This window comes from Bradyrhizobium sp. WYCCWR15520 (assembly GCF_056174665.1).
On sequence record NZ_JBWBWM010000021.1, the window covers coordinates 1 to 54904 of the forward strand.

The window sequence follows — 54904 nt, forward strand, 5'->3', positions numbered from 1 at the left end:
GTTCCTGTCGATCGGCGGTATCAAGTTGGCTCAAATAGCGCGCGACGCTCTCCTCCAGCTGGGCGCGCCGCCGCTCCACTTTCGCCCGTGTGAAGTTCTTGTCCCGGTTGTTCACGGCCTTGAACTTGCTGCCATCGATGGCAACGCTCGCTGTCGCGAGAAGGCCCATCTCACGGCAGAGTTCGACGAAGCGCGCACATACCTTGCGCAATGCCAGGCCATTGTCTTTGCGGAAGTCCGCGATCGTCTTGTGATCAGGAGCGAGCCGACCCAACAGCCACATGACCTCGACATTGCGTCCGGCCTCGCGCTCCAGCCGCCGGCTCGACTGCACTCGGTTCAGATAGCCATAGATGTACAGCTTCAGCAGAACCGAGGGATGGTACGACGGCCGACCCGTCGCCGCCGGCGCCATTCCTTCGAAGCTCATCTCGGCCAAATCGAGCGTGTCGACAAACACGTCGATCACGCGAACAGGGTTGCTCTCGTCAATGAAATCGTCGAGGCATTCGGGCAATAACGCCGACTGTCTACGATCCGCCCCCGCAACGAAGCGCTTCATCAATTCCCCCTAGAATCACGGGAGAATCATAACAGCGGCACAGCGTTTTCACACAGCCAGGGTCAAACCCGGAAGTGGCTCGGCTGGCGCGGCATGTCTGTTCTACCCCCGAGAGCTGACATCGTTAGGCCGTCGGCTTGTCCAACAGGCGACGCCGGGCTCCTACGATGGCGCCACAACCCCCGCGCGCTGCTCCGGGAGCGTGCCGCCTTTCAGGGGAAGAGGCTGGTCGCCAAGCAGCACCTTGACCACCGCGTCACGCGCATTGCGGGGATCAATCGAGTGCTTTGCGATCAGGTCGCTACAGTCAGCGACGATCTGGTCGGCGTCCTGCATGATCTTGAGCTCCTTGTAGCGATCGTGCCGATGCAGCCCCATGCTTTCGCCAACCACTTCAAGGATATTTATGATGCGGAATGGCCAGTCGCGCTCGTGCGCGCACAGTTCGCGATGATCGGAGTGATATACCGCAACCAGTGCATCGATACCGGCATCGCGCGCCGCCTCAAGTTCCATAAGCTGCAATTCGCGCTTGAACTTTGGAAGTACGCCAACATTCACGCTCTGCAAACCCACTGCCGGCTGGTTCAGATCCACGAGTTCGATACCGGGGACCATCTTCAGAATTTCAGTGGCCCCTTCCACGACGCCGGCCACGCCGGGATGCTTGTGCAGCGCGACCCGCATTTCCACCCTGTGCCGAAGGTGCGGCTTTAGTTGCGCCAGCCGGTCACCGAGAAAGCGCATGAACGGGTTCATCTCGAACGGGCGGGAGCCACGCTGTCGCTCCACCGTCGGCAAGATGGTTTCTGTGTACTGGACGTAGCACGTCGGGCACCAGGAGATCACCTGACCCGAGTTGGAGTGCGACAGCTTTTCCATGGTACTCGAACCCATGCGACCGGCCATCTCGGCGTCTCCGGACTTGAGTTGGAGAATGCCGCAACAATGGCTCGGTCCGCCCATCACCTGGTAGCTGACGCCGAGCGCGTCCATGATATCGAGGGCAAGCAAGGCAATGTGCGGGGTCTTAAGCACATTGCAGCCCGTGTAAAACACGAAGTCCGGCGACTCTACGGGCGCGGAAACCGACGCCGATTTCTGACCCAGTCGTTCGAGCATTTCCGTATCGAGTTGCAGGCGCGAAAGCACCGTCACTCCGCGACTACCGTCGCGGTACCTCTCGACGCCCTGTCGGCGTCGTTCGGCAAGCTCATAGTCCGACTTCGCGATGCCAAGCCGCGCCATGGTAAGCAAGAAACGCGGATTGACGCCGTAGTCGCACGCCTTGATGCATGCCCCGCTCTGCATGCAGGACTGCGCCCATTTGCGCGATGCTTCCGGACCGTTGCCGGTACGTACCAGTTCGAGGATGCCACCGATGATGTCTTCGGACTTGGTATCCGAGATGCCGGCCGGATCAACACTCGGACAAACCTCGACGCACTTGCCGCATCGCGTGCAGGCGTCGAGCATTGCTTCGACACGTTCGCCCAGAGCCGTCTCGAATGGGACCTCGTTCATCGGCTGCATGACCAGCTCCGGCCTGCTGACAGATCATTGACAACTTTGCAACTTAATCCACAAATGGCAACGTGTATACGAGCAAGCCGCGACCGGGATTTGTCGCCTTTGGGTCACAAGCGGCGGTCGAAGGATCGCTGATGCGAAGTCCGGACTGCCCTCAATACCAGACGAGCCGCAAGCGACGAAGTTGGTCGGCTTAGGGCCGATACTGTTGCAAAAGTCGAAGATCGAACAACCCTAAAAATCTCGCGAAAGTTGATCTTTGGACTTCTCAGCTGCTGCGTCGCTTTTCAACGCCCCCACGGAGGTCCGTGATCGATTTTGGACGAAACGACATGGTCCCTCACTTCGCCGCGCGTAAAACACATCAGCGGCTCTAGAAATTTTCATTCGTCACCCCAAAAAGACTTTTGCAGCAATATCGGCCAATTCCTGACCTGATCTGAAGGCTCTTAATCGGATGGCATCGACATCACTTCGCTTGCTTCTGGCGCTCGACACCCAGCCGCTTCTCGGCGCCGGCTTGCAAATCGTCGAGCTGCTTGCGGAAACCTGGCAAGTCCACAAGAGGATGCGGATCCGTAGGCTTGCGCGTCCTCAGCAGATCCTTCGCTTCGTTGAGACCAGTCGAGAAGCCATGTGTCGTGAGGTGCAACTCCACGGGGCGTGCACCATCCTGCGTGAGCGTGCGGATACGCTTTACACTGGCGATGAATTCCTCCACTTGCTCCGGCCCGCGTATGCGATTGAGCCCAAGGCCGCCAACCGTGAACGCGCGGTAAGTGCGGGCGCCATCACGTGCATCAAATGCGAATGAGGCGGTGCCCATCGTGTGACCAGGTGTCTCGAACGCCTGAATCGCAATGTCGCCACCGGCGACCGTCTGGCCATCGGTGAGCACGATGTCAGGCTCAATCATCACCCATGGCCATCGCGGGTGCGATGACTCTTCCGCACCTTCCCGCCAACCCTCTTTGGTCATGGCAAACCGTGTTCCAGGCGCCAGCTCCGATTTGAGTTGGCCAATCCCCCCTGCATGGTCCACGTGACCGTGGGTGACAACGACCAGCTTGATGTCCATGGGATCGAACCCCAGCGTGCGAATGTTTTCCAGCAATTGGCTGGTATACGGCCCATAGAGCGTGTCAATCAGCACGTGGCCATTTGGCGAGGTGATCAGCCAGGCAGAGACCCAACAGATGCCGACATAGTAGACATTATCGAAAGCCTTGTAGGGCTCGATCTTGTTCAATGCCGCGTCCCCAATAAACTTGACCATGTTCGGCGGCATGCGGCCGGTCTCGCTGAACACGGTAAAGGCAGCCATCAGCGGCGCCGACTCGCATTTCGTCGTCACCGGTTGCTCTTGTGCAGACGCTTGGGCCGATAGAAGAGAGAGCGCTGCAACCGCACTTCGGACATAGGCAAACCTCATGGTCGTCCTCCTCCGTCAAACAAAATGTAGCGACACCGAACGACCTGCCGTGTCCCGCCTCGCCGTGATGCCGGTTCAGGGAGAGAGCACCGTCGACTGCGTCGGAACAGCGTGCGTGCCGGACTGCACCTAACCCCACAACCTCATCACAGTTGACGGACCAAGACAACGAAGTTCGCCGCGCCGCAATAATCGCTGCGTCGGAATAAGCGCTAGTGACCAATGGCTGCAATGGGTCACTAGCGGCGGTGGAGGCAAGCATGGACCGCCGTCCGATCTGCTTCTGTCAGCCGACATGACGCCGGCTTAAGCGCTGTTCTGGAAGTCGCACTCTTCGATCAACTCGTCGCAACAAGGCGACCACCTGGCCGTGATGTTCATTCGGGCAGCCCGGCTTGCCGCAATCCTTCTTCATATCGCAAGAGGTCTTCGGCCCGCCAAGGGCCCCGGTATTTGAGAGTGGAAACACGTAGCGCCGGATTGAGTTGCCGCAGTCGAGCCATTGCCCTGTGTGCTTGCTCCGGTCGTCCGGCCATTGCATTGCTTGCGGCGGCGATGCGTAATCCAGGTTGATAGTCCGGATTGTCCTGCAATGCCATTGCCGCCCAAGATGCCGCTTCGTGATGGCGGCCCAGGAGGAAATGGGCATACGCGGTCCCGGCTCGCATTCCCATCAGCCGCGGATCAAGTGGGCTCAGGCGCATGGCACGCGCGAGGCGCTCGATCGCCGCTTCCGGCTCGCCGAGATAGATTTTGGCCCAGCCACCGTAAAACCATGCCTCGGCCGAATTGGAATTGAGCACAAGCGCGCGATCGATTAAGGCGGCACCTACCCCAAGATCGCGAACGACATACGCTAACGCCCACCCGCTGGCGGCGAGCGCAATCGCGTCATTCTTGCCCAACTCAACCGCCCGCTGAGCGAGCCTCGTCACTTCGGCAATCTCCTTCGCCGTGTCTGAAAACCAGTCATTGATCTTGGCATAGACGTAGCAAGAGGCCGCACGACCGTAGGCAGACGCAAAATCCGGGTCGAGCTCGATTGCGCTGTTGAACAGGCGCAACGCATCGTCGTTCGCTTGCTGACTAGCAAACTGATAATACCTGGCCAAACCGCGCAAATAGAGCGTATAGGCGTCGAGGCTCTCGGTCGGCTTGCGCTTGGCACGCTCGATCTCGGCATTTTCAACCGCGGGCGCAATCGCTCCAACAATGCTCTCAGTCACCTGGTCCTGCAGGTCGAAGATATCGACAAGCCCACCATCAAACCGGTCTGCCCAAAGATGTGTGCCAGCGGCGGCATCGACGAGCTGTCCCGTGATGCGCACCCGGTTTGCCGCCTTGCGAACGCTCCCTTCCAGCACATAGCGTACCCCAAGCTCGCGTCCGACCTGCTTCACGTCAACGACACGACCCTTGTATGTGAAGCTCGAGTTGCGGGCGATGACGAACAGCGCCTTGAAACGAGATAGCGCCGTGATGATGTCCTCGGCCATTCCATCGGCAAAGTACTCCTGTTCCGGATCGGAGCTCAGGTTGGCGAAGGGGAGAATGGCGATCGATGGCTTATCGGGGAGCGTGAGGGCTGGTTTCCTCGGTTCTACTGGATTATTGGCATCTTCCCCGCCTGCCGGCCCCTGCACTTCCCGCACTGGTCCGACGAAACGAAAGCCCTTGCGCGGCAGTGTTTTGATGAGGCGCTGTTCCTCACCGGAATCGCCGACTGCGCTGCGAGCGACATTCAGGCGGGTCGTCAGCGCTGCATCGGATACGCTGCGCCCATTCCAGATGGCGTTGATGAGGTCTTCTTTGCTGACGACACGCTCCCTGTTGCGGATTAGGTAATCGAGCAGGTCGAATACTTGTGGCGCGACGGAGATCACGTCCGCCCCGCGATGCAGCTCGCGTCGGTCAGTGTCGAATGCGTACTCCTCGAAGAGATAACGCAAGCTGCGAAAACCCTTGGTTGGGCCTCTAATCGTCGGGAAGCGCTTTAGCAACGCCTGGAGCGGCCAAGAATAAGCCGCCGGTGAGGAAAATGTAAGGAGGATGTCAAGCGCGCCCGCCGGCGGCTTGGCACCGTTGTCTGGGTGGAAACAACGCACCCAGGAGGTGCTGCAATGAACACGACCTACAGTGCAACGGATCTAGCCCAGACGACCGCGACGCGGCGCGTCTCCAGCGCCTTCAAGAATTTTTGGGGTGCGTTTCAAGAATGGCGCAAATGGGATCGGTTACGAGCCGATCTTTGCAACCTGAGCGATAAGGAGCTGATGGATATCGGCATTACGCGCGGCGAGATCGACTACGTCGCCTCGAACCGCTCAATCGACCCGCGAGGCGTCCGATCCCCTCCGATGGATGTCTGATATTCAGCACCAGTGACCAGCATTGGACACGCCCGCGCACCGTTCATCGGGGGCCGACTTCCGCATTGGGTCAAACGCGTCGGTTAGCCCCCCAGCCGGTGACTTCCGGTCTTCCCCAATCAACGGACATCGCCAGACGGGCCCAACTGGTCCGGTTCGCGCCTAGGGGGGGTACCATTTCTGAGCGGCATCAATCACTTAACCGGAAAGTGGGACGATTTTAGTTCTATGATCTTCCAAGGCTTTCGCGAACAGTGTCCCCCACCGGTTGAGAGACCCGTTTGCGCGATGCCGCGGTCCTTCAGACGGGAAACCGATTGGTGCGACCCCCTTCCCGCTTAGCCCTGGACTGGATCATGCTGTATATCCGGCCCTTGGTGAACTGGTTCTTCATTATGGCCAGCGCCAATGAACGTTGCCGGCAGCGACGGCGTGTGGGTTCGCCGTAGACCACCTTTCCAGTTAGCCGGGCTGCGCTCGATGCCCCGCCAGCCCGCGCCGCGTGGCCACTGTGCGCCGGTGCCGGCCTGCCCGGTGTTCTGTAGCCCCCGCGCGACGGGCTGTACGGCCTTCCCGCGTGCCGCCTTTGCGCTTCATCGTCATGCGCGACCCGATGGACGGAGAAGTTGTCAACTAACGAGCAGAAAAGGTGACCTTTAGAGTGCGTCCCACCGCCAATAGCGATTTACTGGCCTGTGGCGCATGATGCTGTCGACGCAGGAAAGACGCTCCGGTTTAGATGCAGGCATGGCCTCATTGCGAGTGTAGGTACGTCGCGCCGATCGTTCCACGATCGAGCCGTCACATTGCATGCGCGTCGATGTATTTTAGTATGCTCTCCTTCGACCTCATCTTCGAGCGTGCTCCAGCCAACACTTCCGCGGCGAGAACTTGCTCTCGATCAACATCATCCTGATGCTGAGGATGCTGATCCAGTCTCTGAAGAATAGAGTTGCCGATGACCAATCGCTCCCATTCAATATAATTAGCGAGAACTGGATCGAATATATCGCTGATCTTATCTCCAGCAATTACGGGCAACCCGTTGGTCCCTTTTTTCGCTACACCGTATACGTCGAAGACAAAATGGCGGAAGTCGCTACCCGGCAGCCCCGCGTGGGAGGTGATGGTTGGTATCACAGCAGGATCCATGTACAGCTTATGCTTGGCTTTCACGCTGTTCACGCTGTCACGATCTTGATTGGCCCATATCCTCTTGGCTTCCACTGAGAGCACAAGGTTTAGCTTTCGGTTGCATGCAAGATTGTCGATCTCGTACACCGTTCCATTAATTGTTATTCGCTCGCGTGCGCTTGCACTCCAATTCGGAACGTTGCTGATCCAGTCGGCAAGATGATTTTCGATCCGGTGGCCATGCCAGATAGCTATGCTTTGTTTTCGACTGGCAAAGGCAACCATTGGATGATGTCCGAGCAGGACGTCCGGCTCGGTCTCTTTTGACAGAAATTCAGCTATTTTTGTCCTGAGTTCAGCGGCCGTTTTGGCCAACTCCTGCTGAGTAAATCCCATTTCTTGACCTGGATGATCCAATCTTCGTGCCGCTGAACTTGCGTCAAGCACACCTACGCCAGCACCTTTAACTCGGCACCTTTAGAATTGTGCGCAGTGACGGGGGCACTTGCTCCTTCAGCCGCCAACGAATGGAAATGGGGCTGTTTCCTTCCCACGAAATAAAATCAACCTCACCGCAATAGGCGAACGGCGTTGGCTTCTGGCCTGTCTTTTTGGTCGGACGAACAAACAGATGAACGTGAATGCCCATCGCACGGTGATTGTGCAACATCTGTCCGTGTTTCGATTGTTGTGTGGTTCTATTTTGGCTCTGCCAATGAAATTCCTGATTTGACAGGAAGTGGTCGGAGTATTGATGGTCGGCATTCATGTCGTCCTTCGTAAGCGTTACCAACAAAAAGATATGCGGTGGGCTCGGGACGAAACCAACGTTCCAAGTGGCTGGATTGAACTCCAAACCGAATAGCGGCGGGATGGCTTCGCGAGAATAGCGCTCCCATAGCACCGGGCTGGTCGAGGAATTTCTGTAGCCACTAAAAGGCTCCAGAACCATTGAATTATCGCTCCTGCGAAGCCTGACGCGATCGCCACGGCCCGGAGCGCCGGCATTGTCGCCGAACCACGCACGAAGAATAGTTGGAAGTTCATTGGCGGAGCGGCCAAGTTCGCGAACGACATTGATAGCGACCTTAGCGACAGTTGCCTCCATTGAGCGGCCATCTACTTCGATTTCCAGTGGACCTTCCGGCAGCCTGGCGCCGCCGTTGGTCGACGGCAAGAACAAGATCGGCTGACCGCTTAAATTGCGGGACACTCGACAACGACTTCGGCTGTTGACCCGCGTGAAAGGTATTGCGCTAAGCGCCAATCCAGGATTTCGCGGAGGATCGAGCCGAAAGCGGTTGGATCAGCTATTTCGAATGCAAAGGCGAAAGTCTCACGATCAAATTTGAAGTAGGGCACTCCGGCCATACCTCGAGCGTTCACGAAAGCCTCTATGGGATTTTTGACCAGCAGCCGTTGGAGGGCACCCGAGTCGGACGGATCGACTGACAGATCCTCCTCCACACGGTGCATGCGCTTGACCAATACTGCAACCCGCCGCGTGACCTCTTCTATCGAGAGACTCCTAGATAGGGTCTCGCCATCGAGCATTGCCAATAGCAAAACGATCTTATAGCTCCGAGTGGTTTCAGTTTTCTCGAGCGATGCAAAGAACTCGCGTGCAGCCAACCAAGCTGCCCGCTCGTTGGCACTAAAACCGCCCATTCGCTCAACGAAGCCGAGCCACGATCGCTCACTGTTGCCACGCGGGTTAAGGCCAGCATGAAAGGTTTCCACAGCGGTCGGGCGAACTCCATTTCTCTCTTCGAAATCGCGATAGAAAGACTCTAGAGCCTCCTCGGTCCGAGTTGGTTTCAACAGATACTGCAATATATCAATGGCAGTGGTTTCGTAGGTTATCTCGCAACCCGCCGGTAGAGTAACCCGCTGATCGCGTATCGCCTCGAGGACCTCCCGCTGCCGTCCACTGGTCTCAGCATCCTGACCGATGACGACAGCCATGCCCTGGAGCTTCATTAGAAAAGCTCGGTGATTACCAATATAGTCAATTACTGTCAGTCGCTCTTTATCGTTCGAGATGCGCAGACCGCGCCCGCTCTGTTGATGACCAGTATCATCGAACGAAACAGACACAACCCTGTGGCGCCTGTGCTTGACATCATCAAGTTCACGAACGTTATGGCAACCTATCTGAATCATCATGATCGTGTGAGAGTTGCGAATACTTATCGTGATGCAGCTGATGAGCTTGAGCATCGCGAGCGTGTTGTTGTGAGTTGAAAGAGTTGCAAGAGGAGAGTCAAACTTTAAGCAGTTGGCTTTGAGGTGCTTCTTAAAGTTGACTGCTCTTTTCTCTGTAAGGTTTGGAGCCTGCGTCAGAAGAGAGCCCCAGCGCAGGCTTCGAAGCCCCGGTTAGATGGTGAAGGCTACCCGCCTTCACAGTGATAGCTTCTAACCGGGGCTACTCACCATAGAAAAATTAAAAGGGGCGTGGGGGGAGTAGTAAGTTTACTGGAGGGGGCGGCCACTCCGATCGCCATTGCTCAACTTTCGCCAATGGTCCGTTTTTTACAGGGATACGTGTGTAACAGATTGAAAGGAATGGTCTCTAAGTGGCGCAGCGTGGACGGAAATCCATGGAATCCTTGATGGTTTTGCAAGGTGGATTGGCGGCGATCCCGCAGCGCCCTGATGCACCTTATGATCTTACAGACGAGGAAGCCGATGAGTGGCGGGCGATTGTTGCAGTGATGCCGCCGGACCATTTCATCCGCGCCAACTACCCCGTCCTTAGTCAACTTTGCCGGCACGTCATTGCCGCCCGTCAGGTGGCGCAAATGATCAAGGCCTACTCCAAGAAGAAAGATTTCAATTACCGGGACTATGCCGAACTGCTCAAGCAGCAGGCGGCAGAAAGTCTTTCTATCATGCGCTTGTCTCGTTCACTGCGGCTGACGCAGCAGAGCACCTTCGACCACAAAAGGCGATTGCCGCGCGGCGGGGCAGTGGTTGGTAACCCATGGGATCGCGAGGAGTGACATATGACCGCCCTTCGCACTCACGCCGGTCACAATATTCACTGGATCGAAAAGCACTGCATGACCCCATTCGGCCCGGATCGCGGTCAATATGTCCGGTTGACTGATGAAGAGAAGCTTGTGCTCCGGCAGATTTATGATGCCGGCGAATTCTCTAGTCCGGTGACCGGGCGGTTAGCAGCTTGTATCGCCCTGCTACATCTCGCGGGCCCCGAAGCATTAAGGAGTGATCCGCCCGTTATTGAAGTTGATAGTTTTACAGTTTGGAGTTCGGCCGGTCCTCATCTTATTCGAGTATTAAAGCGCGAAGGCGAAGTTATCGTTTGCCGCCGTCTGCGCACCCGATACCCAGCGGCGGCGTGACACTCGCGATGTCGGCTCCTGAGAATTCCGATGTCGGCTCATGAGAATTCATTTGTCCCCGACAGGCGAAATCCTTAACGGCCTCAGCGCGATGAATTAGCTGGAGCCGCAGGAGAAGGTGCAGTAGCGGGAGCCGCGGGTCAGCTCGTTGAGGAGCCGACCGTAGTGTCTGGAGCGGATTTATCGGCGACGCGGGAGCTGTTCCACGGAGCCCATATAAGTATAACGAGGGCAGCAACCAAAACCGCTGCACCCATACCCGCAAGCAGACCGGTACCCAATCCGCGATCGGGACTACCATTACGCATTTCATTCCTCCATAAACGCCCTGATGTCCAACAGGGGCACTAGGGAAGATGGGCTGCTGACAGCCCTGCGGGCCTTTTGATGCGCTGCCCTAGCGTATCATGCCACCTCGCGACTCCCAGTACGTAGGTGTCCCGTAGTACTGGTGGGTGCGCGTTTCCCAGTCTCGATCCTGCCACGAGTCATCACTGAACTCAGGCGCGTCCCTCAACTGTTGCTCGGTGATATTTGTTCGGAAACCACCCAGCGACGTGTCATAGGTCAGCGCGCCCCAGGGTATGGGATAATGGCTGTGGCCTAACCCGATAAATCCGCCAAAGCTCATGACGGCATAGGCCACGCGACCTGACACCTTGTCGATAATGAGGTGATCTATCTCACCGATATTCTTTCCACCTGCCCCGTAAACCTCGGTTCCCTGAATGTCTTCGCTTGAGATGCATTGATGATCCGGATGGGCTGTCGCACGGGCCATGGCTTCCTCCCTCTATAGTGAGCTTGTCGCCTTAACTCGGCCGCTACGGCCCCGTTCCTAATGTCCGAGAACATAGCGCCGCAACCCACCAATCTATCGTCGCCGACATCGACTCCAAATTCCTCGCCAAATATCGGGACATCGGGAAAAAGTGGCAACTTTTTCAAGGCAAACGAATTGAATCTAAGGACGGCATCTGGGAGTCAAAAATGGAGGACGATCCGCTGAAGGTTGCTGTGCAGCGAGCGTGGAACCTGCACTTGGCGACGCACGACGATGTTGACGCCGCCGATCCGCGTCGTTGCTCGCTTGAGAGGTATCTAAGCGCAAAATGGCAAGCTGGTGAAACCGATCCAGAAGAACTGACGTGCTGCGGCCTTGCTTATCTAGCTCGCTTGGGATCTGAGCGTTGGTGAAAGGATGGCAAACTTTACAAGGGCTCTGCTCGAACTGCTCGATCCGATCGGACTATGGGCGCGATGGCAAGTCTCATGGCAGCCGGTTTCACCGTGTCGATTCGATATGCTTTTGGATAAGGGCAAACTTCACCAAGGAAGGCGAGTTATTTATCTTTATGATGGTGGACCAAAATGGCGGACACTGACGGTCTGAAACTCATCGGACTTGCTTTTGCAATCGTGACCTTTGCCGTCGTCACTGCGACGGCGGCGGTGGTTGCGAATGTTGATGCTGAGGGGCTGGACGTGCAATCGACATTCGTTGCGAGGTAAATCCGAGAAACTTCCTGTGACGGCGCTTCGAGGAACGGCCATGGAATACAAAGCCATCGAATTTGAAATCATTCAGACGACAAATCCATGTTGCTGGAAATGGGTCGTCTTTCTCGATGCCACAAAAACGCGGACTGGCATCGCGCTTACGAGGGCCGACGCCGTGTTGGATGCCGAATTCGCTATCGAGAAAACGTTGGAGAGCCGACAACGCTGCCTCAAGCATTAGCGGCATCAGCGCCGAGCGAACCAAATTAGCTCCTAGGAACCTTGTATTTTGTTCGGCATTTTCATGACATGCCAAGGTACTATTTCAACGTGCACAACGTGAGCCCAAGCGCCGACGACTTGGGCGAAGAACTCCCCGATAATGAAGCCGCTTGGCGACGCGCCACGGTCATCGCTGGCGCCGCCCTATTCAAGGACGACGGCATGTTTCGGCCCGATCAAGAATGGGCGTTAGAGGTGACTGACGACGCTCGAAAACCGATCTATTTTATTCAGATCACAGCCTGGCAAGCGGAGTAGCCGCCGAAGGGCGGAGCTCTTTTTCGTGCCGAAACAAGACGGCCCCAGCGGCTGTGACGGGGACGTGCTGAGGCCGTCTTGCATGTGTCTGGTGTCCTCCAGACGTCGACATAATTCACGAACATTGCCACTTGTTCCCGAATGCAAGGATACCGTAGTTCTACGGAGAAGAATAAGTCCCTGCAGGCCGGAGGTTTTGTAAAGTCCTGTTTGAGGAACCGATGGCCATTTACAGACTGTTGAAGGATTCTCCGCTGGAGCCTGAGCTGATCAGGAGCCTAGAAGCGGCATACGAGAAGACATTACGCGCTATTGGCCTTGTAGATCGCGATGACCCCATCACCGAAATGATCGCCAGGACGATAATCGAGATTGCTCAGACGGGTATCCAAGACCCGGCAGAGCTTTCAGCGATGGCAATCAAAGAAATTGGAATCCCCTCCTAGGGTCGCCCTACGCCTCGACCTCTCATCACAAGTTTGTTCCATACCGGGTTGCAAATCAGATACGCATATTAGGAACTAGTGTGCACTTTTTGACTTAGGCTCGCTCGGTAGGAGTGAGTAATGAACCTTGTTAGTAGCAATACCTATTCAGACCCAAAGCCGCGCGAAGGGCCTCCATGTAAATGCGGCGCACAGCCAAGGATCGTCCGCAAGATGATGGACTCTAAGACCGGGAAGACGGTCCGCATGTTCGAATGCCAGTGCGGCACACGCAGTTGGACAGAAGAGTAAGGCCGCCGGCAGCGGCGGCCAAGGCACTTTAGGCGGCTGCTCGAATAGGCGCGCAGGCTGTGAGACTTATCTTGCCTGTACTTGTGAAGCAGAAATGCGTCCGCACTGAAACGCCGTCGTAGCCTCGATAATCGAGGATCGCGCCATCTGCTTCCGGCATCAACGTGTCGATCTCGAAAGCGCCGGTCACCGCTCTCGCCAACCTCGGACGCCAATACCTTTCCATCTCAGATCGACCTCGAAAGCTTCCGCCTTCGCAGCATTCAACAGTGGCGGCGGCATCATAAAGGTTTAGCAAATCATCTAGCCGACGCTGCTTACAGGCGTCGATCCAATCGACCACAACTCCAATGGCATCGAAGCCGTCCCGGGCATTCGACATGCGTCCACCCTCCCTAAAGGCCGCCTCCCAAGCGCCTATTAGGAGTTTGCCGATGAACACGTGGTGAACCCGTTGTTCATCGCTGATTCCGTGAGGAAGCGGGTGCTGGCCGTCGCTGCAGCAATATTTTCTGAACCGATGAGACGAGGGACATCATTCGCCCAGGAAGGTTTTGCCCTTTGGGGTCAAACGCCAGGCCGATCTACTACCTGCTAGGCCCGGCACCCGCTCGATGTGCCCTTCATCCCGAAGCTTGTAGAACTCAGTTTTCACAGAATCTCGGACCTTATGCCGGTAAGATCGCGAGCTTGCCGATTACTAATCTGGTCGTGTTGCCGCAAGAAATCCATGATCGCGACGGTAGGCACCGCGAGCGGAAGATGGGGCAACACCACCTTTAAGTAGTTTCCTTCCTCTGTAATAACGGGATCTTTCAAGCCAAACTCTTTCATCTTCTGAAAAGTCGTGTTGAGGCCCTCTCCTAGGTCCTTGTTTGGGGGATCTCGATATCGATTTAGTGTTCGGACCAATTTGGCGTTCCGGGAAAAACGCGCACTCAGGATGTTCTCAATAGTGACATTGCCGGGCAGTTTGCCGGGGCTAAGAATTTCGATGCGGTTATCGAACACCAGAATTTGAATGTCATCTGATATTGAGTAGTCACGATGGATGACGGCGTTCACTATCGTCTCCCACAGGGCCTCAGGCGGGTATTCTAATTTCTTCAACCCCTTTGTGGACCAGACTTCAATGCTGGACATCATTGCCGTTACGCGCCCGACAGCCTGGTGAATAAGCTGATAAGCGGGACCTTCGACAGTGAACTGCTCCGCAAGATGGTCCCGTTCGGGATCGTCTTCTTTAGTTTCATAACGGGTGATTTTGATCGCGCACTTTTTTGGAATTACAGCACTGGGAGATGGGTGAAATAATAGGGCCGCCACGGTCCGCGGCTGCCAAGTTCGAAAATCCAACAGGTTTTGATTTATCGCAAACTCGAGCGGATCGGTTTTGGGAGAATAATCCGCCAGAAAAAGCGAAATCTCCTTTGCCTCAACGATCTGCTCGGCCGGAAGTTGCGTAAGCAAAGCATCCTCGAACGACACTGCACCCTTCGAAAAGCTAAGTTGCTGTATTCGCTCTGGCTCTTTTATTGGTAATGATTGAGCCCCTTGCCGAACATAGATCGTGCCATCCGCCGTAGTGCAGACTTGGGTGCCTTTTTCCACCAACACGCGAAGAGCATAACCTGAGACTCCTTCTCGCTTGATAAGTTCATAGCGGACGTCAAGCGCAGGCTTCACCTCAAAAAGTGCTTGGATGTGACCGTTTAATTGTTCGATGTCATCAACGCCGTCCCATCGGTCACGAAGCAGTAAACCAGCTCCTTTGTCGCGAATGCCAATTATCAACTCACCGCCATCCGCATTTGAAAATGCGGCGGCAATTTTCTGGATCGCGCGACCACCGACGGCATGCGCCTTGATATCAAAGAAGTGGGATTCATCTCGACCGGCAATTTCCACGTACTCGGCATTTGAAATTGTAATTGTCTTCAATGTCCCTCCCTCAATACGTTCTATGCGCGGCCTCATGTTCACTGTTTCGCAACCTATGCGCTAGGGCAATAGCGGGCGCGATCCTCACCCACAGGGTTGCCACAAAAGAAAGGACCACCGGCTGCCCAACCCGCTAAACCTAGCGGCTTGTTTTGTTCATGTTTTGTTCTTATAGTGCCCCTTCTCTCCCACCACCAAGGCGCACCATGCCGACTATCGAATTCGTTCGGGCCGAGATCGAACGCACGCGCACGCAGGTCCACCGCCAGCGCGGTGAGATCAGGCAATTGCAAAGGGCTGGCATTCCCACGGCGTCTGCCGAAGCGCTGTTAGAGAGGATGTTGCACAACATCGATAGACTTTGTGAGGAGCGCGACCGGCTGAAAAAGGAGCAGCCCGGCCCGACCAAAGGGAAAGTGTTGGGAGGTAGGAAGTGGTGAAGCACTTTCAGGATGACCCCGACCCGCCGCCCTTCATCAAGGCGCTTGCGGAGGTTCGGCGATTAGCTCCGCGCGAAGGTTGGCGCTACCAACATGTCCAGGCGATCATCGTTTCCATTGACCAATACGCGGAAGCGGCATTGGGTAACCGGGATTATTTTCTAAGTAAGCCGCAGAGCATTGGAGGTAGTAGCAGAGGCGATCACGTCCCCTGATTGAGGTTGGTTGCAATCCTTTGAGCGTCCTTGCGGAACGAAAACCTCACTCCGGCGTTGCTGCGAATTCCATAGTCGTGCGTAATTGGGGGACCATGTCTCAAAGTCGCGTCCACGCCCGCCAAGCAGCGGCAGCACTCCTAAAAATGGCAAAGACAACTTCTGATCCCGCGTTAGCTGGTCGGCTCGTTGAGGCTGCCGCCGATCTAAAGGATCGGGTTGGCGAGGCTCCGCCGCAAGTCAGCATCAAGCCGCCTGATGTGAAGACAGAAGACTAACTCGGTCGGCGATAGTCTGGGATTCCCTCATGCGCACAATCTCTACATTGCTGGTCGAGGACGAAACTCTGATCGGGATGATGTTGGCTGAAATTGTGAAAGATCTGGGACACTTGATCGTTGCGGAAGCCGCAAACATCCAGGCGGCCATGTCACTAGCTGAGACGGGTCGTTTCGATCTAGCTCTGCTAGACATTAACATCGCGGGTGTTCTTATAACCCCGGTCGTCCATATCCTCGACAGACGAAACGTCCCGATTATTTTCGTCAGTGGATACACCAACCAAACGATGCCGGCCGAGCTAAAAGGCAGGTTGCTCGTTGAGAAACCCTTCTCGCAAGATACCTTACTGGATGCTATCAACCGCGCGATTGGCCAAGCCCCCGCCGCTTGATTGCCGGTTTGGCTGCGAATTCTTCGCTCCCATTGATCATTGGGTGATGGCACGAAGGATCACGTCCCCTGATTGTTCGAGATTTCTGAGAACTACGCAAGAATGCCTGTTTTCCGGTGGGCGTTTTTGTGAGTTGAGAAATTGTCAAAGCGTACTCAGATGCCGGGCTTCATTAAGCCCCAACTCGCGACGTTGAAGGCCAAAGCGCCGAAGGGCGAGCAGTGGCTTCATGAGATCAAGTTCGACGGTTACCGCATCCAGGTCCACCTCAACCGGGGAAGGAAGAAGGTCTTCACCCGTAACGGACTGGACTGGACCAAGCGCTTCTCGGTGATTGCTGGTGCGCTGGATATCCCCGGCGAAGCCATCATCGACGGCGAAGTGGTGGTCACCCATGAAGGCCGCACCAATTTCTCAGAACTGCAAGCGGAGTTGGCGGCCGGCCGGCAGGACCGGTTGGTTTACTACGCCTTCGACTTGCTGTGGCGTGACGGCGATGGGCCAAAACCGGCGCGACTCTGTCGGGCATCGCCACACCTCGCCGACTGTTGGAGCCCTGTCGAGGCGACGCCGGGGGCGCTCAGGGCGCCAAGGTGGAGCCGCAGAAAACATCGGTCGCGCTAATAGACCCACACTGTGCTGTCCCGTTAGCTCACCTAAGGCTATACTGGAACAAACTCATGCTGCGGAGGGACGCCCCGTGCCCATCGAGCGTGTTGAGCGCGGCCTCGTGGCCATCTTGGCGGCCGATGTGGCTGGCTACAGCCGACTGACCGGCCTGGACGAGGAAGGCACACATGCCCAGCTCCAAGATCACTTGCGCCTCCTCGTCAATCCGAAGATCGCTGAGCACCGTGGGCGGGTCGTCAAGAACACCGGAGATGGGCTGCTAGCTGAGTTTAGTAGCGTTGTGGATGCGGTGCGCTGTGCTGTCGAGGTCCAGCGGAGCATGGCGGAGCGCAATGCCGACGTGTCGCACGAAAGACGGATTGAGTTCCGCATCGGCATCAATGTCGGCGATGTCATGCTCGACGGGGGCGACATCTTCGGTGATGGGGTCAATGTGGCGGTACGCCTCGAAGGGATAGCTGAGGCTGGCGGCATCTGCATTGCGGGGCGCGTACTGGAGGACATCCAAGGAAAACTTGACGTCGTCTTCGAGGATGCGGGTGAGCAGCGGCTCAAGAATATCATTCGACCTGTTCGGGTCTATCGTGTGCGGCCTAGTGCTGGAGCGGCGGCCCAACGATCCGCCTTGCCCCTGCCGAACAAGCCATCAATCGCCGTCCTTCCCTTTCAAAACATGAGCGGCGACCCAGAGCAGGAATATTTCGCCGATGGCGTGGTGGAAGAGATCATCACCGCACTATCCCGCTTCCACGAACTGTTCGTGATCGCGCGCAATTCGAGCTTTACGTACAAGGGACGCGCTGTTGACGTGAAGCAAGTGGGTCGCGAACTGGGGGTTCGCTATGTGCTCGAAGGCAGCGTGCGCAAGGCGGCGAACCGGATACGCATCGCCGGCCAGCTCATCGATGCGTCAACCGGCGCGCACCTTTGGGCGGATCGCTTCGACGGCGCACTCGAAGACATCTTCGACCTGCAGGACCATATGTCCGCCAGCGTCGTGGGCGCCATTGCCCCAAAGCTGGAGCAGGCTGAGATGGAGCGGGTGAGGCGCAAGCCAACCGAGAGCCTCGACGCCTACGACTATTACCTACAAGGAATGGCGAGCTTTCATCGAGGAAACAGGAAAGCTATTGCCGAAGCGTTGGAGCTGTTCAATAAAGCAATCCAACTCGATCCCAGTTTTGGTTCAGCGTATGGGATGGCCGCATGGTGTCACTTCGCTTTTGTTTCGAATTGGACAGGCGACTATAGGCACGAGACGCTCGAAGCCGAGCGACTGGCGCGACGCGCAGCATCATTGGGTACCGATGATGCGACAACGCTATGTGCGGCGGGGTTTGTTCTTGCAAGCGTCGCCCACGACTCCGCCTTGGGTGTCGCCCTGGTCGATCGGGCTCGCGTGCTCAATCCCAACCTTGGGACCGCGTGGTTCGTCAGTGGCTGGGTAAGGGTCCTCGAGGGCGAGACTGATGTGGCGATTGAGCATTTCTCGCGCGCTGAACGCCTAAGCCCATTCGATCCGTTTATCTGGGGCGTGAACGCCGGGACCGCCTATGCTCATTTCTTCGCCGGCCGCCATCATGAGGCATTGTCAGCCGCGGAGCAGTGCTTACGAGATAGACCTAACTATCGCCCGGCACTTTGCCTTGTTGCGGCGAGTAGCGCGCTTGCTGGGGCCGCGGATCGGGCGCAAAGGGCGGTGGCACGCATTCGTGAACTCCAACCCTCTGAGCATCTCAGACCTCAAAGAACGGATACCGTTTCGCCGATCGGAACACATTGCGATATTTATAGAAGGCTTGCGAAAAGCTGGGTTACCGGAGTGATCCACAACCTCGGCTCTCCCGTCTTAGCCGGGAGTCAGGCCGGTCCATTTGCGGCGGCAGGAAAGAGTACAATAGCTGGTACCCCAAACTTCTCGGGGCAATTCCCGCTCTGAATGGAAATGTAGGGACTGCGTCCCTTGAGCAGTTTCTCCACCTCCACTTCACCGTAACTCAATCGAGCCACGTAGGTGTTGAGGCTCTTCCCGGAGGCAACGTTGAGCTGGAACGCGTTCATCAGAATGTCCAGCTCCTCCTGGATGGCGGTTATGTCGCCACGAGCTAACGCCGCAGGGACGACGGCTAATTGATACTCGAGTGTGCCCTCACGCTTGATAATTTCACGATCCGACAAGCCCGCCTCTGGCACCGCTCCCACAGCAAACGGTGTTTGGTATTCGATACCCGCAGCGGTGAGCTGCTTTGCAATGCTCTGAAAGAGAGGCTCCGAACCGGTGCCCTCTCGGCGCTCCTCCTCGTCATCGGCCAAGATGCTGGCGTAATAGCTCTCGGCCATGCGCTTTATCTGAGCGTCGGAGAGCGAAGGAATGATAGGGCGTTCTTTGAGCAACGCCTCCGCATCCGCAAGTGTTCGGTCGAAGTCCGCTAGGACGTATGTTGCAGCTACATTGGCTGCCTTGAGGCTTTTCGTCCCAAGTGATTTCTTGAGGAAGACCTGCCGATCCCGGCCCGAATTGAGCACACGGGCAACCGCCTCTTGTAGGCGATCGGGCACTCTTCGTTGGGCATAGTAAGTGCCGTTTCTATCCTTGATCAGTCCCATCAGCGCGCGCGTCAAAGCTACTACTCTCTGCTACCACCTGACAGCAGACAAAGCCATGATTTGCGAGATGTTTTTGATCTATCAGCGCTTCTGAAGCCGCTGGCGCTCCCTAGGGGAATCGAACCCCTGTTTCAGCCTTGAGGGCAGTGCCCTATTAGCTTTCTTCTCCTTCTACCTTTTGGCACCCTTTTCAACGAGCTTTGCGGATTTCCGCTCAGACCTTTTCTTTCGGCCAGCAACAAGGGGTTTGGGCGGCCGCTCTTTTGGAGCAGGCTTCACAAAAAGATCTGCGAGGTCGATCGAAAGCGCCTTAGCTAGACGCTCCAACACCTCGATTGTCGGGTTTTCGGCGGCCCGCTCTACACTGCTGACGTACGTCCGATTCACCGTTGCATCAACGGCAAGTTGCTCCTGCGATAGGTTGCGGCTAACGCGCCATCTTCGTAGATTCCAAGCAAGCCGGCGTCGTGCATCCATGGGCATGATGCCACCACCGCGCACCGCACAAATCAACATTCTATAGGCTACATATTGTGAAGCCTATAAATACACGACTTATGGCCGACATTTTATCCACACGCGAACCGCTGGGAAGCAGTTGCCGAACTCTGCATCCGAACTCGATCACGGGATTGCGCAAGAGTCGGAGGGCGGAACAGTGTGCCCGGGACTATCATTGCCGAGAGAGCCGAAAGCGTTCTTAAGCGCACGGCCTGAACCGCCCCCCGGGACCGACAAAATCTCAAGTTGTGCGTTGCAAACACGTTCATTCCCGGTCTTCTTTTGTTCCCGGTTTGAAGTTTAGATTTGGATCTGCGTTGCAGATTCGAAGCTGCTGTTCCTAGAGCTGGCAAATGTTGGGTCATGAAGTTGACTCGAATAGGTTTTTTGGGTGCACTGCCCGCTGGTGATAATCGCTGTTCCACGCCTGTCAGGGGCAAAAAGGCGTCAAATCGTAGGCGGTGCAAAGATACCGCCTGCTAAAGGCTTTAAAAAGGGGTGATTTTGGCTCTCAGCTTAGGTCACGAGTTCGAGAGGTGAAACTCTACCTTGCGTTAACCATCTGATTCTATTGAAGAATTTGCGTTGGTCGGAGTGGCAGGATTCGAACCTGCGACCCCTGCGTCCCGAACGCAGTGCTCTACCGGGCTGAGCCACACTCCGACTTGGAACGCGGCTTATAGCCTTGGGTTTCGGCGACCGCAAGCAGCCGAATTAAGGAAATTAATCACAGTGAATGTTGGCCTGAAAACCCAGATTTTGCCCGCCGGCGAGACCGCCGTGGTGGCTGCCGCGCGCGCGCTGGCGGCAGGCGGGCTGGTCGCGTTCCCGACCGAGACCGTCTACGGCCTCGGCGCCGACGCCACCAATCCGGCCGCGATCGCCCGCCTCTACCAGGCCAAGGGCCGGCCGGCCTTCAACCCGCTGATCGCCCATGTCGGTGATATCACCGCCGCGCGACTGATCGCCCGTTTTGACGCCGCGGCGGCGGCGCTGGCCGAAGCGTTCTGGCCCGGTCCGCTGACGCTGGTGCTGCCGAAGACGGAAGATTGCGCGGTCGCTGATCTCGCGACCGCGGGCCTTGATACGGTCGCGGTCCGCATCCCTGCCCACAGGATCGCACGCGACATTCTGCGCGTGTTCGGCGGCCCGGTGGTGGCGCCATCCGCGAACATTTCGGGCCACGTCTCGCCGACCGCGGCCGCCCATGTGCAGAGCGACCTCGCAGGGCGGATCGACCTGATCGTCGACGGCGGCGCGGTCGAGGTCGGCGTTGAATCGACCATCGTCGGCTGCTTTGGGGAGCCGATGCTGCTGCGACCCGGCGGCCTGCCGCGCGCCGAGATTGAGCGCGTGCTCGGCCGCGCCCTTGCGCAGCCGCCGGCGGATGCCGAGAGCGACAACGGGCAGCCGCTGGCACCGGGCATGCTGGCCTCGCACTACGCACCGCGCGCGCGCGTCCGGCTGAACGCGGTCGGGCTCGAGCCCGGCGAAGCATTGCTCGCGTTCGGGCTCGGAGCAATTTCGGGAATTGACGCCGCCTCTCACGTGATGAATCTGTCGGAGCGCGGCGATCTCGACGAGGCCGCCGCCAACCTGTTCGGCCATCTTCGCGCGCTCGACGCCAAGGGGGCGCGCACCATCGCAGTGATGCCCATCCCGGACGAGGGATTGGGCGAAGCCATTAACGACCGGCTGCGCCGCGCAGCAGTCGGCCGAGAATGAATGGGCGAGAATGAAAGAGAAAAAGAAAATGAATGTCGTCCAGAATTCCGTGCCGCCGCTTCCCGCCGAGCTGATCGCAAAATTCCGCGCCATCGTTGGCGACAAATATGCGGTGACCGATGCGGCCGATATTGCGCCCTACGTCACCGAGGAACGCGACCTGTTCCACGGCCGCTCGCCGCTGGTGCTGCGGCCCGGCTCGACGGCGGAAGTGTCCGCAATCTGCAAGCTCGCCAGCGAGCACAAGATTGCCCTGGTGCCGCAGGGCGGCAATACCGGCCTCGTCGGCGGCCAGACCCCGCACAATGGCGAGGTCGTCGTCTCGCTGCGACGGCTGGACAAGATTCGCGAAATCGATCCTGCCTCCAACACCATGACCTGCGAAGCCGGCGTCGTGCTGCAAATCGCGCAGCAGCGCGCGGCCGAGGTCGATCGCCTGTTCCCGCTGTCGCTCGGCGCGGAAGGAAGCTGCACCATCGGCGGCAATCTCTCCACCAATGCCGGCGGCACCGCTGCGCTCGCCTATGGCGTGGCGCGCGAGATGGCGCTCGGGCTGGAAGTCGTGCTGGCCGACGGCCGCATCCTAAACGGATTGTCAAAACTGAAGAAGGACAATACCGGCTACGATCTGCGCAACCTCTTCATCGGCGCCGAGGGCACGCTCGGCATCATCACCGCGGCGACGCTAAAACTGTTTCCGAAGCCGCACGCGGTGGAGACCGCCTATGTCGGCCTTCAATCTCCGGCGCAGGCGCTCAAACTGTTGTCAATTGCGCAGAACGAGGCCGCCGGCAGCCTGACCAGCTTCGAATTGCTGGCCGATATCGCCGTCGATTTCAGCTTGCGTCACGGCATCGACATCCGCGATCCCCTCACGACCAAGCACCCCTGGTACGTGTTGATGGAATTGTCGTCCTCGCGCGACGACGCCAGTGCCGCGCTGGAATCGATCCTCGCAAAAGGCATGGACGAAGGCATCGTCGACGACGCCGTGATCGCGGCTAGCCTGACGCAGCGCGCCGGATTCTGGAAACTGCGCGATGAAATGTCGGCGGCGCAGAAGCCGGAGGGCGGCTCGATCAAGCACGATATCTCGGTGCCGGTTGCCGCGGTCCCTGCGTTTATCGAAGAAGCCAATGCGGCCGTCGTGAAATTGATCCCCGGCTCGCGGCCGGTGCCGTTCGGCCATCTCGGCGACGGCAACATCCACTACAATGTCAGCCAGCCGGTCGGTGGCAACACCGCCGACTTCATGTCGCGCTGGCATGAGGTCAACGAAGTCGTGTTCGAGATCGTGCTGCGGATGGGCGGATCGATATCGGCCGAGCACGGCATCGGCGTGCTCAAGCGCGATGAACTGCCCGACGTGAAAGACAAGGTCGCGATCGAGCTGATGCGCGGCATCAAGGCGATGCTCGATCCTCTCGGCATTATGAATCCTGGGAAGGTGCTGTGACTGCGCCTGCAATGAAGACAACGCCCGCGCTCGCGATCGCGGACATCGTGGACGCTGACGTTGCGACCGTAATCGCGCTGTGGCAGGCCTGCGGCCTGACGCGACCCTGGAACGATCCCGCCGCTGACATTGCCCTCGCCCGTCGCGGACCGCATTCGACCGTGCTGATCGGCCGCGACGGTGGCGCGATCGTCGCCACCGCGATGGTCGGCCATGACGGCCACCGCGGCTGGGTCTATTACGTCGCCACCGATCCCGATCGCCGCGCGAAGGGCTATGGCCGCGCCATTATGAATGCGGCCGAGGACTGGCTGCGCGCCGCTGGGGTACCGAAACTGCAATTGCTGGTGCGCCCCGAAAACTCCGGCGTTGCCGCGTTCTACCAGTCGATCGGCTTCGGCGAGCAGAAGATCTTGTTCTTCACCAAATGGCTCGACGGCCGCGAGCCGCGGTGAGCTGAAGGATTTTCATGACCATTTCCGATCGTGTCCGCGTCAAGAACATCAACGTGCTCTCCGACCGGCATTACCGGTTGAACGAAGTCGAGTTCGAGTATCGCCGCGGCAGCGGCGAGTGGCAGACGATGAAGCGCGAAGTGTTCGACCGCGGCCATGCCGCGGCGCTGCTGGCGTATCGTGTCGCAAGTCGCACCGTCGTGCTGACGCGCCAGTTCCGCCTGCCGACCTACCTTGCCGGCTACGACGAGCTGATGATCGAGGCCGCGGCCGGCATGCTCGATGACGCTTCACCGGAGGAGCGCATTCGCGCCGAGGCCGAGGAAGAAATCGGCTATCGGCTCGGCGAGGTCCGCAAGATCTTCGAAGCCTTCATGAGCCCGGGCTCTGTCACCGAGAAACTGCACTTCTTCGTCGCCGAATATGAAGCCGCGATGCGCATCGGTGACGGCGGCGGCCTCGTCGAGGAAGGCGAGGACATCGAGGTGCTCGAATTGCCGATCGACCAGGCGCTCGCGATGATATCGGACGGCCGCATCGTCGACGCGAAGACCATCATGCTGTTGCAATACGCGGCGCTGAATATTTTTAAGTAAGGGCCGTAGGGTGGGCAAAGCGCAGCGTGCCCACCATTGCGAGCGGAATTACGCGGTGGAAATGGTGGGCACGCTGCGCTTTGCCCACCCTACAGAACTGATGCCTCAAAACAACGAGCCCTGCCCGTCATCCTCCGGCGCCACCGATGCCGCCTTGCGCGGCGCGGCCTTCTTCGGCTTCGGCTCCTCCGCGGCCCGCTGCTCGTCGGTGATCGGCAGCAGCAATTGCGCGTCGTCATTGACGACACGGTTGACGCGGGTGGAAATCTCGTGCCAGGCGAATTCGCCCTCGGCCGGCCCGCGCAATAGCGGCATCACGTCGTTGGCGTCATTGGTCCGGCCGTCGAGCCAGCGCTCGAACGCTTCGGGCGCGATCGTCACGGGCACGCGATGATGCAGCGTGGCGAGATCGCGGCTGGCAGGCGCGGTGACGATGGCGACGCTGTCAGTCTCCTCGCCGTTCGGCCCCATCCAGGTCTCCGCGAGCGCGGCAAAGCCGACCGGATGGCCGTCGCGTCGGTGGATGAAGAACGGCCGCTTGCGTCCATCAGCATCCTGCCATTCGTAATAACCGTCGGCCGGGATCAGGACGCGCCGCCGCTTGATCGCGTTCTTGAACGCGGGCTTGTCGAGCACCGTCTCGGAGCGCGCGTTGATCAGGAGGGTAAATTTACGAGGGTCTTTGACCCAGGCCGGCACCAGCCCCCAGCGCATCAGCCGAAAATGGCGGCCGCCATTTTCCAGAATGACCACCGGAACAGGTTGAGTCGGCGCGATATTATACCGCGGCGGGAAATTAGGTTGCTCGATATAGCCGAAGATCTGCCGAAGCGCCGCCGGCGGCGAGGTAATGACGAAACGTCCGCACATTATCTGACCAACATAAGCTTCCGTTTAATGGGTGTTAACCCACCATGTTAACAGTGGAACGGATGAATGCTACGGCCGCCACAGAAGTGCGATCCGATCGCCCGATGCCGCCACCGACGACGGTCCGTATAGACGAGGCCCGTGCGGAGCAATTGCGTGCGGCCAACATCAATCCCCGCACCGGGCTCGCCACCGACTATCTGAATCATTTCAACGAAGCCATCATGCTGCTCGAAATGGTTCCGGACATGCCGGAATGCGCGGAGGATTTTCTCACATGGACGCCACTGTCCTACGCCGAGCATTTCTGGGCCTCCAACTTCAAGGCCCGCGACCTCGCGATCGAGGCCTATGAATGCGCCGACCCCAAGGTCCGGGCCGATTTCGACAAGCTCACGGCTACCATGACCTCGATTCTGTCAGCGGTGGGCAAGGCGATGCGTGAAGCCCAGCAGGACAAGACCCGCTCCACGCTGGCCGAGCAGGCCACCGCCTGGGTCAAGCCGCTGGTGGCGCTGGCTGGCGGCGTCATCAACGGCAATTCCGATACCGACATCGAATCCGCGCTGACGAACTAAGCCGCCTGGCTCCAGCCGCTGCAATTAGACCTGCGCAGACCGATCGGGCATGATCGTTCCACAGGAACCTGCTTACCGGACCGTCCCTTGACCTCGCCTGTCCATCCGACCCGCCCCCAGCTCGCCGTCAGCGGCGCGATTTTTCGCGACGGCAAGGTGCTGCTGGTCCGCCGCGCCCGCTCACCCGGCAAGGGTTTTTACTCGCTCCCCGGCGGCCGGGTCGAATTCGGCGAATCCCTGCACGCGGCGCTCCACCGAGAGGTGGACGAGGAAACGGGGCTCAGAATCGAGATTTTGGGCCTGGCCGGCTGGCGCGAGGTGCTGCCAGGAGCCGGCGGCGGCGGGCACTATCTGATCATGTCATTCGCGGCGCGCTGGACGGCCCGGGAGCCGGTCCTGAACGACGAGCACGACGATTTCAAATGGCTGGCCCCCGATGGGCTTGGCGACCTCAAGGTCACCGGCGGCCTTCTGGAGGTCATCGAGGCCGCCCGGAAGCTCGTCTAGACGCCTTGCCTCGGGCGTCCCGAGGGGGCATATCGGCCCTCAGATGCTAAAACACGCCCTCGCCGCCCTTATCCTGATTTCGGCATGCCATCTGGCCCCGGCGCGGGCCCAGGATGCGGCCGCGCCATTTGACGGCGACCTGCAGCGGCTGGCCGAGATACTCGGCACCCTGCACTACCTCCGGGGCATTTGCGGCGCCAACGAAGGGGCGAAATGGCGCAACGAAATGCAGGCCCTGATCGACGCCGAAACCCCCTCCGGCGACCGCCGCGCCCGCATGATCGCCGGCTTCAACCGCGGCTATAACGGTTTTCAACAGACCTACCGGACCTGCACACCCGCAGCTTCGGTCGCGATTCGCAGGTATATTGAGGAAGGTTCAAAGATCTCGCGCGACCTCACCGCGCGCTACGCGAACTGAGGGCCCATGGACGCGATCTATTTCGACCTCGACGGAACGCTGACCGATCCGAAACTGGGCATCACCCGCTCGATTCAGTATGCGCTGCAACGGCTCGATCATCCAACGATCCCGACCGCCGACGATCTGACCTGGTGCATCGGCCCGCCGCTGCGCTCGAGCTTTGTCAGATTGCTCGGCGGCGATCATTCCGCCGACCGCGCGGTGGCGCTCTACCGTGAGCGATTTTCCGACATCGGCCTCTATGAGAACGGCGTCTACGACGGGATCGACGAGGTGCTGACGGCGCTCCGTGCGTCCGGTTACCGGCTGTTCGTCGCCACCAGCAAGGCGCACGTGTTCGCCGAGCGCATCATCGACCATTTCGGATTGCGCAAGCACTTCGAGCGCGTGTTCGGCGCCGAGTACGACGGCACCCGCGCCGACAAATCGCATCTGCTGGAATACGCGTTGAAAGAAGTCGGCGTCGATCCGTCCAAAACCCTGATGATCGGCGATCGCAGCCACGACATGGTCGGCGCGAAAAACAACGGCATGAAGGGCATCGGCGTGCTGTACGGCTACGGCAGCCGCGACGAATTGCTGGGCGCCGGCGCGCACCATGTTTGCGCGACGCCGGGCGCGATTCTCGGCTGCATTTCCTGAGCTCAGCGACCTCATGGAACCGTCGCCGCAAATATCAGCAGCGCCGTTAACCTTTCCTAAAGATGTGGCCTAGGCGCGCCGGCACCGCGTGCTACAGCTTATCGCGTTAGGATGCGTTCCGCCCTGGTTCGCGCGCAGATTTCGTTGAGCTTCATGAGCCGCCCAGCCACCTTCCCGCTCGCCCGCGACCCGCTTCCCGACCACGAACAGAAGCAGACTGCGCTCGGTTACCTTAGCGAAGCCTGGGCGGAAGCGCGGCACGACGGCGTCGATGGTGATTGCCTGGCGCAGGCGAGCCTGTTCGCGGCGCTGGCCGAGCTGGTCTCGACCTATGGCGAGGATGCGGTGGCGAAATTCACGGAAGGTCTGTCCGCCCGCGTGCGCAACGGCGAGTTTTCGCTGGCGTTGGCGAAGCAGTGAGAGGGTCGCTAAAGCTCCCACCGTCATTGCGAGGAGCGATAGCGACGAAGCAATCCACCCATCCGTTATGCCGAGCCGTGGATTGCTTCGCTGCGCTCGCAATGACGGGGTGAGATCCTGCCCTACGCCTTCAACGTCTCCAGGAACCGCACCGGCTCGCCGGTGGACGGCGTCGTCACCTCGCCCTGCCACATCACGCGCTTGCCGCGGACGAAGGTGCCGACCGGCCACCCGGTGACGCGGACGCCGTCATAGGGCGTCCAACCCGCGCGCGAGGCCACCCATTTGTTGGTGATGGTCTCGGTTCGCTTCAGATCAACGACGGTGAAATCGGCGTCATAGCCGGCCGCGATGCGGCCCTTGCAGGCAATGTTGAACAGCCGCGCGGGACCCGCGCTGGTGAGATCGACGAAACGCGCCAGCGATAGCCGCCCGGCATTGACGTGATCGAGCATCAACGGCACCAGCGTCTGCACCCCGGTCATGCCCGAGGGCGAAGCCGGATAGGTCTTCGCCTTCTCCTCCAGCGTATGCGGCGCGTGGTCGGAGCCCAGGACGTCGATGATGCCCTGCTCGATGCCATACCAGATGCCTTCGCGGTGATCGGCCGAGCGCACCGGCGGGTTCATCTGGGCTAGCGTGCCGAGCCGCTCATAGCATTCCGGCGCGGCCATCGTCAGATGATGCGGCGTCGCCTCGCAGGATGCGACGTCCTTGTGGTCGCGCAGATACTCGATCTCCTGCTTGGTCGAGATGTGCAGGACGTGGATACGCTTTCCCGACTCGCGCGCCAGATTGACCAGTCGCTGGGTCGCCATCAGCGCCGCGGTCTCGTCCCGCCATATCGGATGCGAGCGCGGATCGCCCTCGACGCGGATCGGCTTGCGATCGTTGAGGCGGTATTCGTCCTCGGCGTGAAAGGCGGCGCGGCGGCGGATCACCTGGAATATGCGCCGCAGGCTTTCGTCGTCCTCGACCAACAGCGCGCCGGTGGAGGAGCCGATGAACACTTTGACGCCGGCGCAACCCGGAGCGCGCTCCAGTTCAGGCAGATGGTTCACATTCTCGCGGGTGCCACCGATAAAGAAGGCAAAATCGCAATGCATGCGATGGTGGCCGGCCTTGATCTTGGCGGTGAACGTCTCCTCGGTGACCGTCAGCGGATTGGTGTTCGGCATCTCGAACACCGCGGTGACGCCGCCCATCACGGCGCTGCGCGAGCCGGTCTCGAGGTCTTCCTTGTGCGTCAGCCCCGGCTCGCGGAAATGCACCTGCGTATCCATCACGCCAGGCAGGATGTGCAGCCCCTTGCAGTCGATGGTCTCGGCGGCGGAAGCCTGTCCGAGCCCGCCGATCGCCGCGATCCGGCCATTGGAAATGCCGATGTCGCGGACGCCCTCGCCGTCCTGATTGACCACGGTGCCGGATTTTAGAATGGTATCAAATCGTTGATTCATCGGTCCTCGACGCCCGCTTTAAGGCTCTCGTGCAGGGCTTGTTGGCGGCACCTTAGCGCCTTAACTTCGCATGGGATATCCATCACCTATGTTTTCCCAGGAACTTCAAAAACACGTCAAAAGAGGCCGATTTAGCTTATGAAAGCAGCGTTTCTTCCAGACCGGGGCGTGGTCAAGGTGAGCGGCGAGGATGCCCGCAACTTCCTCAACGGCCTCATCACCACCGACGTCTCGCTGCTTCAGCCCGGGCACGGCCGGTTCGGCGCGCTGTTGACGCCGCAGGGCAAGATCACGTTCGACTTCCTGATCACGGCAGCCCCGCCCGGCCATGGCGGCGACTTCCTGATCGATGTCCCTCGCGCGCTGGCGCAGAACCTCACTGACAAGCTCGGCTTCTACAAGCTGCGCGCCAAGGTCGCGGTGGAGAACATCTCCGACAGCATGGGCGTGGTGGCGGCCTGGGACGGCGAACCCGCGATGAAGCCCGATCTGGCTTTTGCCGATCCGCGGCATGAAGCTCTCGGCTGGCGCATTCTCGTACCCGAAGATCTCAAGCAGAAGGCCGCCGACCTGATCGGCGCCGATCTCGTCGGCAGCGACGCCTACGAGGTGCATCGCATCGCGCTGGGCGTGCCGCGCGGCGGGCTCGATTTCATGTACAGCGACGCGTTCCCGCATGAGACCAACATGGACCGTCTGCACGGCGTCGATTTCGACAAGGGCTGCTATGTCGGCCAGGAAGTGGTGTCGCGGATGCAGCATCGTGGCACCGCGCGGACTCGGATCGTGCGGATCACGCTTGAAGATTTTTCACCTGAAACCGGTGTCGCCGTTCTCGGCGGCGACAAGCAGGTCGGCACCATGGGATCGACCGCCGGCGGCCACGGCCTCGCGCTGGTCCGGATCGATCGCGTTGCGGATGCGCTCGATGCCGGAATTTCGTTGACTGCCGGCGGCCTTGCGATCCGGCTGACCGATCCGAACGAGATTCGCGTCCCGCCGAAGCAGACCGTCGCATGAGCAAATCTGCGCGCCTGCACCCTGACGGCAAGATGCGGTGCCCGTGGCCCGGCGAAGATCCGTTCTACATGGCCTACCACGACACCGAATGGGGCGTTCCTGAGTATGACGACCGTGCGCTGTACGAGAAGCTGATCCTCGACGGCTTCCAGGCCGGACTGTCGTGGATCACGATCCTGCGCAAGCGCGAAAACTTCCGCAAGGCGTTCGACGATTTCCAGCCGGAAAAGATCGCGCGCTACAGCGACAAGAAAATCCACGCCCTGATGAACGATGCCGGCATCGTGCGCAACCGCGCCAAGATCGAAGGCGCCGTCAACAGCGCCAAGGGCTATTTGAAGATCATGGAGGAAGGCGCGGGCTTCTCCAAATTCCTGTGGGACTTCGTCGACGGCAAGCCCGTCGTCAACCAGTTCAAGACCACCGCGAGCGTGCCGGCCTCGACGCCGCTCTCGATCAAGATCTCCAAGGAGCTCGGCGCGCGCGGCTTCAAATTCGTCGGTCCGACCATCGTCTACGCCTTCATGCAGGCCACCGGCATGGTCAACGACCATCTGGTCACCTGCTTCTGCCACGAGACCTGCAGCGGCAAACTCCGCAAGCCCCGCCTCAAGGCCAAATGACGCCGCGAAAATCGTCCCAAGTCGCCACCCGGGCCTGGCAGCGGATGCTGTCGGGGCGGCGGCTCGATCTGCTCGATCCCTCCCCGCTCGATATCGAGATCGCCGACATCGCCCATGGCCTGGCGCGCGTGGCGCGTTGGAACGGGCAGACCAGCGGCGCGCATATTTTCTCTGTGGCGCAGCACACGCTATTGGTCGAAGCCGTGATGCGCGAGCAGATGCCGCGCGTCGATGCCCGCTTCCGCCTCGCCGCGATGCTCCACGACGCTCCCGAGTATGTCATTGGCGACATGATTTCGCCGTTCAAGGCCGTGCTCGGCGGCGACTACAAGGTGGTGGAGAAACGGCTGCTGGCGGCGATCCATATTCGCTTCGGCCTGCCGCCGACGATCGCCGACGAAATCACCAAAGCCATCAAGGCGGCCGATCGCGGTGCAGCGTATCTCGAAGCCACCCATCTCGCAGGATTTTCGGTCAGTGAAGCGAAGCGCCTGTTCGGACGGGATCCCGGCCTGCCCGAGGCCACGGTGCGCGACTACCTGACGCCGTGGACCGCGGCCCGGGCAGAGAAGCAGTTTTTGGCGCGATTTACGCTGCTGCTTGGTTGATCGCCGCCCGCAAACCTGCTTTCACCGCCCCGCTCGCGGGCCTATAATTGCGTAATTGCGCCAAAAGAAACCTACCAGGGAACGCTTCGCAGGATCACCATGCTTCACGTCTGTTCGCTTGCCGCACTTCCGGAGACCGTCAGGGCAACCGGCGCCAGCCACATTCTGACCGTGATGGCCAATGTCGATCAGGTGCTGCGCCCCGCTTCGATACTCGAGGCCAACCATCTGCGGGTGTCGATGGACGACATCACCGAACAGATGGATGGCTTTGTCGCGCCGTCGGAGCAGCATATCGAGAGGGTCTTGAACTTCGTCCGAGGCTGGGACCGCAGCGCGCCGATGGTGGTGCATTGCTATGCCGGCATCAGCCGCTCGACGGCGAGCGCCTTTGCCGCCGCCTGCGCGCTCAATCCGCACCGCGACGAGATCGAGATCGCCCAGCAAATTCGCGCCCGTTCGCCGATCGCTTCCCCTAACCGGCTGATCGTCAGCCTCGCCGACAGGGCGCTCGGGCGCGAGGGGCGGATGCTACGCGCGCTGGACGAAATGGGCCCGGGCAGCATGACGGTCGAAGGCCGGCCATTCCGGCTCGATCTGGAATAGAGCCTGTGCGCTCCTGCAGGATATGGCACGAAAATGCCATATCCTTTGCTGCGAAGCGTGCGACATTGCCTCACGGGCTTGATTTGAACTTTTAGCGGACAACGACGCACACAGGATTGCAACCGGGCTGCGGACGTGGCCGGTTAACGCTCTGACGCGCCCGCCTGGAGGCCCGATGTTCGACGACCCCTTCGTTTTCTTCGCGCTCGTGATCGCGATCGTCGCTTTGATTTTCGCGCGAAAGGCCATGAACCAGGTAGCGGAGTTGCGCCAGCGTCTGGACGCGATCCAGACGGCGCCGGCGGCCGCCGCCGCTGCGCCCGTGCCTCCACCGCTCACGCCATTTCAAGCATTCGAGCAGACCCTGCCGCCGGCTTCGACCGGGGCCACCGCTCCAACACCGCCACCCATTCTTCCCGAGGTCGAATCCATCGCGCCCGTTGCTCCCCCCGAACTTCCGGCACAAGCCGCAGGCGGCGCGACGCCCCCGCCGCCACCGCTGCCGCAACCCGACCGCGGCTTCGAAGAAACGATCGGCACCCGCTGGGTGGTGTGGGTCGGCGGGCTGACGCTGGCGCTCGGTGGCTTCTTCATGGTCCGCTATTCGATCGAGGCGAACCTGCTCAGCAACGAAATCCGCACGGCACTCGGCGGTCTGTTCGCGCTGGCCCTGCTGTTGGCCGGCGAATGGACGCGCCGCAAGGAGAGCGTGTCTTCCATTGCCGCGCTGCCGATTGCCAATATCCCGGCGATCCTGACCGCCGCCGGAACGGCCGTGGCGTTTGCCACGGTGTACGCAGCCTACGCGCTGTACGGCTTTCTGGTGCCCGCCACCGCGTTCATCATGCTTGGGCTGGTGGCGCTCGGCACGTTGGCCGCGGCGCTCCTGCATGGCCCGGCGCTCGCCGGCCTTGGCGTCGTCGGCGCCTTCGTGACGCCGGTCCTGGTCTCGTCCGGCAACGCCGATTACTGGGCGCTCTACATCTATCTCGCCATCGTCACCGCTGCGGCCTTCGGCCTCGCACGCGTCAGGCTATGGCGCTGGCTCGCGGTCACCACCATCGTGTTTGCACTGCTCTGGACCTTCCCGTGCCTGCAATGCGGCCCCTCGATGGTTGGGCCGCATGCGTTCCATGTCCTCGTCGGATTCATTCTTGCCGCGCTGCTCGTGGTGTGCGGTTTCATGTTCGGCCCGCCCGCCGATCAGGGCGAGGTCGAGCCGATCTCGTCCGGCTCGTTGGCGGCGTATTTGCTCGGCGCGACCCTCATCGTGCTGAACAGTTCCCATGCCGACACCGCGATGATCGTGTTCGGCCTGCTGGTGGCCGGCAGCCTCGCGATTGCCTGGCGCAGTGATGCCGCCGCCGGTGCAGTCGGCGCCGCCGCCGCGCTGGTGTTCGTCGTGTTCGCCGAATGGGCCATTCGCGCCAATCCGGACATGCTGGTACTGCCCGGCGGCCCGCTGCAAGGCATCGGGCCGAACGTCACGGACGGATCGGTGTCGCTGCACCTGATCTCGGCCGCGATCTTCGCCACAGGCTTCGGCGTGGCGGGATTCCTCGCGCAGGGACGTTCGATGGGGCCGGTCATACCTGTGATCTGGTCGGCCGCGGCGGTGTTCACGCCGCTGGCGCTTCTGGTCGCGCTCTACGCCCGGATCGCTCATCTCGACCGCTCGATCCCGTTCGCGATCCTCGCCGTGATGCTGGCCGCGGCCTTTGCCGCCGCGACCGAGATCCTCTCCAAGCGCGAGGACCGTCCGGGATTGCCGGCCTCGATCGCGCTGTTTGCAACCGGCACGCTCGCAGCGCTGGCATTGGCGCTGACCTTTGCGCTGGAGAAAGGCTGGCTGACGATTTCATTGGCTTTGATGTCGGCAGGCACCGCCTGGATTTCGACACAGCGGCCGATTCCGTTCCTGCGCGCGCTCGCTGCCATCCTCGCCGGCATCGTGGTGCTGCGGATCGGCTACGAGCCGCGCATCGTAGGCCACGCTGTCGGCACCACGCCGATCTTCAACTGGCTGCTGTGGGGCTACGGCATTCCGGCGGCATCGTTCTGGGCCGGCAGCATCTTCCTGCGCCGAGGCGGCGATGACGGGCCGCTGCGAACGGTGGAGGCGGCAGCGATCCTCTTCACGGTGCTGCTGGCATTCATGGAGATCCGCGACGCCGTCAACAATGGCGATGTGTACAAGCAGAGCGCCGGACTCACCGAAGTCGCGCTGCAGGTCTGCGTTACGTTGGCGATGGCGATCGGACTGGAGCGTCTGCGCATTCGCACCGGCAGCGTTATTCACAATGCCGGCGCGATCCTGCTCACGGCGCTTGCCGGCCTCGCGACCGTGTTCGGACTGCTGCTGCTGGATAACCCGATGCTGCGATGGATCGAAGTCGGCGGCGTCGTCATCAACCTCCTGCTGCTCGGCTACGCCCTGCCCGCCGTGCTCGCGCTGCTGTTGTCCTATGCGGTCGCGGGCCACCGTCCGGTCGCCTACGCCAACACGATCGCGGGAGTGGCGCTCATTCTCGCGCTGGCCTATGTGACGTTCGAGATCAGGAGAATGTACCACGGCCCGGCGATCTCGGTCGGCCCAACCACCGGCGCGGAGCAGTACACCTATTCGATCGCGTATCTCGCGTTCGGCGTCATACTGCTTGGCGTCGGTATTCTCTTCAACTCGCAACGTGCACGCCTGGCGTCCGCGGTGGTGATCGGGCTGACGATCCTGAAAGCCTTCCTGATCGACATGTCGACACTGACCGGCGTCTATCGCGCGCTGTCGTTCATGTGCCTCGGCCTGGTGCTGGTGGCGATCGGTTGGCTGTACCAGCGGATCCTGTTCCGCAGGCAAGCGGCATCGCCGCCGCCTGCGCCGGCTGCTTCCCCGGGAAGCTGATCAACCAGAGCGTTTTCAAGCGAAGTGGCAACCGGTTCGCGTTAGGAAAACGCGTCAAACCAAGAATCCGGAGCTCGTTTCGATATCATCGAAACCGAGCTCTAGGCAGCGCGCACGGACTCGAGGAATTTGGCAACCTCGATCTTGAGACGGTTGCTGTCGCCAGACAGCAACTGCGCCGCCGAGAGAACGTGCGATGAGGCGGTCTCGGTCTCGGTTGCGCCGCGCTGCACGTCGGTGATGTTGGCGGAGACCATCTGCGTGCCCTGTGCCGCCTGCTGCACGTTGCGGGAGATTTCCTGCGTGGCCGCGCCCTGCTCCTCCACGGCAGCCGCGATCGCCGAGGAAATTTCAGACAGCTTTGCGATCGTTCCCGATATCTCCTGGATGGCGTTCACCGAATCCTGTGTTGCCGCCTGGATGCCGGTGACCTGCTGGCCGATCTCGCCGGTCGCCTTCGCGGTCTGTTCGGCGAGCGCCTTAACTTCCGACGCAACGACCGCAAAGCCGCGGCCGGCTTCACCGGCGCGCGCCGCCTCGATCGTCGCGTTGAGGGCGAGCAGATTGGTCTGGCCGGCGATGGTATTGATCAGCTCGATCACGTCGCCGATGCGGACAGCGGCTTTCGACAATTCGCCGACGCGATCGTTGGTCCTCGCGGCCTGGTCCACTGCATCGCTCGCCATCCGCGCGGATTCCTGCACCTGTCGGCTGATCTCGTTGACGGAAGACGCCATCTCCTCGGTGGCGGATGCGACCGACCGAACGTTGGTGGAGGCCTCTTCCGAGGCTGCCGAGACCGTGGTGGCGAGCTCCTGCGCGCGCTCCGCGGTCGAGGTCAGCGTGCCTGCGGAAGCCTCGAGCTCGGTCGAGGCCGAGGAAACGGTTTCGACGATCTCGCCGATCATGGCTTCGAAATTCCGCGTGATGCCGTCGACGCGGCGGCCGCGCTCGATCTTGGCCTCGGCGTCGCGGGCAGCGGCTTCATCGGCTGCCTTCTTGGCGATCAGCGCATCCTTGAACACCTGCAAGGCGTCGGCCATGGCGCCGATTTCGGTCTTCTCGCCGCGGCGTGCCACTTCGGCGGACAGATCCCCGCTTCCGAGCGCCTGCATCGGCTTCACGATGGAAGTAATCCCGCGCGAGAGATCGCGAACCAGATACATGCCGACGCCGACACCGCAGATGACGACGCCTGCGACAATGCCCAGGACGATCCAGAACGCGAAGTTATAACCTTCCGCGGCCTGCCTGGTCGCGGTGTCCGCACCCGCATTGTTGAGGTTGATCGCCTTTTCCAGGAACGCATCGGATTCGGCGGCGATCACCGCAACCTTCTTGGAGATGGCCTCGCTCGCCTCGTGTGGAATCCGCCCGATGCTCTGGCGCGACAGCTCGATGACTTCCTGAACGCCGGTGATGTACCTGTCCCAGGCGCGCGCCCAGTTCTCGTAGATCGAGCGTTCTTCGGGAGTGGAGATCAACGGCTCGTAAGCCTTACGATCTTTCGCAATCCGCTCGAGGATTCCGGCCAGCCGCTTGTCGTTGGCGGCCTTCGCCTCCAGCGTTTCCGCCATCACGTGGGCGCGCAGCGCAACCCGGAACAGGTTGATGTCGGCGCGCAGCTCGCCAAGCACGCGGACGCTCGGCAGCCAGCTCGTGGCGATCTCCACCGTGTGGGCGTTAATCACCTGCATGCTGCGGATTGCCAGCAGCCCCATGCCGGACATTGCGATCAGCATGAATGCGATCACGGCGATGACCTTGGCGCGAATGGTAAGTGCGGACATGGCTGCTCTCAAGCGTTGGAGACAGGCGCCGCTGAATTATGAGGAACTGCCGTCTAATCTTCGATGCGCCGGGAATATTCGGCAACCGTAACGCATCATCTTCCAAGCGATGTTTAACCGGAAGCTCAGTAAAATTACCCGGATGCGTAAAACTACCTGGATACAGGCGCCGTCGCGATGAGGTGCTAACCGACAGATTCGGCGACAAGCCGGATTCTGAATACCGGCTTCTTGGCTTCGTCCAGAAGCTCCATCTGCCATTCGGCATTCTGTTTGAGGCCGCGTGAAAGGCTACCGAGAAGGTTGCCGCAAACCTTGGTCATCTCGGACCAGGCAGCCTCGCGGCTTTCAAATTCGGACCCCTGATCAGACGCGCCGGTGTAGCGACCGTGGCTGATCCGAAAAAAATACAGCGGCATGATTGTTCTCATGTGTTGGACCGCCCCGGCCTTCCCCTGCCGGCCACCACTTCGAACGAGATTCGCTACCAGGACATGAATGCGCCACCCCGTATGACTACGGGTTCGCATTAGCCAATTAGGTGGGGGATGGTAGATGATCCACCGGCTGCACAATGGCCCCCGAGGGGCGGCCGGTCTGCCGTCCCGGTTGCTGGGTGTCAATCGGTCGAGCGGCGCAGCTCCAGCGCGCCCTCGGCCTTGGCCGGCTCCGCCTTCGGTTCGGACTTCACCGGCTCGAGCTTGGCACTCTCGACCGCAGGCGTTTCGACCCGTGTGGTGACTTCGGCGCGTGCATCGGCCGCCGCACGCGACGGCTCCTCCCGGCGATGCAGCGAGCGCGGCCGCGCCACCGAGCGCGCCATCAGCATCTGCGAGGCGCCTTGATGGCGGAAATCGCAATAGGCGAAGCCCATGCCCGAGACCGATCCGCGGAACGAGCGATCGTCACGCTTGTCGAGATTGAAGCACGGCTCGAACGGCAGCCCCTTGATGGAAGCGCAGACGGCCTGGCCGCGAATCTGCAGCGTGTTGCCGGGCAGGCGGACATGGCGAATCGGCCCCGAGCCGCTGAACTGGATGGAACCGGCCGCGCCGAGATCGTCGAGAATGCGACCCGCGCCGCGGGTGCCGTCAAAGCAGGTGAAGGCGAAGACCTTGCCGGACACAAACCTGCGCGCCTCGTCGGCGTTCATCATCCCGGCCATCGCAGGAACGATCATCGCGACTGCCGAAACGGCCCCCAGAACCAAACGCGCAAGCATGCAGCTACTCCAACTTAACAATAGCGCGGGCGCCCGCCTTTACCCCGTGCTTACCATACCAACCGTGGCAACATTGGAGCACGTTGGTTGGTAAAGTCTGAACACCCTTAGAGAATTTTTACCACGATTCGACCGCGGACCTTGCCTGCGAGGATTTCAGCGCCTGCGCCGATCACCTGGTCCAGACCTATTTCGTGAGTAATATCAGCTAGTTTACCCTTGTCCAAATCGCTGGCAAGACGGTTCCAGGCAAGCTTGCGCTGCTCGATCGGACACATCACGGAATCGATGCCGAGAAGGCACACCCCACGTAAAATAAACGGCGCGACCGACGACGGTAAATCCATGCCCGCCGCGAGGCCGCACGCGGCGATGGCGCCGCCATATTTGGTCATCGAAAGCAGGTTGGCGAGCGTGGTCGAGCCGACGCTGTCGACGCCGCCCGCCCAGCGCTCCTTCGCCAGCGGTTTGACGGGCCCGGCCAGTTCGGCGCGATCGATGACCTCGGCGGCGCCGAGCCCCTTGAGATAGTCCGCTTCCGACATCCGCCCCGTGGAAGCGATGACGTGGTAGCCGAGTTTCGAAAGCACGGCTGACGCGACCGACCCGACGCCGCCAGCAGCGCCGGTCACCACGACCGGGCCGCTCTTCGGCGTCAGACCGTGTCTCTCCAGCGCCAGCACCGACAGCATCGCGGTGTAGCCGGCGGTGCCGATCGCCATCGCATCGCGCGTGGAGATTCCATCAGGCAGTCGCACCAGCCAGTCACCCTTGACGCGCGCCTTCTCGGCATAGGCGCCGAGATGGGTCTCGCCCATGCCCCAGCCGTTGCAGACGACCTTGTCGCCGGCCTTCCACGCGGGATGAGAGGATTGCTGGACGGTGCCTGCGAAATCGATGCCGGCGATCATCGGGAATCGCCGCACCACCGGCGCCTTGCCGGTGACGGCAAGGCCATCCTTGTAGTTCAGCGTCGACCACTCGACCGCGACCGTGACATCGCCTTCCATCAACTCGGCTTCGTCGAACTGCGTCAGCGCGGCGGTGGTGCCCTTGTCCGCCTTGTCGATCCTGATGGCCTTGAACGTTCCCATGGCAACCTCCCCGGACTTGCGTTGATCGCCCGCGTCATGGCCGGGCTTGTCCCGGCCATCCACGTCTTGCTTGCCGAAGACAGTAAAGACGTGGATGCCCGGGACAAGCCCGGGCATGACGAAAAGCGGTTTGAGAGGCTGTTTACCGCATCAGGCGGGTTGTGCTACCGGGCGCGCGACCGGCTGCTCGACGATCGGCAGGTTGATCAGTGCCGACAGCACACCGAACAGGATCGAAAGCCACCAGATCGGCGTGTAGGAGCCGAACTGCTCGAACACGATGCCGCCGAGCCAGACGCCGAGGAAACCGCCGACCTGATGGCTGACAAAGGCGAAGCCATACAGCGTCGCGAACCAGCGCGTGCCGAACATCAATGCCACCAGCGCCGAGGTCGGTGGCACCGTGGAAAGCCACGTCAGGCCGGACACTGCGCCGAACATGATCGCCGAGAAGGTCGTGATCGGAAACGAGATGAATGCGACGATGGCAAGCGCGCGCGTCAAATAGATCAGCGACAGGATATAGCGCTTAGGAAACAAATTCTGCAGCCAACCAACGCCGAGCGAGCCGATGATGTTGAACAGGCCGATCGCCGCGACCACCCAGCCGCCGGTCTGTGACGACACCCCCTGATCGGCGAGGTAGGCCGGCAGATGCACCGTGATGAAGGCGAGTTGGAAGCCGCAGGTGAAGAAGCCGAGCACGAGAAGCACGTAGGAGCGATGGCCGAATGCCTCCGCCAGCGCGGTCTTGAACGATTGCTGATCGGCGGCAGAAACGTTCGACGACGACGAAGTCGACGGCGGGGTCGCAATCGCCAGCGACAGCGGCACGATCAACAGCATCAGAAGCGCAAATACCGTCAGCGCCGCCTGCCAGCCGAAATTGTCGATCATGGCGACGCCAAACGGCGCGAACAGGAACTGGCCGAACGAGCCCGCCGCGGTGCCGGCGCCGAGCGCAATGCCGCGCCGCTCCGGCGGCAAAAGCTTGCTGAACGCCGACAGCACCAGATTGAACGAACAGCCCGACAGCCCGAAGCCGATCAGGACGCCGGCGCCGATATCGAGCGACAGCGGCGCCGTGGAATAGCGCATCAGGAGCAGGCCGCCGGCGTAGAGCAACGCGCCGACGATCATCACCCGCAGGATGCCGAAGCGATCGGCGATGGCGCCCGCGATCGGCTGCCCCAGTCCCCACAACAGGTTCTGCAGCGCCAGCGCGAGACCGAAGACGTCGCGGCCCCAGGCGAACTCGCGGCTCATCGGCTGCACGAAGAAACCGAGGCTGGAGCGCGGCCCGAAGCTCAACAGCGCGATCGCGCAGCCGCAAATGATGATGACGAGCGGCGTGCGCCAGGTGCCGAGGCCGGAAGAAGGACTGGTGTCGCCGGTCGTTGCAGCCATTTGGTTTCCCCCTGGGCGAACCCACGCCCGGCATTGGCGGGCAAAATGTTACGGTGAGTTAATGCAGATGCATGAAAAGCCCAAGGGGCGGAAGAGAAAAATTTTCCGCTGCAGGGCAGCTCTGCAAAATTGGCGAGAGCAATGAGAGCAATTGGGGATGTAGCGGTAGCCCGGATGGAGCGAAGCGCAATCCGGGGGCGATCTCACGTGTAGAGCGACCGTTCCCGGATTTCGCTACGCTACATCCGGGCTACAAGGACGACAGTTGCCTACCGCTTCACGCTGGCCTGCTCGGCCGAGCTTTGCGCGGCTTCGGCGAGCTTGGCGGAGATGGCGGCGGTCTCGGCGGCGGTGCCCCAGCTCGGCGCATCACTGCCATTGCCCCAGGCGCGCGGCCGGTAGAAGGTATGTACGCCGGTCTTGTACATCTTCCTCATTTCATTGACCCAGGACGGGCGCACCCAATAGGCGTGATAGTGCGTCGACTTGTCGACCTCCGGCAGCCAGAGCTGGCCGTCGAGCATCGCCTTCGCGATCTTCTTCGCCCGCTCCCACATGTCGGGCTCGCGGATGACGTCCTTGTTGTTGTCGCAAGCGAAGGTGAACTGGCACGCCAGATGGCGGTGTTTGTTCTGATAGACGACGCCGCACACGGTGTCCGGATATTTGCCGGAGAAGGCGCGGTTCAAGACTACCTGCGCCACTGCCATCTGGCCGCGCACGGCTTCGCCGCGGGCTTCGAAATAGATCGCTTCGGCCAGACATTTCTCCGACTTGGCGCGCGACTTCTCGTCGAACAGGCCGAGCCGTTCGGCCGGCGTCTTGACGCGCTGGTTGTCGGCGTTGACCTCGCCCTTCGGCGCGACGCTCTCGCCCATCTCGCCGGCCCGCACCGGACCATCGGCATCGACCGGCAGCGAGGCCATCACCTTCATGTCCGGATCGGGAGGCGTAACCGGCATGACGATGACCGGCTCTTCGCCGGGCTGCCAGCGTTCGATGCTCTCGGGCGATCCGAGCGACGAACCGAAGAACAGGCTCGAGGTCTTGAAGGAAAAACCATCGCGCGGTGGCGTGGCCGCTTTCGGCGCGATCTTGAGATCGTCCTGCGGTTTGCTCTCGAGCGACAGCGACATATCCAGCGGCGGCGCGTTCAGCGCGGCCTGCAGCTCAGGATCGAGCGGCGCGCGCTCGACCGGAGGCGCCGTTTCGGCAGTCCTGGCGCCCTTGACCAATGCATTCGAGTTTGCGGGATCCTCGATGGCCGGTGCGCGCTCGGCCGGGCTTGTTGTCTCCGCTGCCGGCGGCGGCGGCGAGATGACGAGGCGGTCGCCCTTCAGCGTGCGATCTACCTTGGGAAAGTCGGCGGCGTGATAGCGCGGCGGCGGCGCGACTATCGGATTGCGGGTCACTGAACCCGTGATGTCGATGCCCTGATTGTCGAGGCTGGCAAGGCGGTAGGTCGCGGTTTGCGGCGAGGAGGTTCCAATCGGACGGCCGAAGGAGAACGTCGCGACCTGTATAGTGCCGGTGGAAGAGAACACGCGCTTCTGCCAGCGCTCGGCGACGCCCGGCTGGCGCGCCAGCAGCGAGGCGATATCCTGATATCCGATCTCGGTCGGCATCAATGCGAAGATGCAGAGACCGAAGCCGAAGAGCGCGAACCGCGCGCCCTTCGGCTGGTTACGCAACACAAACATTGTACGCTCACGCAACGCTTACACGGGTCGAACGTCAGTACATCCGTGCAATTCGACCTTTTTTGTTGGTATCGAATTTAGGTTGCCGGGGAGTTAATCGGCGTGGCGCGTGCGCTACACGCAAGACATCGCACGAATTTCGCCGAATGCATCCGAAGTGTTGGTAAACGGGCGCGCGATGAAAGTGGTAAATATCCCGTCAACGAAGATGATGAAGAAATTTTCGCGCATGCGTGCGTGAGCTTGCGTTCCATCGCAATGGGTGTTGCGAGTTCCTATTCACTCCATCGTGCTGAAGCCGTCATTGCGAGGAGGAAGCGACGAAGCAATCCATCTATCGTTATGCCGCGCTATGGATTGCTTCGCGGAGCCTGTCATCGGGCGGCGCTTCGGGCCGACCCGTTGGCTCGTAATCATGGCTGTATAAAACGCTCATGCCCGGGATTGGGCCCGGGCATTAGGTCGTATTGAGTTATCGGTATCGAAGAAGGCTTACGCCTGGCTCACCACCGTCTTACCGAGCGCGGCCTGCGCCGCGGCGAGACGGGCGATCGGCACGCGGTAGGGCGAGCACGAGACGTAGTCGAGCCCGATCTCGTGGCAGAACGCCACCGAGGCGGGGTCGCCGCCGTGCTCGCCGCAAATGCCGACCTTGAGATTGGGCCGGGTCTTGCGGCCGCGGGTGACGCCGATCTTCACGAGTTCGCCGACGCCGTCGCGATCGACCGAGATGAACGGATCGATTTCCAGAATCCCCTTGCTGACATAGGTGCCGAGGAAGCTTGCGGCGTCGTCGCGGCTGATGCCGTAAGTGGTCTGGGTCAGGTCGTTGGTGCCGAACGAGAAGAACTCCGCGGTCTGCGCCACGTCGCCGGCCATCAGGCACGCGCGCGGCAGCTCGATCATGGTGCCGACCTGATAGGCGAGCTTCTTGCCGGTCTCCTTCATCACCGACTGCGCGGTGGCGTCGATGCGCGCCTTGACCAGGTCGAACTCGGCCTTGGTCGCGATCAGCGGCACCATCACCTCGAGGCCGACGGCCTTGCCGGTACGCTTCTCGGCTTCGACCGCGGCTTCGAAGATCGCGCGCGCCTGCATCTCGGCGATCTCGGGATACGCGATCGCAAGACGGCAACCGCGGAAGCCGAGCATCGGGTTGAACTCGGCAAGATCGCGGGCACGATCGGCGAGCTTGCGCGGATCGGTGTTCATCGCGCGCGCGACTTCCTCGATCTCGGCCTGGGTGTGCGGCAGGAACTCGTGCAACGGCGGATCGAGCAGACGGATCGTGACCGGCAGCCCCTTCATGATCTCGAACAGTTCGACGAAGTCCGCGCGCTGCATCGGCAACAGCTTCGACAATGCGGCGCGGCGCGACTGCTCATCTTCGGAGAGGATCATCTCGCGCACGGTGCGGATGCGGGTCTCCTCGAAGAACATGTGCTCGGTGCGGCACAGGCCGATGCCCTCGGCGCCGAACTTCACCGCGGTGCGCGCGTCATCGGGCGTGTCGCCATTGACGCGAACGCCGAGCTTGCGGACGGCGTCGGCCCAACCCATCAGCGTGCCGAACTCGCCCGACAGTTTTGGCTCGATCATCGGCATCTTGCCGGCCAGCACCTGGCCGAGCGAACCGTCGATGGTGATGACGTCGCCGGTCTTGAAGGTGCGCGAGCCGACGCTCATGGTGCCGCGGCCGTAATCGACGCGGATGGCGCCGCAGCCGGAGACGCAGGGCTTGCCCATGCCGCGCGCGACCACGGCGGCGTGTGAGGTCATGCCGCCGCGGGTAGTGAGAATGCCCTCTGCGGCGTGCATGCCGTGAATGTCTTCCGGGCTGGTTTCGACGCGCACCAGAATGACATTGCGGCCGTCGGCCTGAAGTTTTGCGGCCTCATCGGATGAGAACACGATCTCGCCCGATGCGGCGCCGGGCGAGGCCGGCAGGCCGGTCGCAATCACGTCGCGCTTGGCCTGGGGATCAATGGTCGGGTGCAGCAACTGATCCAGCGACGCCGGATCGATCCGCATCACCGCATCCTTCTTCGAGATCAGGCCCTCATTGGCGAGCTCGACCGCGATGCGCAGCGCCGCCTTCGCAGTGCGCTTGCCGCCGCGGGTCTGCAGCATCCACAACTTGCCCTGCTCGACCGTGAACTCCATGTCCTGCATGTCGCGGTAGTGCTTTTCGAGCATCGTGTAGATGCGCGTCAGTTCCTTGAACGCCTCCGGCATCGCGCTTTCCATCGATGCCTTGTCGGAGCCGGATTCCTGGCGCGCTTCCTCGGTAATGTCCTGCGGCGTGCGGATGCCCGCCACCACGTCCTCGCCCTGCGCGTTGATCAGGAATTCGCCGTAGAGCTTGCTCTCGCCGGTCGAGGGATTGCGCGTGAACGCGACGCCGGTCGCCGACGTCTCGCCCATGTTGCCGAACACCATGGCCTGGATGTTGACGGCCGTGCCCCAGGATTCCGGAATATCGTGCAGCTTGCGGTAGGTCACCGCGCGCGCGTTCATCCAGGATGAAAACACCGCGCCGATCGCGCCCCACAATTGCTCGTGCGGATCCTGCGGGAAATCCTTGCCGGTCTCGCGCGCCACCGCTTCCTTGTACTTGCCGACCAGTTCGACCCAGTCGTCGCCGGACAGATCAGTGTCGAGCGTGTAGCCCTGGCTGTCCTTGAAGGTGTCGAGGATGTCCTCGAAGTGATGATGCTCGAAGCCGAGCACCACATCCGAATACATCGTGATGAAGCGGCGATAGCTGTCATAGGCAAAACGCCGATCGCCGGAGAGCTCGGCGAGCGCTTCGACCGTCTTGTCGTTGAGACCGAGGTTGAGCACGGTATCCATCATGCCCGGCATCGAGGCGCGGCCGCCGGAGCGGACCGACACCAGCAGCGGATTTTTGGAATCGCCGAACGCCTTGCCGGTCAGTTTGCCGACGTGATCGAGCGCCTTCTCGACCTGCGCCTTCAGCGCGGGCGGATAGGATTTGTCGTGCGCGTAGAGATAGGTGCAGACCGAGGTTGGAATGGTGAAGCCCGGAGGCACCGGCAGGCCGAGATTGGCCATCTCCGCGAGGTTGGCGCCCTTGCCGCCAAGCAGGTCGCGCAGGCCCGCTTTGCCCTCTGCCTTGCCGTCCCCGAACGTATAGACCCACTTGCCGGATTTTACCGTTTCGGGGGCGGCCGCGCGGACCGCAGCCTTTTTGGGGGCTTTGGCCTTGGCGACCGGCTTGGCCGGGGCCTTGTTCAACGGCTTGCGGGCTGCAGGCGCAGCGGCAGCCTTGGATCGGGCGGATGGCTTTGATTTCGCTACAGATTTCACTGCAGCCTTCTTGGACTTCGCGACGGCTTTGGCCATGGATTCCAACTATCCGAAAAAGGGAGAAGATTGCGCGCCTTACACCATTTTGAGGGGTTCCGCGCAAGCCGCGAAACCCCGCTTTCCCGCGCTAGAACTTCAACATCCTGAACACGCCCAGGCCGGCCAGACCGACTACGATCAAGTAGATGGCGACGATGAAATTGAGGAACCGCGGCATAATCAGAATCAAGACTCCCGCGATCAGGGCGATGATCGGGGAAATGTGCGCAGCAGTGATAGTCATTGAAATCTCCGGGATGACGGGGGGAAATCGAATCGAGGGCGGCAACTTAGCCGCTGGCGCGGTGCGGGAATAGCAAGACGCTCAGCCCTTCAAGGGGTTCCAGCCTCCGCAACAATTCCCCAGAAATGCCGCGTATGAGGCTGCCATTTTGCCGGAACAATGCGGCACGCGATGAATTGGCCCGCATTGTGTGCGCTGGCAAAGCCGGCGCCTCTCTCGCGAAGGAGTAGATCATGCGGAACAGACTATTTGCCATCGCGGCGATCGCCGGCGCGATGGCCGTCCCAATTGCGGCTCAGGCGCAGACCACGATCGGCACAGCCGGCGGCAGCACGGTCGTCATCGGCGAACATGAAGGCATCGCAGTCGATCAGCGGCCGGCCTTCCGCGAATACATCGTGCGTGAACGCGTGCCGAACTACACGATCTCCGAACGCGTGATCGTCGGTAGCGTGCTGCCGGAGACCGGCGTGACCGTTTACGACGTGCCGCAATCGTTCGGCATGACGCCCTACCGCTACACTGTGGTGAATGGCCAGACGGTGCTGGTCGAACCACGTTCACGTCGCATCGTTCAGGTGGTCGATTAGACCTCAGTAGCCTGAACGATCGGTCCGGGCGCCGCGCAAGCGGATGTGCGCGAGATACGACCGGACAAAAGCCCCGCCCGGCGTCCCCTCCGGGCGGGGCTTTCGTTTTGCGTTTACACACTCGTGTCCCGGGCGCGGTGCCGTAGGGTGGGCAAAGGCGCTTGCGCCGTGCCCACCATCACTCCGAACCATTGCTCTGATGGTGGGCACGCTGCGCTTTGCCCACCCTACGGGATACCGGCTACTCGCGGATTTCCAGCCCCGGCTTCTTCACCACGAGCCGATGGATCTTCTTTCCCGACGAGGCGCTGACGACCTCTTCGTCGAGCAATACTGTCGCATCCTTCAGCTCCGCCCGCACGACCGCCGGATCGAACGCGACGTAGAGCCGGCCCTGCGCATCGCGCTGATCCGCGCCCTCGGTGACGCGCCAGCTCAGATAGAGAATGCCGCTGGGCTTGACGATATCGAGCAGACGGCGAACCGATGCGGCGATCTGCTTTCGGTCGAGATGCATGATCACGGTTTCGCACAGCACGTTGTCGAACGAGCCGATGCCGCGCAGCTCGGGCAATTCCGCATGCGCGAACTTGAAGGAGGGATAGCGCCGGCGCGCTTCGTTGAGCAGGCCTTCCGAGGCATCGAAGCCGGCGGCCGAAAAACCGTTCGCGTGAAGCCAGGCGACCTCGCGGCCGCAACCGCAGCCGATATCGGCCGAATTGCCGCCGCGCACAAAAAACCGCTCGACAATTTCCTGCAGGTCGACGGGGGCCGGCTGACCGAGCCAGTCGTTCGCGAACGCCACCGCATCCTGGTCATAAGCGGCGAGCGTCTGACGATCCATGGTCTAGCCTTCGATCTTGGAAAAATCCGCCACCGCGCGGGTGGCCGCGCGGATTTCGTTCAGTAGCTTTAGTCGGTTCTCGCGCACCCTGGGTTCATCGTCATTGACCTTGACCTTGTCAAAGAACGCATCGACGGCTGGACGCAACTTGGCCATCGCGCTCATTGCGCTGGCGAAATCTTCCTTCGCGACGGCAGCACCGGCTTCGTTCTTGACCTGATCGATCGCCTTGGCGAGCGCCTTTTCCTCGGGCAACTTATACAGCCCGGCATCCGGCGCGCCGTCAAACGTGCGCTTGTCCTTTTTCTCCTCAATCGCAAGGATGTTACTCGCGCGCTTGGTCCCTGCAAGCAGGTTCTTGCCGTCGTCGGTGTCGAGGAACTTGCCAAGCGCCTCGACGCGGCGGACGACCAGCAGCAGATCGTCCTGGCCGCCGAGCGAAAACACGGCGTCGACGAGATCGTGACGCGCGCCCTGGTCGCGGAGCTGGACCTTCAGGCGATCGGCGAAGAAGGCGAGGAGGTCGTCCGGAAGTTTTTGGGCATCGTCCTTTTTCGGCAAACCAGCCAATGCCGACTTCGCCACGGCCAGGATCGGCAGCCGCAACGTATTGTCGACGATGAGCCTGATCACGCCCAGCGCCGCGCGCCGCAACGCATACGGATCCTTGCTTCCCGTCGGCTTCTCGTCGATCGCCCAGAACCCAACCAGCGTATCGATCTTGTCCGCGAGCGCCACCGCCACGCTCACCGCATCGGTCGGAACGCGATCGGCGGGGCCCTGCGGCTTGTAATGATCCTCGCTTGCGGCGGCGACGGCAGCGTCTTCGCCCTGCGCCTGCGCGTAGTACTTCCCCATCAAGCCTTGCAACTCGGGGAATTCGCCGACGACTTCGGTCAACAAATCGGCCTTTGCCAGACGCGCGGCCCGCTCGGCCTTTTCGACGTCGGCGCCGACAAGCGGCGCGATCTCGGCGGCCAGCCGTTCGATGCGCTTGATCCGTTCCGCCTGTGTGCCCAGCTTTTCGTGGAAAACGATCTGCTCGAATTTCGGCAAGCGAGCTTCGAGCTTAGTCTTCAGGTCGGTCTCGTAGAAGAACTTTGCGTCGCTCAACCGCGCGCGGATCACGCGCTCGTTGCCGCCGATGATGGTCTTGCCGCCGTCGGTCGCCTCGATATTGGCGGTCAGGATGAACTTGTTGGCGAGCTTGCCCGTCTTGGGATCGCGCACCACAAAACATTTCTGGTTGTTTCTGATGGTGGCGCGGATCACCTCGTCCGGGATCGACAAAAATTCCTCGTCGAACGATCCCATCAGCGCGACCGGCCATTCGACGAGGCCGGCGACCTCATCCAGCAGTACCTGATCCTCGACCAGTTCATAGCCCTGGGCGAACGCCAGCTCCGTGGCATCCGCGAGGATGATGTCCTTGCGCGCCTGCGGGTCGAGCACGACCTTGGCGGCCTTCAGCTTGGCCTCGTAGTCCTCGAAGCGGCGCACCGGGATCGCCGACGGCGCCATAAAGCGGTGGCCGAACGTGGTCTGCCCGGTCTCGATACCGTCGACGGCAAACTTCACGACATCGGGGTCTTCGGTCTCGGGACCGAAGGTCGCGATGATCGAATGCAGCGGCCGCACCCAGGAGAGCGAGCCCGATTTGGCCGACCGCTCGCCCCAGCGCATCGATTTCGGCCACGCGAAGGTTCTGATGATGACGGGCAGAATCTCGGCCAGCACGTCGATGGTGGCGCGGCCGGGTTTCTCGATCAGCGCGATGTAGAAATCGCCCTTCTTCGGGTCGGTTTGAACCTTGGCGTCTTCGATCCGGGCAAGGCCTGTCGCCTTCAGGAAACCCTGGATTGCGGCATCGGGGCCGCCGACGCGCGGGCCGCGGCGTTCTTCCTTCAGGTCGGATTGCCGTTGGGGAATGCCGTGCACGGTCAGCGCCAGCCGCCGCGGCGTCGCGAACGCTTTTGCGCCTTCATAGACGAGGCCCTCGGCGACGAGCTTGTCGGTGACCATGCGGCGCAGATCGTCCGCCGCCTTCGCCTGCATGCGCGCGGGGATTTCCTCGGAAAACAGTTCCAGCAGAAGATCAGGCATCAGACCGCCCTGCCCGCTTCGGTGTGGACCCAGGCGTCACCGCAGGCTTTTGCCAGTTCGCGCACGCGCATGATGTAGCTCTGCCGCTCCGTCACCGAGATCACGCCGCGGGCATCCAGCAGGTTGAAGACATGGCTCGCCTTGATGCACTGATCATAGGCCGGTAGCGCCATCAGATGCTCCTTCTGATTGCCGCCCTCCTTCCAGCCAGCCGCGAGATATTTTTTGCAGGCGTCTTCCGCCATCCTGAACTGCTCGAACAGCATTGCGGTGTCGGCGTGCTCGAAATTATGCCGGGAATATTCCTGCTCGGCCTGCAGGAAGACGTCGCCATAGGTGACTTTCTCGTCGCCCTCGCGGCCGTTGAAATTGAGATCGTAGACGCGGTCGACGCCCTGCACATACATCGCGAGGCGTTCGAGCCCGTAGGTGAGTTCGCCGGAGACCGGCGCGCATTCGACGCCCGCGACCTGCTGGAAGTAAGTGAACTGGCTGACTTCCATGCCGTCGCACCAGCATTCCCAACCGAGCCCCCAAGCGCCGAGCGTCGGACTTTCCCAATCGTCCTCGACAAAGCGGATGTCATGGACACTGGAATCGATGCCGATGGCGGCGAGCGACTTCAGGTACAGGTCCTGCAAGTTCGGCGGCGACGGCTTCATGATCACCTGAAACTGGTAATAGTGCTGCATCCGGTTGGGGTTTTCGCCGTAGCGGCCGTCCTTGGGCCGGCGCGAGGGCTGCACATAGGCCGCGTTCCAGCGCTTCGGCCCGAGCGCGCGCAGCGTCGTCGCCGGATGAAAGGTGCCCGCGCCCATTTCCATGTCGTAGGGCTGCAGGATCACGCAGCCCTGCTCCGCCCAGAACCGCTGGAGGGCAAGAATAAAGCCCTGGAACGAACGTTCCGGGCGCATGTGGTCAGGCAGGGCGTCCATCGGCAGAATCGGGCTCGCGAGGGGGTTTTAGAAGCGCGGGACCGTATCGGCGTAGGGACAGGGAATCAAGGCGAAGGGAGACGATGTCATTCCGGGGCGGTCCGCCAGGACCGAACCCGGAATCTCGAGAATTCCGGGTTCGTTTCGCTTCGCTACACGCCCCGGAATGACCGGTGGCTAGCCCGGGCGATAGGCCCCGGTGACGGGGTCGCGGCGGAGGGTGGGAATATCGGCGGTCTGGGTGGCCTCGGCGACGCGTGCCAGGCGCGCTTCTTCCAGTTCCCTGTTGATGCGGACAGCAGTCTTGTAGGCCCAGCGGACCACGGCGAGCCCTCCCAGGGCACCCGCGAATGCGATCAGCGGCGGCATCGGTCGATCCTTGTCGTTCACGTATCAGCCCCCAATAAGCGCATTCTCGCCGAAGCCGGGCTGCGCCGCAATTGCGCTTTTGGGACTAAATGGCGCGCTCACTTACGCGTTAGAATCCGAATTTGGCCCAAATCGCCCTTGTCTCCAGCGCGGAAATCAGGTCGTCCGGCAATCCTCCGATACCGTCGAATGCTCCCAAGGAGCCCGCACCCGGCGATCTGCGGCCGAGCAGCCCGGCCAGCATCCCGCTTGCCGGCGCGATGACCGGCGTTAGCACTTTCTCGCCGTAACGCTCGCGCAGCGTCGATCTGATATCGCCGATCTTGTCGGCAAGGCCCAGCGCGACGGACTTCTCGCCCGCCCAGTACTCGCCGGTGAACAGGACATCGTCGCCGCCATTCAGGCGCGCGCCGCGGCTGCCCTTGACCAGCGCGATGAAGATGGCGTGGATCTCGCGCTGAAGCGTTTTCAGCCGCGCCACGTCGTCGGGGTCCTCGGGCAGGAACGGATCCAGCATCGCCTTGTGCTCGCCTGCCGTGTATAGCCGCCGCTCCACGCCAATTCGCTTGATCAGGTCCTGAAAGCCGAAACTGCCGCCGACCACGCCGATCGAGCCGAGGATCGAGGACGGGTCGCAAAAAATCTCATCGCCCGCACAGGCGATCATGTAGCCGCCGGACGCCGCGACATCCTCGACAAACACCAGCACCGGCAGCTTCTTTTCCGCGGCAAGCTGCCTGATCCGCAAATAGATTTGCCGCGACTGCACCGGCGAGCCGCCGGGCGAATTGATGACCAGCGCCACGGCCTTGGCATGGCGGGTGGCGAAGGCGCGTTCGAGCGTCTTGGCAATGCTGGCCAGCGTCAGGCCTGGCCGCAACGGCGTCACCGCACCGATGACACCCGACAGGCGCACGACGGGGACGACCGCGGCGTCGCGCCGGAATCTTGCCGGAATGAGTTGCTTCATCCGGTCAATGAGGTTCGGCAATCGCGCGCGATCACTTAATTGTTCACTCATGCCGTTACCTCGAATTAACCATTTTTTTATCGCACCGGTGGCATTGCAAAGACGAAACGCCGTTTTCGGCCGGAACGCCTTTTGCCTTGCAGATGTTAAAGCTGCAATGGTGCAGCGGAGACTGACATGAAAATCTACCTGCTGATAATGCTCATCGGCAGCCTTCTGGCCGCGATCCACTTTACATCGTCGCCCAAACAACAGTCAGAGACGCTTCCGCAATAGCGTCCTGCACGGCGAATTTGGGAGGCGCGGACCGCTTACGGACTCGCAAGCGGCAAGGTTCCCTTTCCGGCCAGAATGTCCTGCACCCTTTGATTGGGTACGCCTGGCTCGTCATTGAGCATCAAGGCGGGATGGATTTGAGTCGGCGCCCGGCCACCCTTGATGGCGCGGACGAGAATGCGGTTGGCGGGCGAGCGTGCGTCGCCGTGAACCGGCAAAAGTTGCACGCTCCCGAAACCGTGATCGAGCGCCGAGAGCACCTCGGCAAGACCATCGGCGCGCCAGATCAGCGTCAACGCTCCCCTCGATTTGAGGATGCGCCGCGCCGCGTGCACCCATTTTGGAAGCGTCGTCGCGGTCGCCATGTGCGCGATGCCGCGTGCGGTGTCCGGCGAAACGCGGTGCCGCGCCGGATCGTTGAAGGGCGGATTCATCAGCACTGCATCAACGCTGTCGGGAGCCAGGCCGGCCGCGGCAAAGGCTGTAGCATCGGCTTCGACATCGAGCACGATCACGTCGGCTTGAATCGTATTCGCCTCCGCATTGGCGCGCGCAAGGCCCGCTAGCGCCGGATCGATCTCGACCAGGACCAGATCGATGCCGGCGACACGCCTCGCCACCGCCAGTCCCGCGGCCCCGATGCCGGCGCCGAGATCGGCAACGAGGTCGCCCGGACGGGCCGAACTCGCCGCCGCCAGCAGCACCGCATCGTGACCGGCGCGGTGTCCCGATTTCAGTTGCTTCAGACGCAATTGCCCGCCGAGAAACGCATCCTCGGTGAGTTCGAGAACGGGGTCACTCATCGGGGCGCAATTCGTGGGCCAGGCCCGCTTCCGACAGCAATTGGCGGGCCGCGCGATTGTCGTCCTCGTGAACCAGGATGCGGCGCGGCAGGATGCCGAGCGATCCCTCGATCACGCTCATGTTCTGATCCAACACCAGATGATGGATATTGGCGCCGTCGAGCAGCGCTCCGATCGCGGAAACCAGCACGATATCGTTGGTCCTGACCAATTCCCGCAATGGATGTGCTCCTTTTTGCCCCGGGTGCGGCGGCGGCACCGGGCCTGTCAACCGCTTCGTGCCCTTGCCGCCATCACCGGCACTTTCTATTGTAGAACAAGGATAGTGCGAATTGGCCAAAATTGGAGACCCGCGTGGCGGTTATTGTACCCTTCGAGAGCCCGAACGCTTCGATAGACGCGCTGGTCGGGCTCGTCGCCGCCGACATGGAACGGGTCAACGCCACGATACTGTCGCGGACCGGGTCGGAAGTCACCATGATCCCGGAGGTCGCCAATCACCTGATCTCCTCCGGCGGCAAACGCCTGCGTCCGATGCTGACGCTGGCGATGGCCCAGCTCTCCAACTATTCCGGCGACGGCCATATCAAGCTCGCCGCCGCGGTCGAATTCATGCACACCGCGACGCTCCTGCATGATGACGTCGTCGACGAGAGCGAGCTGCGCCGCGGCAAGCTGTCGGCGCGGATGCTGTGGGGCAATGAGGCCAGCGTGCTGGTCGGCGACTTCCTGCTCGGCCAGGCCTTCCGCATGATGGTCGAGGTCGGTTCGCTGCGCGCACTGGACATCCTCTCCTCTGCAGCCGCCACCATCGCCGAAGGCGAAGTGATGCAGCTTGCGGCGGCCAAGAACACCGCGACCACTGAGGACGAATACCTTGCCGTCATCCGCGGCAAGACGGCCGAACTGTTCGCCGCCGCCTGCGAGGTCGGTCCCGTGATCGCGAACCGGCCCAAGGCCGAACAGACCGCGTGCCGCTCGGTCGGCATGAATCTCGGCATCGCGTTCCAGCTCGTCGATGACGTGCTCGACTATGGCGGCAAGGCCGCGAAACTCGGCAAGAACATCGGCGACGATTTCCGCGAGGGCAAGATCACGCTGCCGGTGGTGTTGGCGTTCCGCCGCGGCAATGACAGCGAGCGCAAGTTCTGGATCAAAGCACTGGAGCGCGGCGAGATCGGCGACAGCGACCTCGACCATGCCATCGGGTTGATGACCAAGCACCGCGCGCTGGAAGACACGATCAGCCGCGCCCAGCATTACGGCGCGATGGCGGTGGATGCGCTGGCGCTATTCCCGGCCTCGCCGATGAAGACCGCGCTCGAGCAGGTGGTGGCGTTCTGCCTGGCGCGGTCGCATTAAGTCCGGTGGGCAAAGGCGCGCAGCGCCGTGCCCACCAATTTCACCCGATTTGAGGACATGCTTTGGTGGGCACGCTTCGCTTTGCCCACCCTACGAGGGGCGATTAAATGAACGGTCCTAGTTTCACGCTATTTCTTGCAGCGGCCCTCGTCATCGCCGCCGTCCCCGGCCCGGGAATCTTTTACGTCGCGGCACGCACGCTTTCCGGCGGCAAGCGAGCCGGGATCGCCTCGACATTCGGGACGGCGCTCGGCGGACTGGTGCACGTGATCGCCGGCGGGCTTGGCGTATCCGCGATCATTCTTGCCAGCGCTGAACTCTTCACCGCGCTGAAATTCGCCGGCGCCATCTATCTCGTGTGGCTCGGCATCAGGACATTTCGCGAAGCCGGGAAGTGGGTGTTGGAGCAGAACAGCGCCGTCGGCACGCAACGCGCGTTTCGGGAAGGCGCGCTGGTCGAAGCCTTAAATCCGAAGACCGCCGCGTTCTTTCTGGCCTTCATTCCGCAATTCCTCGACCCGGCCGGCAGCTATCCGGCGCTCCAGTTCATGGTGCTGGGACTGATCTCGGTGGCGCTGAATACGCTCGTCGATGTCGTCGTCGTGATGATGGCCACGACCGCGCGCGATAGTCTCACGCGCAGGCCGAATTTGCTTCAACGATTGCGGCAGGGCTCGGGGCTGTTCATCGCCGGCCTCGGTATTTCGCTGGCGCTGGCACGGCGGCCCGCGAGCTAGCTCAGCGTGCCCGCATGCACCCACCAG

The 54904-nt window shown here is 61.1% G+C and carries 59 protein-coding genes and 1 tRNA gene (1 of these 60 cut by a window edge); 29 read left to right on the forward strand and 31 right to left on the reverse strand.

The genetic code is table 11. The features are described from left to right. The 4 genes from AC0QUY_RS23650 to AC0QUY_RS23665 all read right to left on the reverse strand — a co-directional run. On the reverse strand, positions 1–562 hold a 562-nt coding region (locus AC0QUY_RS23650; RefSeq protein ID WP_475388620.1), incomplete at its 3' end, for a transposase. 162 nt (positions 563–724) lie between these two features. Beyond that, positions 725–2095, reverse strand: coding sequence for a heterodisulfide reductase-related iron-sulfur binding cluster (locus AC0QUY_RS23655; RefSeq protein WP_475388621.1), 1371 nt, complete (start codon positions 2093–2095; stop codon positions 725–727). 466 nt (positions 2096–2561) lie between these two features. After that, a complete protein-coding gene (locus AC0QUY_RS23660) occupies positions 2562–3524 on the reverse strand; it encodes an MBL fold metallo-hydrolase (RefSeq protein ID WP_475388622.1) in 963 nt (320 codons plus the stop codon). Positions 3525–3901: 377 nt separating this feature from the next. Then, positions 3902–5473, reverse strand: coding sequence for a winged helix-turn-helix domain-containing protein (locus tag AC0QUY_RS23665; protein ID WP_475388624.1), 1572 nt, complete (start codon positions 5471–5473; stop codon positions 3902–3904). Positions 5474–5644: 171 nt separating this feature from the next. On the opposite strand from AC0QUY_RS23665, the gene AC0QUY_RS23670 reads away from it, so the two are divergent. Next, positions 5645–5893, forward strand: coding sequence for a DUF1127 domain-containing protein (locus AC0QUY_RS23670; protein ID WP_475388625.1), 249 nt, complete (start codon positions 5645–5647; stop codon positions 5891–5893). Between the two features lie 801 nt (positions 5894–6694). Here the strand turns inward: AC0QUY_RS23670 and AC0QUY_RS23675 are convergent. The 3 genes from AC0QUY_RS23675 to AC0QUY_RS23685 form a co-directional block, all read right to left on the reverse strand. Beyond that, positions 6695–7423, reverse strand: a complete 729-nt coding sequence (locus AC0QUY_RS23675; RefSeq protein ID WP_475388626.1) for a hypothetical protein — start codon at positions 7421–7423, stop codon at positions 6695–6697. 67 nt (positions 7424–7490) lie between these two features. After that, entirely contained in the window at positions 7491–8204 is a 714-nt protein-coding gene (locus tag AC0QUY_RS23680) for a DUF3427 domain-containing protein (RefSeq protein ID WP_475388628.1), read from the reverse strand. A gap of 20 nt (positions 8205–8224) precedes the next feature. After that, positions 8225–9247, reverse strand: a complete 1023-nt coding sequence (locus tag AC0QUY_RS23685; RefSeq protein WP_475388629.1) for a hypothetical protein — start codon at positions 9245–9247, stop codon at positions 8225–8227. A gap of 380 nt (positions 9248–9627) precedes the next feature. On the opposite strand from AC0QUY_RS23685, the gene AC0QUY_RS23690 reads away from it, so the two are divergent. Together AC0QUY_RS23690 and AC0QUY_RS23695 are read left to right on the forward strand one after the other, a co-directional pair. Beyond that, positions 9628–10029 (forward strand): hypothetical protein, encoded by a 402-nt coding sequence (locus AC0QUY_RS23690; RefSeq protein WP_475388631.1) that lies wholly within the window; start codon positions 9628–9630, stop codon positions 10027–10029. Positions 10030–10032: 3 nt separating this feature from the next. Further along, positions 10033–10392, forward strand: a complete 360-nt coding sequence (locus AC0QUY_RS23695; RefSeq protein ID WP_475388632.1) for a hypothetical protein — start codon at positions 10033–10035, stop codon at positions 10390–10392. Between the two features lie 397 nt (positions 10393–10789). On the opposite strand, the gene AC0QUY_RS23700 is transcribed toward AC0QUY_RS23695, so the two are convergent. Next, positions 10790–11173, reverse strand: a complete 384-nt coding sequence (locus tag AC0QUY_RS23700) for a PRC-barrel domain-containing protein (RefSeq protein ID WP_475388633.1) — start codon at positions 11171–11173, stop codon at positions 10790–10792. 209 nt (positions 11174–11382) lie between these two features. Between AC0QUY_RS23700 and AC0QUY_RS23705 the strand changes: the two genes are divergently transcribed. The 5 genes from AC0QUY_RS23705 to AC0QUY_RS23725 all read left to right on the forward strand — a co-directional run bounded on the left by AC0QUY_RS23705 (position 11383) and on the right by AC0QUY_RS23725 (position 12878). Beyond that, a complete protein-coding gene (locus AC0QUY_RS23705; RefSeq protein WP_475388634.1) occupies positions 11383–11589 on the forward strand; it encodes a hypothetical protein in 207 nt (68 codons plus the stop codon). A gap of 174 nt (positions 11590–11763) precedes the next feature. Further along, positions 11764–11904, forward strand: a complete 141-nt coding sequence (locus AC0QUY_RS23710; RefSeq protein WP_475388635.1) for a hypothetical protein — start codon at positions 11764–11766, stop codon at positions 11902–11904. A gap of 40 nt (positions 11905–11944) precedes the next feature. Further along, complete coding sequence (locus tag AC0QUY_RS23715) at positions 11945–12133, forward strand: hypothetical protein (RefSeq protein WP_475388636.1); 189 nt, start codon at positions 11945–11947, stop codon at positions 12131–12133. A gap of 68 nt (positions 12134–12201) precedes the next feature. Next, positions 12202–12432 carry a DUF6894 family protein gene (locus tag AC0QUY_RS23720; RefSeq protein WP_475388638.1) on the forward strand — a complete coding sequence of 77 codons (231 nt, stop codon included), beginning with the start codon at positions 12202–12204 and terminating at the stop codon, positions 12430–12432. A gap of 221 nt (positions 12433–12653) precedes the next feature. After that, on the forward strand, positions 12654–12878 hold the full coding sequence (locus AC0QUY_RS23725) for a hypothetical protein (protein ID WP_475388639.1): 225 nt from the start codon (positions 12654–12656) through the stop codon (positions 12876–12878). 319 nt (positions 12879–13197) lie between these two features. On the opposite strand, the gene AC0QUY_RS23730 is transcribed toward AC0QUY_RS23725, so the two are convergent. Beyond that, entirely contained in the window at positions 13198–13551 is a 354-nt protein-coding gene (locus tag AC0QUY_RS23730; RefSeq protein ID WP_475388640.1) for a nuclear transport factor 2 family protein, read from the reverse strand. Between the two features lie 269 nt (positions 13552–13820). Next, positions 13821–15110: an ATP-binding protein gene (locus AC0QUY_RS23735; protein ID WP_475388641.1), complete on the reverse strand. Its 1290-nt coding sequence runs from the start codon at positions 15108–15110 to the stop codon at positions 13821–13823. Between the two features lie 206 nt (positions 15111–15316). On the opposite strand from AC0QUY_RS23735, the gene AC0QUY_RS23740 reads away from it, so the two are divergent. From AC0QUY_RS23740 to AC0QUY_RS23755, 4 genes are all read left to right on the forward strand, one after another. Next, a complete protein-coding gene (locus tag AC0QUY_RS23740) occupies positions 15317–15550 on the forward strand; it encodes a hypothetical protein (RefSeq protein WP_475388643.1) in 234 nt (77 codons plus the stop codon). Between the two features lie 522 nt (positions 15551–16072). Further along, on the forward strand, positions 16073–16438 hold the full coding sequence (locus AC0QUY_RS23745; RefSeq protein ID WP_475388645.1) for a response regulator: 366 nt from the start codon (positions 16073–16075) through the stop codon (positions 16436–16438). A 159-nt stretch (positions 16439–16597) separates the two neighbouring features. After that, the gene (locus AC0QUY_RS23750) at positions 16598–17062 is read left to right on the forward strand and encodes an ATP-dependent DNA ligase (RefSeq protein WP_475388646.1); all 465 of its coding nucleotides are present in this window, start codon (positions 16598–16600) and stop codon (positions 17060–17062) included. A gap of 106 nt (positions 17063–17168) precedes the next feature. After that, complete coding sequence (locus tag AC0QUY_RS23755; protein ID WP_475388648.1) at positions 17169–19007, forward strand: adenylate/guanylate cyclase domain-containing protein; 1839 nt, start codon at positions 17169–17171, stop codon at positions 19005–19007. Here the strand turns inward: AC0QUY_RS23755 and AC0QUY_RS23760 are convergent. The 3 genes from AC0QUY_RS23760 to AC0QUY_RS23770 all read right to left on the reverse strand — a co-directional run bounded on the left by AC0QUY_RS23760 (position 18929) and on the right by AC0QUY_RS23770 (position 20839). After that, positions 18929–19675 carry a DUF6538 domain-containing protein gene (locus tag AC0QUY_RS23760; RefSeq protein ID WP_475388650.1) on the reverse strand — a complete coding sequence of 249 codons (747 nt, stop codon included), beginning with the start codon at positions 19673–19675 and terminating at the stop codon, positions 18929–18931. The two genes, AC0QUY_RS23755 and AC0QUY_RS23760, sit on opposite strands and share 79 nt — an antisense overlap. 171 nt (positions 19676–19846) lie before the next feature. Beyond that, positions 19847–20191 (reverse strand): helix-turn-helix domain-containing protein, encoded by a 345-nt coding sequence (locus AC0QUY_RS23765; RefSeq protein WP_475388651.1) that lies wholly within the window; start codon positions 20189–20191, stop codon positions 19847–19849. A gap of 571 nt (positions 20192–20762) precedes the next feature. Then, positions 20763–20839 (reverse strand) — tRNA-Pro (locus tag AC0QUY_RS23770). Between the two features lie 69 nt (positions 20840–20908). On the opposite strand from AC0QUY_RS23770, the gene AC0QUY_RS23775 reads away from it, so the two are divergent. The 4 genes from AC0QUY_RS23775 to AC0QUY_RS23790 are packed head-to-tail and all read left to right on the forward strand — an operon-like array spanning position 20909 to position 24408. Next, positions 20909–21901 carry an L-threonylcarbamoyladenylate synthase gene (locus AC0QUY_RS23775; RefSeq protein WP_475388653.1) on the forward strand — a complete coding sequence of 331 codons (993 nt, stop codon included), beginning with the start codon at positions 20909–20911 and terminating at the stop codon, positions 21899–21901. Positions 21902–21929: 28 nt separating this feature from the next. Beyond that, positions 21930–23357 carry an FAD-binding oxidoreductase gene (locus AC0QUY_RS23780; protein WP_161852450.1) on the forward strand — a complete coding sequence of 476 codons (1428 nt, stop codon included), beginning with the start codon at positions 21930–21932 and terminating at the stop codon, positions 23355–23357. Between the two features lie 11 nt (positions 23358–23368). Then, positions 23369–23812, forward strand: coding sequence for a GNAT family acetyltransferase (locus AC0QUY_RS23785; RefSeq protein WP_161856449.1), 444 nt, complete (start codon positions 23369–23371; stop codon positions 23810–23812). A 14-nt stretch (positions 23813–23826) separates the two neighbouring features. Next, positions 23827–24408, forward strand: coding sequence for an NUDIX hydrolase (locus AC0QUY_RS23790; protein ID WP_161852449.1), 582 nt, complete (start codon positions 23827–23829; stop codon positions 24406–24408). A gap of 105 nt (positions 24409–24513) precedes the next feature. On the opposite strand, the gene AC0QUY_RS23795 is transcribed toward AC0QUY_RS23790, so the two are convergent. Next, entirely contained in the window at positions 24514–25278 is a 765-nt protein-coding gene (locus AC0QUY_RS23795) for an SOS response-associated peptidase (protein ID WP_475388654.1), read from the reverse strand. Positions 25279–25382: 104 nt separating this feature from the next. Between AC0QUY_RS23795 and AC0QUY_RS23800 the strand changes: the two genes are divergently transcribed. From AC0QUY_RS23800 to AC0QUY_RS23820, 5 genes are all read left to right on the forward strand, one after another. Beyond that, entirely contained in the window at positions 25383–25856 is a 474-nt protein-coding gene (locus AC0QUY_RS23800; RefSeq protein ID WP_161852447.1) for a hypothetical protein, read from the forward strand. Between the two features lie 87 nt (positions 25857–25943). Continuing rightward, on the forward strand, positions 25944–26363 hold the full coding sequence (locus AC0QUY_RS23805; RefSeq protein WP_161852446.1) for an NUDIX hydrolase: 420 nt from the start codon (positions 25944–25946) through the stop codon (positions 26361–26363). A gap of 43 nt (positions 26364–26406) precedes the next feature. Next, positions 26407–26784, forward strand: a complete 378-nt coding sequence (locus tag AC0QUY_RS23810; RefSeq protein ID WP_065727355.1) for a TIGR02301 family protein — start codon at positions 26407–26409, stop codon at positions 26782–26784. A gap of 6 nt (positions 26785–26790) precedes the next feature. Further along, entirely contained in the window at positions 26791–27429 is a 639-nt protein-coding gene (locus tag AC0QUY_RS23815; RefSeq protein WP_475388655.1) for an HAD family hydrolase, read from the forward strand. A 153-nt stretch (positions 27430–27582) separates the two neighbouring features. Next, positions 27583–27849 (forward strand): hypothetical protein, encoded by a 267-nt coding sequence (locus AC0QUY_RS23820; RefSeq protein ID WP_161852444.1) that lies wholly within the window; start codon positions 27583–27585, stop codon positions 27847–27849. Between the two features lie 122 nt (positions 27850–27971). Here the strand turns inward: AC0QUY_RS23820 and AC0QUY_RS23825 are convergent, their stop codons facing one another. Next, entirely contained in the window at positions 27972–29306 is a 1335-nt protein-coding gene (locus tag AC0QUY_RS23825; protein WP_475388656.1) for a dihydroorotase, read from the reverse strand. A gap of 138 nt (positions 29307–29444) precedes the next feature. Between AC0QUY_RS23825 and ygfZ the strand changes: the two genes are divergently transcribed. From ygfZ to AC0QUY_RS23850, 5 genes are all read left to right on the forward strand, one after another. Next, on the forward strand, positions 29445–30326 hold the full coding sequence (gene ygfZ / locus AC0QUY_RS23830) for a CAF17-like 4Fe-4S cluster assembly/insertion protein YgfZ (protein WP_475388659.1): 882 nt from the start codon (positions 29445–29447) through the stop codon (positions 30324–30326). Beyond that, a complete protein-coding gene (locus AC0QUY_RS23835; RefSeq protein WP_475388660.1) occupies positions 30323–30949 on the forward strand; it encodes a DNA-3-methyladenine glycosylase I in 627 nt (208 codons plus the stop codon). The genes ygfZ and AC0QUY_RS23835 overlap by 4 nt, the downstream gene beginning before the upstream one ends. Further along, a complete protein-coding gene (locus AC0QUY_RS23840; RefSeq protein WP_161852440.1) occupies positions 30946–31557 on the forward strand; it encodes a YfbR-like 5'-deoxynucleotidase in 612 nt (203 codons plus the stop codon). The genes AC0QUY_RS23835 and AC0QUY_RS23840 overlap by 4 nt, the downstream gene beginning before the upstream one ends. 99 nt (positions 31558–31656) lie before the next feature. Further along, the gene (locus tag AC0QUY_RS23845; RefSeq protein WP_475388661.1) at positions 31657–32163 is read left to right on the forward strand and encodes a tyrosine phosphatase family protein; all 507 of its coding nucleotides are present in this window, start codon (positions 31657–31659) and stop codon (positions 32161–32163) included. A 175-nt stretch (positions 32164–32338) separates the two neighbouring features. Beyond that, positions 32339–35062 carry a DUF2339 domain-containing protein gene (locus AC0QUY_RS23850; RefSeq protein WP_475388662.1) on the forward strand — a complete coding sequence of 908 codons (2724 nt, stop codon included), beginning with the start codon at positions 32339–32341 and terminating at the stop codon, positions 35060–35062. Positions 35063–35163: 101 nt separating this feature from the next. On the opposite strand, the gene AC0QUY_RS23855 is transcribed toward AC0QUY_RS23850, so the two are convergent. From AC0QUY_RS23855 to AC0QUY_RS23890, 8 genes are all read right to left on the reverse strand, one after another. Then, positions 35164–36852 carry a methyl-accepting chemotaxis protein gene (locus AC0QUY_RS23855; protein WP_475388663.1) on the reverse strand — a complete coding sequence of 563 codons (1689 nt, stop codon included), beginning with the start codon at positions 36850–36852 and terminating at the stop codon, positions 35164–35166. A gap of 185 nt (positions 36853–37037) precedes the next feature. Beyond that, positions 37038–37271 (reverse strand): DUF6894 family protein, encoded by a 234-nt coding sequence (locus AC0QUY_RS23860; RefSeq protein ID WP_475388665.1) that lies wholly within the window; start codon positions 37269–37271, stop codon positions 37038–37040. Positions 37272–37471: 200 nt separating this feature from the next. Continuing rightward, a complete protein-coding gene (locus AC0QUY_RS23865; protein ID WP_475388667.1) occupies positions 37472–38074 on the reverse strand; it encodes a hypothetical protein in 603 nt (200 codons plus the stop codon). A gap of 107 nt (positions 38075–38181) precedes the next feature. Continuing rightward, positions 38182–39168, reverse strand: coding sequence for an acrylyl-CoA reductase (NADPH) (gene acuI, locus AC0QUY_RS23870; RefSeq protein WP_475388669.1), 987 nt, complete (start codon positions 39166–39168; stop codon positions 38182–38184). A gap of 150 nt (positions 39169–39318) precedes the next feature. Beyond that, positions 39319–40575, reverse strand: a complete 1257-nt coding sequence (locus AC0QUY_RS23875) for an MFS transporter (protein WP_475388670.1) — start codon at positions 40573–40575, stop codon at positions 39319–39321. Between the two features lie 269 nt (positions 40576–40844). Beyond that, on the reverse strand, positions 40845–42275 hold the full coding sequence (locus AC0QUY_RS23880) for a cell wall hydrolase (protein WP_475388671.1): 1431 nt from the start codon (positions 42273–42275) through the stop codon (positions 40845–40847). Between the two features lie 492 nt (positions 42276–42767). Next, positions 42768–45641, reverse strand: a complete 2874-nt coding sequence (ppdK, locus tag AC0QUY_RS23885; RefSeq protein WP_475388674.1) for a pyruvate, phosphate dikinase — start codon at positions 45639–45641, stop codon at positions 42768–42770. Between the two features lie 91 nt (positions 45642–45732). After that, complete coding sequence (locus AC0QUY_RS23890) at positions 45733–45888, reverse strand: DUF3096 domain-containing protein (RefSeq protein ID WP_161852430.1); 156 nt, start codon at positions 45886–45888, stop codon at positions 45733–45735. Between the two features lie 233 nt (positions 45889–46121). Between AC0QUY_RS23890 and AC0QUY_RS23895 the strand changes: the two genes are divergently transcribed. Then, positions 46122–46478, forward strand: a complete 357-nt coding sequence (locus tag AC0QUY_RS23895) for a DUF1236 domain-containing protein (protein ID WP_475388676.1) — start codon at positions 46122–46124, stop codon at positions 46476–46478. A gap of 241 nt (positions 46479–46719) precedes the next feature. Here the strand turns inward: AC0QUY_RS23895 and AC0QUY_RS23900 are convergent, their stop codons facing one another. The 7 genes from AC0QUY_RS23900 to AC0QUY_RS23930 form a co-directional block, all read right to left on the reverse strand. Further along, complete coding sequence (locus AC0QUY_RS23900) at positions 46720–47322, reverse strand: class I SAM-dependent methyltransferase (RefSeq protein WP_475388678.1); 603 nt, start codon at positions 47320–47322, stop codon at positions 46720–46722. A 3-nt stretch (positions 47323–47325) separates the two neighbouring features. After that, positions 47326–49425 (reverse strand): glycine--tRNA ligase subunit beta, encoded by a 2100-nt coding sequence (glyS, locus tag AC0QUY_RS23905; RefSeq protein WP_475388680.1) that lies wholly within the window; start codon positions 49423–49425, stop codon positions 47326–47328. Continuing rightward, entirely contained in the window at positions 49425–50360 is a 936-nt protein-coding gene (locus tag AC0QUY_RS23910; protein WP_161852426.1) for a glycine--tRNA ligase subunit alpha, read from the reverse strand. Before AC0QUY_RS23910 ends, glyS begins: the two co-directional genes overlap by 1 nt. Positions 50361–50537: 177 nt before the next feature. Continuing rightward, complete coding sequence (locus tag AC0QUY_RS23915) at positions 50538–50729, reverse strand: hypothetical protein (protein WP_028346932.1); 192 nt, start codon at positions 50727–50729, stop codon at positions 50538–50540. Positions 50730–50838: 109 nt separating this feature from the next. After that, complete coding sequence (locus AC0QUY_RS23920; RefSeq protein ID WP_475388681.1) at positions 50839–51750, reverse strand: S49 family peptidase; 912 nt, start codon at positions 51748–51750, stop codon at positions 50839–50841. A 260-nt stretch (positions 51751–52010) separates the two neighbouring features. Further along, positions 52011–52778: a tRNA1(Val) (adenine(37)-N6)-methyltransferase gene (locus AC0QUY_RS23925; RefSeq protein WP_475388683.1), complete on the reverse strand. Its 768-nt coding sequence runs from the start codon at positions 52776–52778 to the stop codon at positions 52011–52013. Next, positions 52771–52998: a putative signal transducing protein gene (locus AC0QUY_RS23930; protein ID WP_161852423.1), complete on the reverse strand. Its 228-nt coding sequence runs from the start codon at positions 52996–52998 to the stop codon at positions 52771–52773. Before AC0QUY_RS23930 ends, AC0QUY_RS23925 begins: the two co-directional genes overlap by 8 nt. A 134-nt stretch (positions 52999–53132) precedes the next feature. Between AC0QUY_RS23930 and AC0QUY_RS23935 the strand changes: the two genes are divergently transcribed. Both AC0QUY_RS23935 and AC0QUY_RS23940 read left to right on the forward strand, forming a co-directional pair. Further along, positions 53133–54140: a polyprenyl synthetase family protein gene (locus AC0QUY_RS23935; RefSeq protein ID WP_057836770.1), complete on the forward strand. Its 1008-nt coding sequence runs from the start codon at positions 53133–53135 to the stop codon at positions 54138–54140. A gap of 107 nt (positions 54141–54247) precedes the next feature. Continuing rightward, positions 54248–54877 (forward strand): LysE family translocator, encoded by a 630-nt coding sequence (locus AC0QUY_RS23940; RefSeq protein ID WP_475388685.1) that lies wholly within the window; start codon positions 54248–54250, stop codon positions 54875–54877. On the opposite strand, the gene AC0QUY_RS23945 is transcribed toward AC0QUY_RS23940, so the two are convergent. Then, on the reverse strand, positions 54874–54904 hold the 3' portion of the coding sequence (locus tag AC0QUY_RS23945) for a 4-(cytidine 5'-diphospho)-2-C-methyl-D-erythritol kinase (RefSeq protein ID WP_475388686.1). It continues 854 nt past the right edge of the window; 31 of the gene's 885 nt are visible here — the last part of the coding sequence; the start codon falls outside the window, past its right edge — the gene reads right to left on this strand; its stop codon occupies positions 54874–54876. The two genes, AC0QUY_RS23940 and AC0QUY_RS23945, sit on opposite strands and share 4 nt — an antisense overlap.

What these genes read in the sequence shown, in the direction of transcription:
- AC0QUY_RS23655 (WP_475388621.1), bottom strand. Translation starts at nt 2,095, where the DNA reads ATGCAGCCGATGAACGAGGTCCCATTCGAGACGGCTCTGGGCGAACGT.
- AC0QUY_RS23660 (WP_475388622.1), bottom strand. Translation starts at nt 3,524, where the DNA reads ATGAGGTTTGCCTATGTCCGAAGTGCGGTTGCAGCGCTCTCTCTTCTA.
- AC0QUY_RS23670 (WP_475388625.1), top strand. Translation starts at nt 5,645, where the DNA reads ATGAACACGACCTACAGTGCAACGGATCTAGCCCAGACGACCGCGACG.
- AC0QUY_RS23675 (WP_475388626.1), bottom strand. Translation starts at nt 7,423, where the DNA reads ATGGGATTTACTCAGCAGGAGTTGGCCAAAACGGCCGCTGAACTCAGG.
- AC0QUY_RS23685 (WP_475388629.1), bottom strand. Translation starts at nt 9,247, where the DNA reads ATGCTCAAGCTCATCAGCTGCATCACGATAAGTATTCGCAACTCTCAC.
- AC0QUY_RS23690 (WP_475388631.1), top strand. Translation starts at nt 9,628, where the DNA reads ATGGAATCCTTGATGGTTTTGCAAGGTGGATTGGCGGCGATCCCGCAG.
- AC0QUY_RS23695 (WP_475388632.1), top strand. Translation starts at nt 10,033, where the DNA reads ATGACCGCCCTTCGCACTCACGCCGGTCACAATATTCACTGGATCGAA.
- AC0QUY_RS23700 (WP_475388633.1), bottom strand. Translation starts at nt 11,173, where the DNA reads ATGGCCCGTGCGACAGCCCATCCGGATCATCAATGCATCTCAAGCGAA.
- AC0QUY_RS23705 (WP_475388634.1), top strand. Translation starts at nt 11,383, where the DNA reads ATGGAGGACGATCCGCTGAAGGTTGCTGTGCAGCGAGCGTGGAACCTG.
- AC0QUY_RS23710 (WP_475388635.1), top strand. Translation starts at nt 11,764, where the DNA reads ATGGCGGACACTGACGGTCTGAAACTCATCGGACTTGCTTTTGCAATC.
- AC0QUY_RS23715 (WP_475388636.1), top strand. Translation starts at nt 11,945, where the DNA reads ATGGAATACAAAGCCATCGAATTTGAAATCATTCAGACGACAAATCCA.
- AC0QUY_RS23720 (WP_475388638.1), top strand. Translation starts at nt 12,202, where the DNA reads ATGCCAAGGTACTATTTCAACGTGCACAACGTGAGCCCAAGCGCCGAC.
- AC0QUY_RS23725 (WP_475388639.1), top strand. Translation starts at nt 12,654, where the DNA reads ATGGCCATTTACAGACTGTTGAAGGATTCTCCGCTGGAGCCTGAGCTG.
- AC0QUY_RS23730 (WP_475388640.1), bottom strand. Translation starts at nt 13,551, where the DNA reads ATGTCGAATGCCCGGGACGGCTTCGATGCCATTGGAGTTGTGGTCGAT.
- AC0QUY_RS23740 (WP_475388643.1), top strand. Translation starts at nt 15,317, where the DNA reads ATGCCGACTATCGAATTCGTTCGGGCCGAGATCGAACGCACGCGCACG.
- AC0QUY_RS23745 (WP_475388645.1), top strand. Translation starts at nt 16,073, where the DNA reads ATGCGCACAATCTCTACATTGCTGGTCGAGGACGAAACTCTGATCGGG.
- AC0QUY_RS23750 (WP_475388646.1), top strand. Translation starts at nt 16,598, where the DNA reads ATGCCGGGCTTCATTAAGCCCCAACTCGCGACGTTGAAGGCCAAAGCG.
- AC0QUY_RS23760 (WP_475388650.1), bottom strand. Translation starts at nt 19,675, where the DNA reads ATGGGACTGATCAAGGATAGAAACGGCACTTACTATGCCCAACGAAGA.
- AC0QUY_RS23765 (WP_475388651.1), bottom strand. Translation starts at nt 20,191, where the DNA reads ATGTTGATTTGTGCGGTGCGCGGTGGTGGCATCATGCCCATGGATGCA.
- AC0QUY_RS23780 (WP_161852450.1), top strand. Translation starts at nt 21,930, where the DNA reads ATGAATGTCGTCCAGAATTCCGTGCCGCCGCTTCCCGCCGAGCTGATC.
- AC0QUY_RS23785 (WP_161856449.1), top strand. Translation starts at nt 23,369, where the DNA reads ATGAAGACAACGCCCGCGCTCGCGATCGCGGACATCGTGGACGCTGAC.
- AC0QUY_RS23790 (WP_161852449.1), top strand. Translation starts at nt 23,827, where the DNA reads ATGACCATTTCCGATCGTGTCCGCGTCAAGAACATCAACGTGCTCTCC.
- AC0QUY_RS23795 (WP_475388654.1), bottom strand. Translation starts at nt 25,278, where the DNA reads ATGTGCGGACGTTTCGTCATTACCTCGCCGCCGGCGGCGCTTCGGCAG.
- AC0QUY_RS23800 (WP_161852447.1), top strand. Translation starts at nt 25,383, where the DNA reads ATGCCGCCACCGACGACGGTCCGTATAGACGAGGCCCGTGCGGAGCAA.
- AC0QUY_RS23810 (WP_065727355.1), top strand. Translation starts at nt 26,407, where the DNA reads ATGCTAAAACACGCCCTCGCCGCCCTTATCCTGATTTCGGCATGCCAT.
- AC0QUY_RS23815 (WP_475388655.1), top strand. Translation starts at nt 26,791, where the DNA reads ATGGACGCGATCTATTTCGACCTCGACGGAACGCTGACCGATCCGAAA.
- AC0QUY_RS23820 (WP_161852444.1), top strand. Translation starts at nt 27,583, where the DNA reads ATGAGCCGCCCAGCCACCTTCCCGCTCGCCCGCGACCCGCTTCCCGAC.
- AC0QUY_RS23825 (WP_475388656.1), bottom strand. Translation starts at nt 29,306, where the DNA reads ATGAATCAACGATTTGATACCATTCTAAAATCCGGCACCGTGGTCAAT.
- ygfZ (WP_475388659.1), top strand. Translation starts at nt 29,445, where the DNA reads ATGAAAGCAGCGTTTCTTCCAGACCGGGGCGTGGTCAAGGTGAGCGGC.
- AC0QUY_RS23835 (WP_475388660.1), top strand. Translation starts at nt 30,323, where the DNA reads ATGAGCAAATCTGCGCGCCTGCACCCTGACGGCAAGATGCGGTGCCCG.
- AC0QUY_RS23840 (WP_161852440.1), top strand. Translation starts at nt 30,946, where the DNA reads ATGACGCCGCGAAAATCGTCCCAAGTCGCCACCCGGGCCTGGCAGCGG.
- AC0QUY_RS23845 (WP_475388661.1), top strand. Translation starts at nt 31,657, where the DNA reads ATGCTTCACGTCTGTTCGCTTGCCGCACTTCCGGAGACCGTCAGGGCA.
- AC0QUY_RS23850 (WP_475388662.1), top strand. Translation starts at nt 32,339, where the DNA reads ATGTTCGACGACCCCTTCGTTTTCTTCGCGCTCGTGATCGCGATCGTC.
- AC0QUY_RS23855 (WP_475388663.1), bottom strand. Translation starts at nt 36,852, where the DNA reads ATGTCCGCACTTACCATTCGCGCCAAGGTCATCGCCGTGATCGCATTC.
- AC0QUY_RS23860 (WP_475388665.1), bottom strand. Translation starts at nt 37,271, where the DNA reads ATGCCGCTGTATTTTTTTCGGATCAGCCACGGTCGCTACACCGGCGCG.
- AC0QUY_RS23865 (WP_475388667.1), bottom strand. Translation starts at nt 38,074, where the DNA reads ATGCTTGCGCGTTTGGTTCTGGGGGCCGTTTCGGCAGTCGCGATGATC.
- acuI (WP_475388669.1), bottom strand. Translation starts at nt 39,168, where the DNA reads ATGGGAACGTTCAAGGCCATCAGGATCGACAAGGCGGACAAGGGCACC.
- AC0QUY_RS23875 (WP_475388670.1), bottom strand. Translation starts at nt 40,575, where the DNA reads ATGGCTGCAACGACCGGCGACACCAGTCCTTCTTCCGGCCTCGGCACC.
- AC0QUY_RS23880 (WP_475388671.1), bottom strand. Translation starts at nt 42,275, where the DNA reads ATGTTTGTGTTGCGTAACCAGCCGAAGGGCGCGCGGTTCGCGCTCTTC.
- ppdK (WP_475388674.1), bottom strand. Translation starts at nt 45,641, where the DNA reads ATGGCCAAAGCCGTCGCGAAGTCCAAGAAGGCTGCAGTGAAATCTGTA.
- AC0QUY_RS23890 (WP_161852430.1), bottom strand. Translation starts at nt 45,888, where the DNA reads ATGACTATCACTGCTGCGCACATTTCCCCGATCATCGCCCTGATCGCG.
- AC0QUY_RS23895 (WP_475388676.1), top strand. Translation starts at nt 46,122, where the DNA reads ATGCGGAACAGACTATTTGCCATCGCGGCGATCGCCGGCGCGATGGCC.
- AC0QUY_RS23900 (WP_475388678.1), bottom strand. Translation starts at nt 47,322, where the DNA reads ATGGATCGTCAGACGCTCGCCGCTTATGACCAGGATGCGGTGGCGTTC.
- glyS (WP_475388680.1), bottom strand. Translation starts at nt 49,425, where the DNA reads ATGCCTGATCTTCTGCTGGAACTGTTTTCCGAGGAAATCCCCGCGCGC.
- AC0QUY_RS23910 (WP_161852426.1), bottom strand. Translation starts at nt 50,360, where the DNA reads ATGGACGCCCTGCCTGACCACATGCGCCCGGAACGTTCGTTCCAGGGC.
- AC0QUY_RS23915 (WP_028346932.1), bottom strand. Translation starts at nt 50,729, where the DNA reads ATGCCGCCGCTGATCGCATTCGCGGGTGCCCTGGGAGGGCTCGCCGTG.
- AC0QUY_RS23920 (WP_475388681.1), bottom strand. Translation starts at nt 51,750, where the DNA reads ATGAGTGAACAATTAAGTGATCGCGCGCGATTGCCGAACCTCATTGAC.
- AC0QUY_RS23925 (WP_475388683.1), bottom strand. Translation starts at nt 52,778, where the DNA reads ATGAGTGACCCCGTTCTCGAACTCACCGAGGATGCGTTTCTCGGCGGG.
- AC0QUY_RS23940 (WP_475388685.1), top strand. Translation starts at nt 54,248, where the DNA reads ATGAACGGTCCTAGTTTCACGCTATTTCTTGCAGCGGCCCTCGTCATC.